The 56,574-nt window shown below is 71.6% G+C and carries 52 protein-coding genes and 1 tRNA gene (1 of these 53 only partly in view); 32 read left to right on the forward strand and 21 right to left on the reverse strand.

Features of this window, described 5'->3' with window-relative positions:
- The first annotated feature begins 164 nt into the window (after positions 1–164).
- The 9 genes from ACFYY7_RS29550 (at position 165) to ACFYY7_RS29590 (ending at position 10,206) form a co-directional block, all read left to right on the forward strand.
- Complete coding sequence (locus ACFYY7_RS29550) at positions 165–1,340, forward strand: MalY/PatB family protein (RefSeq protein WP_388666198.1); 1,176 nt, start codon at positions 165–167, stop codon at positions 1,338–1,340.
- Between the two features lie 64 nt (positions 1,341–1,404).
- Positions 1,405–2,940 carry an MFS transporter gene (locus tag ACFYY7_RS29555; RefSeq protein ID WP_388666201.1) on the forward strand — a complete coding sequence of 512 codons (1,536 nt, stop codon included), beginning with the start codon at positions 1,405–1,407 and terminating at the stop codon, positions 2,938–2,940.
- A 58-nt stretch (positions 2,941–2,998) separates the two neighbouring features.
- Positions 2,999–3,412, forward strand: a complete 414-nt coding sequence (locus ACFYY7_RS29560; RefSeq protein WP_328512431.1) for a DUF3151 domain-containing protein — start codon at positions 2,999–3,001, stop codon at positions 3,410–3,412.
- Positions 3,413–3,590: 178 nt separating this feature from the next.
- Entirely contained in the window at positions 3,591–4,439 is an 849-nt protein-coding gene (locus tag ACFYY7_RS29565; RefSeq protein WP_388666204.1) for a tryptophan 2,3-dioxygenase family protein, read from the forward strand.
- Positions 4,440–4,452: 13 nt separating this feature from the next.
- On the forward strand, positions 4,453–5,685 hold the full coding sequence (gene kynU / locus ACFYY7_RS29570) for a kynureninase (protein WP_388666207.1): 1,233 nt from the start codon (positions 4,453–4,455) through the stop codon (positions 5,683–5,685).
- Between the two features lie 122 nt (positions 5,686–5,807).
- A complete protein-coding gene (locus ACFYY7_RS29575) occupies positions 5,808–6,683 on the forward strand; it encodes an alpha/beta hydrolase (RefSeq protein ID WP_388666210.1) in 876 nt (291 codons plus the stop codon).
- A gap of 130 nt (positions 6,684–6,813) precedes the next feature.
- Positions 6,814–8,115: a sensor histidine kinase gene (locus ACFYY7_RS29580; RefSeq protein WP_388666213.1), complete on the forward strand. Its 1,302-nt coding sequence runs from the start codon at positions 6,814–6,816 to the stop codon at positions 8,113–8,115.
- Positions 8,112–8,804: a response regulator gene (locus ACFYY7_RS29585; RefSeq protein ID WP_388666216.1), complete on the forward strand. Its 693-nt coding sequence runs from the start codon at positions 8,112–8,114 to the stop codon at positions 8,802–8,804. The genes ACFYY7_RS29580 and ACFYY7_RS29585 overlap by 4 nt, the downstream gene beginning before the upstream one ends.
- 172 nt (positions 8,805–8,976) lie before the next feature.
- Positions 8,977–10,206, forward strand: a complete 1,230-nt coding sequence (locus tag ACFYY7_RS29590) for a cytochrome P450 (RefSeq protein WP_266731691.1) — start codon at positions 8,977–8,979, stop codon at positions 10,204–10,206.
- Between the two features lie 54 nt (positions 10,207–10,260).
- Here the strand turns inward: ACFYY7_RS29590 and ACFYY7_RS29595 are convergent, their stop codons facing one another.
- The 3 genes from ACFYY7_RS29595 to ACFYY7_RS29605 all read right to left on the reverse strand — a co-directional run bounded on the left by ACFYY7_RS29595 (position 10,261) and on the right by ACFYY7_RS29605 (position 13,297).
- Positions 10,261–10,590 carry a hypothetical protein gene (locus tag ACFYY7_RS29595; protein WP_388666219.1) on the reverse strand — a complete coding sequence of 110 codons (330 nt, stop codon included), beginning with the start codon at positions 10,588–10,590 and terminating at the stop codon, positions 10,261–10,263.
- A 125-nt stretch (positions 10,591–10,715) separates the two neighbouring features.
- Positions 10,716–12,350 (reverse strand): ABC transporter permease, encoded by a 1,635-nt coding sequence (locus ACFYY7_RS29600; RefSeq protein WP_388666222.1) that lies wholly within the window; start codon positions 12,348–12,350, stop codon positions 10,716–10,718.
- A complete protein-coding gene (locus ACFYY7_RS29605) occupies positions 12,347–13,297 on the reverse strand; it encodes an ATP-binding cassette domain-containing protein (protein ID WP_388666224.1) in 951 nt (316 codons plus the stop codon). Before ACFYY7_RS29605 ends, ACFYY7_RS29600 begins: the two co-directional genes overlap by 4 nt.
- 101 nt (positions 13,298–13,398) lie before the next feature.
- Here ACFYY7_RS29605 and ACFYY7_RS29610 point away from each other — a divergent pair, with 101 nt between their 5' ends.
- Positions 13,399–13,974, forward strand: a complete 576-nt coding sequence (locus ACFYY7_RS29610) for a GbsR/MarR family transcriptional regulator (protein ID WP_388666226.1) — start codon at positions 13,399–13,401, stop codon at positions 13,972–13,974.
- 217 nt (positions 13,975–14,191) lie between these two features.
- On the opposite strand, the gene ACFYY7_RS29615 is transcribed toward ACFYY7_RS29610, so the two are convergent.
- On the reverse strand, positions 14,192–15,049 hold the full coding sequence (locus tag ACFYY7_RS29615) for a diacylglycerol kinase (protein WP_388666228.1): 858 nt from the start codon (positions 15,047–15,049) through the stop codon (positions 14,192–14,194).
- A 186-nt stretch (positions 15,050–15,235) separates the two neighbouring features.
- Between ACFYY7_RS29615 and ACFYY7_RS29620 the strand changes: the two genes are divergently transcribed.
- Positions 15,236–16,519: an adenylosuccinate synthase gene (locus ACFYY7_RS29620; protein WP_093547661.1), complete on the forward strand. Its 1,284-nt coding sequence runs from the start codon at positions 15,236–15,238 to the stop codon at positions 16,517–16,519.
- 71 nt (positions 16,520–16,590) lie between these two features.
- Here ACFYY7_RS29620 and ACFYY7_RS29625 read toward each other — a convergent pair whose 3' ends face one another.
- Positions 16,591–18,120, reverse strand: coding sequence for a substrate-binding domain-containing protein (locus tag ACFYY7_RS29625; protein ID WP_388666230.1), 1,530 nt, complete (start codon positions 18,118–18,120; stop codon positions 16,591–16,593).
- Between the two features lie 214 nt (positions 18,121–18,334).
- Between ACFYY7_RS29625 and ACFYY7_RS29630 the strand changes: the two genes are divergently transcribed.
- Positions 18,335–19,231: a glycoside hydrolase family 19 protein gene (locus ACFYY7_RS29630; RefSeq protein WP_388666232.1), complete on the forward strand. Its 897-nt coding sequence runs from the start codon at positions 18,335–18,337 to the stop codon at positions 19,229–19,231.
- Positions 19,232–19,302: 71 nt separating this feature from the next.
- Here ACFYY7_RS29630 and ACFYY7_RS29635 read toward each other — a convergent pair whose 3' ends face one another.
- A complete protein-coding gene (locus tag ACFYY7_RS29635; RefSeq protein WP_388666626.1) occupies positions 19,303–20,781 on the reverse strand; it encodes a helix-turn-helix domain-containing protein in 1,479 nt (492 codons plus the stop codon).
- A 338-nt stretch (positions 20,782–21,119) separates the two neighbouring features.
- Between ACFYY7_RS29635 and dnaN the strand changes: the two genes are divergently transcribed.
- On the forward strand, positions 21,120–22,256 hold the full coding sequence (gene dnaN / locus ACFYY7_RS29640; protein WP_388666235.1) for a DNA polymerase III subunit beta: 1,137 nt from the start codon (positions 21,120–21,122) through the stop codon (positions 22,254–22,256).
- Positions 22,257–22,433: 177 nt separating this feature from the next.
- On the opposite strand, the gene ACFYY7_RS29645 is transcribed toward dnaN, so the two are convergent.
- The 4 genes from ACFYY7_RS29645 to ACFYY7_RS29660 all read right to left on the reverse strand — a co-directional run bounded on the left by ACFYY7_RS29645 (position 22,434) and on the right by ACFYY7_RS29660 (position 26,788).
- Entirely contained in the window at positions 22,434–23,051 is a 618-nt protein-coding gene (locus ACFYY7_RS29645) for a hypothetical protein (protein ID WP_388666238.1), read from the reverse strand.
- A 530-nt stretch (positions 23,052–23,581) separates the two neighbouring features.
- On the reverse strand, positions 23,582–25,573 hold the full coding sequence (locus tag ACFYY7_RS29650; protein ID WP_388666240.1) for an Ig-like domain repeat protein: 1,992 nt from the start codon (positions 25,571–25,573) through the stop codon (positions 23,582–23,584).
- 145 nt (positions 25,574–25,718) lie between these two features.
- Positions 25,719–25,955, reverse strand: coding sequence for a DUF397 domain-containing protein (locus ACFYY7_RS29655; protein ID WP_388666243.1), 237 nt, complete (start codon positions 25,953–25,955; stop codon positions 25,719–25,721).
- Positions 25,952–26,788 carry a Scr1 family TA system antitoxin-like transcriptional regulator gene (locus ACFYY7_RS29660; RefSeq protein ID WP_388666246.1) on the reverse strand — a complete coding sequence of 279 codons (837 nt, stop codon included), beginning with the start codon at positions 26,786–26,788 and terminating at the stop codon, positions 25,952–25,954. The genes ACFYY7_RS29655 and ACFYY7_RS29660 overlap by 4 nt, the downstream gene beginning before the upstream one ends.
- A 175-nt stretch (positions 26,789–26,963) precedes the next feature.
- Between ACFYY7_RS29660 and ACFYY7_RS29665 the strand changes: the two genes are divergently transcribed.
- Positions 26,964–27,350: a hypothetical protein gene (locus tag ACFYY7_RS29665; RefSeq protein ID WP_388666248.1), complete on the forward strand. Its 387-nt coding sequence runs from the start codon at positions 26,964–26,966 to the stop codon at positions 27,348–27,350.
- Positions 27,351–27,440: 90 nt separating this feature from the next.
- Here the strand turns inward: ACFYY7_RS29665 and ACFYY7_RS29670 are convergent, their stop codons facing one another.
- Positions 27,441–28,139 (reverse strand): hypothetical protein, encoded by a 699-nt coding sequence (locus ACFYY7_RS29670; protein ID WP_388666250.1) that lies wholly within the window; start codon positions 28,137–28,139, stop codon positions 27,441–27,443.
- Between the two features lie 293 nt (positions 28,140–28,432).
- Between ACFYY7_RS29670 and ACFYY7_RS29675 the strand changes: the two genes are divergently transcribed.
- Genes ACFYY7_RS29675 through ACFYY7_RS29685 form a run of 3 tightly spaced genes read left to right on the forward strand, consistent with a single transcriptional unit; the run spans position 28,433 to position 32,778 of the window.
- Positions 28,433–29,914, forward strand: coding sequence for a DUF4331 domain-containing protein (locus tag ACFYY7_RS29675; RefSeq protein WP_388666253.1), 1,482 nt, complete (start codon positions 28,433–28,435; stop codon positions 29,912–29,914).
- Entirely contained in the window at positions 29,911–31,227 is a 1,317-nt protein-coding gene (locus tag ACFYY7_RS29680; RefSeq protein ID WP_388666256.1) for a tetratricopeptide repeat protein, read from the forward strand. The genes ACFYY7_RS29675 and ACFYY7_RS29680 overlap by 4 nt, the downstream gene beginning before the upstream one ends.
- 18 nt (positions 31,228–31,245) lie before the next feature.
- Positions 31,246–32,778: a nickel transporter gene (locus ACFYY7_RS29685; protein ID WP_388666259.1), complete on the forward strand. Its 1,533-nt coding sequence runs from the start codon at positions 31,246–31,248 to the stop codon at positions 32,776–32,778.
- Here ACFYY7_RS29685 and ACFYY7_RS29690 read toward each other — a convergent pair whose 3' ends face one another.
- Entirely contained in the window at positions 32,779–34,641 is a 1,863-nt protein-coding gene (locus ACFYY7_RS29690) for a protein kinase (protein WP_388666262.1), read from the reverse strand.
- 224 nt (positions 34,642–34,865) lie between these two features.
- Here ACFYY7_RS29690 and ACFYY7_RS29695 point away from each other — a divergent pair, with 224 nt between their 5' ends.
- From ACFYY7_RS29695 to ACFYY7_RS29705, 3 genes are all read left to right on the forward strand, one after another.
- Positions 34,866–36,239 carry an aspartate aminotransferase family protein gene (locus ACFYY7_RS29695; RefSeq protein ID WP_266731725.1) on the forward strand — a complete coding sequence of 458 codons (1,374 nt, stop codon included), beginning with the start codon at positions 34,866–34,868 and terminating at the stop codon, positions 36,237–36,239.
- A gap of 120 nt (positions 36,240–36,359) precedes the next feature.
- Complete coding sequence (locus ACFYY7_RS29700) at positions 36,360–37,106, forward strand: GntR family transcriptional regulator (protein ID WP_388666266.1); 747 nt, start codon at positions 36,360–36,362, stop codon at positions 37,104–37,106.
- A gap of 123 nt (positions 37,107–37,229) precedes the next feature.
- Positions 37,230–37,880, forward strand: coding sequence for a hypothetical protein (locus tag ACFYY7_RS29705; RefSeq protein ID WP_383711822.1), 651 nt, complete (start codon positions 37,230–37,232; stop codon positions 37,878–37,880).
- A 46-nt stretch (positions 37,881–37,926) separates the two neighbouring features.
- Here the strand turns inward: ACFYY7_RS29705 and ACFYY7_RS29710 are convergent, their stop codons facing one another.
- Entirely contained in the window at positions 37,927–38,688 is a 762-nt protein-coding gene (locus tag ACFYY7_RS29710) for an SLATT domain-containing protein (protein ID WP_388666270.1), read from the reverse strand.
- A 357-nt stretch (positions 38,689–39,045) separates the two neighbouring features.
- Here ACFYY7_RS29710 and ACFYY7_RS29715 point away from each other — a divergent pair, with 357 nt between their 5' ends.
- The 7 genes from ACFYY7_RS29715 (at position 39,046) to ACFYY7_RS29745 (ending at position 45,901) form a co-directional block, all read left to right on the forward strand.
- Complete coding sequence (locus tag ACFYY7_RS29715; protein WP_072487886.1) at positions 39,046–39,381, forward strand: YbaB/EbfC family nucleoid-associated protein; 336 nt, start codon at positions 39,046–39,048, stop codon at positions 39,379–39,381.
- 57 nt (positions 39,382–39,438) lie between these two features.
- Positions 39,439–40,038, forward strand: a complete 600-nt coding sequence (recR, locus tag ACFYY7_RS29720; RefSeq protein WP_266417409.1) for a recombination mediator RecR — start codon at positions 39,439–39,441, stop codon at positions 40,036–40,038.
- A gap of 131 nt (positions 40,039–40,169) precedes the next feature.
- Entirely contained in the window at positions 40,170–40,829 is a 660-nt protein-coding gene (locus tag ACFYY7_RS29725; protein WP_266731732.1) for a DUF5063 domain-containing protein, read from the forward strand.
- A gap of 419 nt (positions 40,830–41,248) precedes the next feature.
- On the forward strand, positions 41,249–42,520 hold the full coding sequence (locus ACFYY7_RS29730; protein WP_266731735.1) for an aspartate kinase: 1,272 nt from the start codon (positions 41,249–41,251) through the stop codon (positions 42,518–42,520).
- On the forward strand, positions 42,517–43,581 hold the full coding sequence (locus tag ACFYY7_RS29735; RefSeq protein ID WP_388666274.1) for an aspartate-semialdehyde dehydrogenase: 1,065 nt from the start codon (positions 42,517–42,519) through the stop codon (positions 43,579–43,581). Before ACFYY7_RS29730 ends, ACFYY7_RS29735 begins: the two co-directional genes overlap by 4 nt.
- Positions 43,582–43,949: 368 nt before the next feature.
- On the forward strand, positions 43,950–44,525 hold the full coding sequence (locus tag ACFYY7_RS29740) for a SigE family RNA polymerase sigma factor (RefSeq protein WP_266731739.1): 576 nt from the start codon (positions 43,950–43,952) through the stop codon (positions 44,523–44,525).
- Positions 44,526–44,674: 149 nt separating this feature from the next.
- Positions 44,675–45,901, forward strand: coding sequence for a hypothetical protein (locus ACFYY7_RS29745; RefSeq protein ID WP_388666277.1), 1,227 nt, complete (start codon positions 44,675–44,677; stop codon positions 45,899–45,901).
- Positions 45,902–46,023: 122 nt separating this feature from the next.
- Here ACFYY7_RS29745 and ACFYY7_RS29750 read toward each other — a convergent pair whose 3' ends face one another.
- Positions 46,024–46,917 carry an SURF1 family protein gene (locus tag ACFYY7_RS29750; protein ID WP_388666280.1) on the reverse strand — a complete coding sequence of 298 codons (894 nt, stop codon included), beginning with the start codon at positions 46,915–46,917 and terminating at the stop codon, positions 46,024–46,026.
- 68 nt (positions 46,918–46,985) lie between these two features.
- Positions 46,986–48,866, reverse strand: coding sequence for a S9 family peptidase (locus ACFYY7_RS29755; protein WP_388666283.1), 1,881 nt, complete (start codon positions 48,864–48,866; stop codon positions 46,986–46,988).
- A 70-nt stretch (positions 48,867–48,936) separates the two neighbouring features.
- Between ACFYY7_RS29755 and ACFYY7_RS29760 the strand changes: the two genes are divergently transcribed.
- Together ACFYY7_RS29760 and ACFYY7_RS29765 are read left to right on the forward strand one after the other, a co-directional pair.
- Entirely contained in the window at positions 48,937–49,773 is an 837-nt protein-coding gene (locus ACFYY7_RS29760; RefSeq protein WP_388666286.1) for a class I SAM-dependent methyltransferase, read from the forward strand.
- A gap of 41 nt (positions 49,774–49,814) precedes the next feature.
- Positions 49,815–50,204 (forward strand): nuclear transport factor 2 family protein, encoded by a 390-nt coding sequence (locus ACFYY7_RS29765; protein ID WP_388666288.1) that lies wholly within the window; start codon positions 49,815–49,817, stop codon positions 50,202–50,204.
- Between the two features lie 32 nt (positions 50,205–50,236).
- On the opposite strand, the gene ACFYY7_RS29770 is transcribed toward ACFYY7_RS29765, so the two are convergent.
- On the reverse strand, positions 50,237–50,587 hold the full coding sequence (locus tag ACFYY7_RS29770) for a hypothetical protein (protein WP_388666290.1): 351 nt from the start codon (positions 50,585–50,587) through the stop codon (positions 50,237–50,239).
- Positions 50,588–50,619: 32 nt separating this feature from the next.
- Here ACFYY7_RS29770 and ACFYY7_RS29775 point away from each other — a divergent pair, with 32 nt between their 5' ends.
- Entirely contained in the window at positions 50,620–51,537 is a 918-nt protein-coding gene (locus ACFYY7_RS29775) for an MFS transporter (RefSeq protein ID WP_388666293.1), read from the forward strand.
- 78 nt (positions 51,538–51,615) lie between these two features.
- On the opposite strand, the gene ACFYY7_RS29780 is transcribed toward ACFYY7_RS29775, so the two are convergent.
- The gene (locus tag ACFYY7_RS29780) at positions 51,616–52,422 is read right to left on the reverse strand and encodes an SGNH/GDSL hydrolase family protein (RefSeq protein WP_388666295.1); all 807 of its coding nucleotides are present in this window, start codon (positions 52,420–52,422) and stop codon (positions 51,616–51,618) included.
- A gap of 384 nt (positions 52,423–52,806) precedes the next feature.
- Positions 52,807–52,977: a hypothetical protein gene (locus ACFYY7_RS29785; RefSeq protein WP_266731752.1), complete on the reverse strand. Its 171-nt coding sequence runs from the start codon at positions 52,975–52,977 to the stop codon at positions 52,807–52,809.
- 324 nt (positions 52,978–53,301) lie between these two features.
- Between ACFYY7_RS29785 and ACFYY7_RS29790 the strand changes: the two genes are divergently transcribed.
- Positions 53,302–55,512, forward strand: a complete 2,211-nt coding sequence (locus ACFYY7_RS29790; RefSeq protein ID WP_388666629.1) for a HelD family protein — start codon at positions 53,302–53,304, stop codon at positions 55,510–55,512.
- 37 nt (positions 55,513–55,549) lie between these two features.
- Here the strand turns inward: ACFYY7_RS29790 and ACFYY7_RS29795 are convergent, their stop codons facing one another.
- Positions 55,550–55,792 (reverse strand): FAD-binding protein, encoded by a 243-nt coding sequence (locus ACFYY7_RS29795; protein ID WP_388666297.1) that lies wholly within the window; start codon positions 55,790–55,792, stop codon positions 55,550–55,552.
- Here ACFYY7_RS29795 and ACFYY7_RS29800 point away from each other — a divergent pair.
- The gene (locus ACFYY7_RS29800) at positions 55,752–56,015 is read left to right on the forward strand and encodes an IclR family transcriptional regulator C-terminal domain-containing protein (protein WP_388666300.1); all 264 of its coding nucleotides are present in this window, start codon (positions 55,752–55,754) and stop codon (positions 56,013–56,015) included. The genes ACFYY7_RS29795 and ACFYY7_RS29800 overlap by 41 nt on opposite strands.
- A 155-nt stretch (positions 56,016–56,170) precedes the next feature.
- On the opposite strand, the gene ACFYY7_RS29805 is transcribed toward ACFYY7_RS29800, so the two are convergent.
- Positions 56,171–56,244, reverse strand: a tRNA-Pro gene (locus ACFYY7_RS29805).
- 112 nt (positions 56,245–56,356) lie between these two features.
- Positions 56,357–56,574, reverse strand: the 3' portion of a protein-coding gene (locus ACFYY7_RS29810) for a metallophosphoesterase (RefSeq protein ID WP_388666303.1). 721 nt of this gene lie beyond the right edge of the window; 218 of the gene's 939 nt are visible here — the last part of the coding sequence; its start codon lies off the right edge, out of view; the stop codon is at positions 56,357–56,359.

The raw sequence follows: 56,574 nt of genomic DNA on the forward strand, positions 1-56,574 counted from the left end.
GGCGGGCCTGGGGGCCCGCCCCAACCGGGGGCCCCCCGGCCCCCGTGTTCAGTGCGCGCCCCCGTTTAGGATGGGGGGGGGGGGGCCCGGGGCCGGGGGGGGGGCCGCCCCCACGGCATGTCCGGGGGACATGTTTCCGACAGATGCATACGTAAGGGGTCGTTGTGGGTTCCAGTGCGCGCTATGACTTCGACACCGTCGTCGACCGCCGGGGCACCTGGTGCGTCCAGTGGGACGGGGTCGCGGACCGGTTCGGGGTGGACGGGCTGCTGCCGTTCACCATCTCCGACATGGACTTCGAGACGGCCCCGGAGGTGCTGGACGCGCTCCGCTCCCGCCTCGACCACGGGGTGTTCGGCTACACCGACTGGCGGCAGGGCGACTTCCGCTCGGCGATAGCCCACTGGCACGCGACCCGGTACGGCACCGAGGTGGACACCGGGCAGCTGGTGTACGGGCCCTCCGTGCTCAGCCAGCTCTCGCAGCTGTTGCAGATGTGGACGTCGCCGGGCGAGGGCGTGGTCGTCCACACCCCCACGTACGACGGTTTCCGCAAGGCGGTCACCGGGCTCGGGCGGGAGCTGCGCGGTGTGCCGGTGGCGGACCCGGCCGCGCTGGAACGCGAGCTGGCCCGCCCCGACAGCAAGGTCCTGGTCCTGTGCTCCCCGCACAACCCGACGGGCCGGGTGTGGACGACGGCCGAGCTGGAGGCGATGGCCTCGCTCGCCGCGCGGCACGGCGTCGCGGTGATCAGCGACGAGATACACGCGGACTTCGTGCACGAGGGCCATACGCATGTGCCGTGGACGCGAGTCGCGGGCGACGGGCGCTGGGCGCTGGTCACCTCCGCGTCCAAGGCGTTCAACTTCCCGGCGCTGACCGGTTCGTACGGACTGATCGGCGATCCGGCCGACCGGACGGAGTTCCTGCGCCGGATGGAGACGGCCGAGGGGCTCGCCTCCCCGGCGGTGCTGTCGCTGACCGCGCACATCGCCGCGTACCGGGAGTCGGCGCAGTGGCTGGACTCGGTGCGGGAGTACGTCGCGGGGAACCTGGCGCTGGTCGCGCAACGGCTGGGCGAGGCGTTCCCGGAGCTGGGGTGGCGGCCGCCGCAGGCCGGGTACCTGGCGTGGATCGATCTGCGGCCCGCCGGTGTCGACGGCGACGAGGCGTTGCAGCGGGTGCTGATCGAGCGGGAGAAGGTCGCGGTGATGCCGGGCGGGGTGTACGGAGCGGAGGGCTTCGTGCGGCTGAACGTGGGGTGCCCGCGCGCCAAGGCGGAGGCCGGGGTGGACGCGCTGATCCGGGGCGTGCGGGCGGTGACGGGGCGGGCGTCGTAGGGAGTCGTGGGTTTCCTGGTGCCGCCCGATGGCCCTCCCGGCCCGGAGCGGGGATGCTGCTCGTATGCCTGACGCAGCCGAGACGGGAACCCCGGGCGCCATCCGCGTCGCCTCCGCCGCCGGACGCTGGGTCGTCCTCACCACCGTCCTGGGCTCCAGCATGGCCATGCTGGACTCCACCGTCATCAACGTCGCGCTGCCCCGCATCGGCAAGGACCTCGGCACCGACCTGGCCGCGCTCCAGTGGACCGTCAACGCCTACATGCTGACCCTCGCCGGGCTGATCCTCCTCGGCGGCGCCCTGGGCGACCGGTACGGGCGGCGGCGGGTCTTCGTCGTCGGCGTCGTCTGGTTCGCCGCCGCGTCGGTGCTGTGCGGTCTGGCGCCGAACGCCGCCGTCCTGATCGCCGCCCGCGCCCTCCAGGGCATCGGCGGGGCGCTCCTGACGCCCGGTTCGCTGGCCCTGATCCAGGCGAGCTTCCACCCCGACGACCGGGCCCGCGCGGTCGGGCTGTGGTCGGGGCTGGGCGGGGTCGGGGCCGCCGTCGGGCCGTTCGTCGGTGGATGGCTGGTCGACGGGCCGGGCTGGCGGTGGGTGTTCCTGCTCAATGTGCCGCTCGCCGCGGTCTGTTTGCCGGTGGCGCTGCGCCACGTACCGGAATCACGCGACCCGCACGCCCACGGGCGCTTCGACGTGCTGGGCGCCGTGCTCGCGGCGCTCGCCCTCGCCCTGGTGACGTACGCGCTGATCGAGGCGCCGGGGCAGGGGGCGTCCGGGGCGGTGATCGGGGCGGCCGTCGCGGGGGTGCTGCTCGGGGCGCTCTTCGTACGGGTGGAGCGCACCCGGGCGGAACCGATGCTGCCGCCCTCGGTCTTCGCTTCCCGGCAGTTCACCGCCGTCAATGTGATCACCCTCTGCGTGTACGCGGCCCTCGGCGGTTACTTCTTCCTCTCCGCGATCCAGCTCCAGGTGGTGGCCGGGTACTCGGCGCTCGGCGCGGGCACGGCGCTGCTGCCGTCGACCGTCCTGATGCTGCTCTTCTCGGCCGCCTCGGGCGAGCTGGGCCAGCGCATCGGGCCCCGTATCCCGCTCACGGCCGGGCCGCTGGTCGCCGCCGCGGGAATGCTGCTGATGCTGCGGGTCGGGCCCGGGTCGAACACCGTGTCCGGCTACCTCACCGACGTGCTGCCCGCGGTCGCCGTCCTCGGCGTCGGACTGGTCACCCTGGTCGCACCGCTCACCGCGACCGTCCTGGCCTCCGTGGACACCGCACGGGCCGGCCTCGCCAGCGGGATCAACAATGCGGCCGCCCGCGCCGCCGGGCTGATCGCGGTGGCCGCGCTGCCGCTGCTCGCCGGAATGGGACCGGAGGCCTACCGGAACGCCGACGAGTTCGCCGCGACCTTCCGCCGGGCCATGCCGATGTGCGCCGGGCTCCTCGTGCTGGGGGCGGCGATCGCCTGGGCGACCGTACGCAGACCCCTGGTCACGGCGGACGAGAAGGAGCAGGCGCGGCCCGAGTGCACCGTGCACTGCGGGATCGCCGCACCGCCCCTGGAACCGGCGCACGAGCAGGAGCAGAACCCGGGCGCGCGCTGACCGCGCACGCCGACGCCCGGGTACCCCCGGCGGGCCGGCGCCAGGCACACTTGAACCCATGTCGATCCACGAGAACCTGCTCGGGGGCCCGCCCCCGACCCACCTGCCCGACGACCCGGAGCCGCGCGAACTGCTGGCGAACGGCGTGGCCCCGGCCGACGTCGCCGCGAAGTACCCGACCTCGTCCCTGGCCTGGGCGCAGCTCGCCGACGAGGCGTACGACGCCGGCCGCGTCGTCGAGTCGTACGCCTACGCCCGCACCGGCTACCACCGCGGCCTGGACGCGCTGCGCAGGGCCGGCTGGAAGGGCCACGGCCCCGTGCCGTTCGAGCACGAGCCGAACCGCGGCTTCCTGCGCGCCCTGCACGCCCTGGCGCGGGCCGCGCGGGCGATCGGCGAGCAGGAGGAGTACGAGCGCTGCTCGACGTTCCTGCGCGACTCCTCGCCCACCGCCGCCGAGACGCTGGGTTAGGGCCGCCGGGCCCTCCAAGGGTTCCGAGAAGGTGTTCCGGGCCCCGCGGACGTATCGACGTCCGCGGGGCCTGCACGTTCTCCCGGCGTCCGCTTAGGATGCCGACAGGGGACCGGAGCTCCATCACCTCACGGAAGGGGCGGACCGCTACCCGGAAGCTTGTGTCGAGGAGACAGCAATGTCGACGATCCACCCCGACCCCGAAGCCACCGGTGCGGAGACCCCGCACCTCGACTTCGCGGGTACGACTCCGTACGAGGACTATGTCCAGGCGGATGTCCTGACCCATCTCCAGCACCCTCGCTCCGACGATCCGGGCGAGATGGTCTTCCTGGTCACCACCCAGGTCATGGAGCTGTGGTTCACCGTCATCGTCCATGAGTGGGAGACGGCTGCGCACGCCCTGCGCCAGGACCGGCTGAATGTCGCCCGCGACGCGCTGAAGCGGTCGGTGCGGGAGCTGGAGGCGCTCAACGCCTCCTGGACGCCGCTGGCCCAGCTCACCCCCGCCCAGTTCAACTCCTACCGCTCCGCGCTCGGCGAGGGCTCCGGTTTCCAGTCGGCGATGTACCGGCGGATGGAGTTCCTGCTCGGCGACAAGTCCGCGTCCATGCTGGTGCCGCACCGGGGCGCGCCCCGGGTCCACGCCGAGCTGGAGAAGGCGCTCACCGAGCCGGGTCTGTACGACGAGACGCTGGCGCTGCTCGCCCGGCGCGGGTTCGCCATACCCAAGGCCGTGCTCGGCCGGGACCTGACGCGGAAGTACGAACCGTCGCCCGAGGTCGAGGCGGTCTGGGCGGAGATCTACGCGGACCCCGAGCACCACGACGAGCTGGTCCGGCTCGGCGAGGCGCTCACCGACGTCGGCGAGCTGGTGTGGCGCTGGCGCAACGACCATCTCGTCGCCACCCGGCGCGCCATGGGCTCGAAGACCGGTACCGGCGGCTCCGCCGGGGTCGCCTGGCTGGAGAAGCGGGCCACGAAGAACGTCTTCCCCGAGCTGTGGACGGCGCGCAGCCATGTCTGAGACCTTCGCTGCCATGCCCGAGAACTCCGCCGTCACGTCCGAGACCTCCGCTGCCGCCTCCGAGTCCCTCGCCGCGCGGGCCGCGGCACTCGACGCCGCCGACCCGCTCGCGGACCGGCGCAAGCTCTTCGCCCTCGACGACACCGTCTATCTCGACGGCAACTCGCTCGGCGCACTGCCGGCGCACGTGCCCGCCCGGGTGCAGGAGGTCCTCACCCGCGAGTGGGGCGAGCTGCGCATCCGGTCCTGGGGCGAGAGCGGCTGGTGGACCGCGCCGGAACGGATCGGTGACCGGATCGCCCCGCTCGTCGGCGCCGCCGCCGGACAGATCGTGGTGGGCGACTCCACCAGCGTGAACGTCTTCAAGGCCGTCGTCGCCGCGACCCGGCTGGCGCCGGAGGGCCGCGACGAGATCCTCGTCGACGCGACGACCTTCCCCACGGACGGGTACATCGCCCGGTCCGCCGCCCGGATGACCGGCCACCGGATCGTCCCGGTCGCCCCCGCCGAGGTGCCGGACGCGCTGGGCCCCCGTACCGCGGCCGTGCTGCTCAACCATGTCGACTACCGCACCGGCAGGCTCCACGACCTGCCGGGACTCACCGCCGCCGTGCACGGGGCGGGCGCCATCGCCGTCTGGGACCTGTGCCACAGCGCGGGCGCCCTGCCCGTCGGCCTCGACGAGCACGGCGTGGACCTGGCGGTCGGCTGTACGTACAAGTACCTGAACGGCGGACCCGGTTCGCCCGCGTACATCTACATCGCCGAGCGCCACCAGGCGGCCTTCGACTCGCCCCTGCCGGGGTGGACCTCGCACGCCGACCCGTTCGGCGTGACCCCTGAATACACCCCGGCCGACGGCGCGGTACGGGGCCGGGTCGGCACCCCCGACATCGTCTCCATGCTGACGCTCGAAGCAGCGCTGGACGTGTGGGACGGGGTGTCCATCGACGAGGTACGGGCCAAGTCCCTGGCACTGACGGACTTCTTCCAGGAGTGCGTCGCCCGGTACGCGCCCGAGGGCCGGGTCCCCTCCATCACCCCCGCACGCGCGGAGCGCGGCAGCCAGGTCGCGCTGCGCTGCGAGGACGCGGAACAGGTGATGGACGAACTCATCGCCCGGGGCGTCGTCGGTGACCTGCGCCGGCCGGACGTGCTGCGGTTCGGATTCACGCCGCTGTACGTCGGGTTCGCGGACGTGGAGCGGGCGGCGCGGGTGCTGGGCGAGGTGCTGGCCCAGCAGTAGCAGGGGAAGCCCGCGGGCATCCCCGGGGCCGTGGATCCTCAGCGGGGACGGGAACCTTCCGTACTGGTACCGTCCCCGCAGGTCAGGCCAGTTGGGCACAGCTACAGGACGGTTGGAGCAGCATGTCGGATTCTGCCGCGCGTGATCGGGACGCAGCCGAGACCGAGTCGGCGCTCTCGCATCCACCGGTCGCCCCCGATGCGTCCGCCGCCTACGGCAGCCACCCCGACCAGCTGATCGACTTCTACGCCCCGCGCGACGGGCGGACCGGGGCGCCGGTCGTGGTCGTGCTGCACGGCGGGGCATGGCGGGCGCCGTACGACCGGCAGCATGTGTCGCCGTTCGCGGACTTCCTGGCCCGGCGCGGGTTCGCCGTCGCCAGCGTCGAGTACCGGCGCGGCGGCGAGATCCCGCAGCAGCGGGGTTCCGGCCCGGTCGCGGGCCGCTGGCCGGAGACCTTCGACGACGTCGCCGCGGCGATGGACGCGCTGCCGGCGCTGCTGGCCCAGGAGCTCCCGGAGGCCGACGCCCGGCGGATCGTCGTCACCGGGCACTCGGCCGGCGGGCAGCTGGCGCTGTGGGCCGCCGCCCGGCACGTACTGCCCGAGGGGTCGCCGTGGCGGCTGCCCGCGCCGCCGCAGCTGCGGGGCGTCGTCGCCCTCGCACCCATCGCCGACTTCGCCGCCGCCGTCGAGCTGGACGTGTGCTCGGGGGCGGTCGGCCAGCTCCTAGGCGGCGAGGAGGACTTCGCGGAGCGGGCGGCGCACGCCGACCCGGCCGTGCTGCTGCCCACCGGCATCGCCACCACCGTGGTGCAGGGCACCACCGACATCGAGGTGCCGCAGGCTGTTGTGGAGGCATTCGTCGACGCGGCGGCGAAGGCGGGCGAGACGGTGGGGCTGACCCTGCTGCCCGAGGTGGGTCACTTCCCGCTGATCGACCCGGCGGCGGACGCGTGCGCGGTGGTGGCGGAGGAGCTCGCACAGCTCGCCTGGTGAGGGACGTTTCCGGTCGCCTGGTGAGAGCCGGGCAGGCCGCTCGGCGGAGTCCGTAGTACTTGCGATGGACGGCCAGGAATCCGTATCACTGCTGACGACCGGGCCGGACCCGCCCGCCTAACGTGGAAGCGTGACCGAGACCAAGAGCAGAAGCCCGGAGTTCCAGCTGGCGGCGGGGGCGATAGGCGGCCTCCGGCAGTCCCTCTTCAACGACGCGTTCGCCTACCGCCCGATGCCGCGGCTGGGGACCGACGGGCCGGTGATCCGCCGGCTGCCGAAGCGGATGCGGGAGCGCGCCACCTGGGCGCTGCACGCGGTCGTGGTGCTGGCCGCGCTCATCGCCTTCTTGCTGGGGGTGGCCGAGGCGGAGTATCCGCTCGCCGAGGTGCTCGCCGTGTTCCCGGCCATCAGTGTGGTGATGACGCTGGTCAGGCCGGTCGGGGCGTTCTGGATGTCCTTGCTGCTGACGCCGGTGACCGCGGTGTTCGGCGACGGCGGGTGGCCGTGGGGGCCGGTCACGTTCTTCACGCACCTGGTCGTGCTGATCGTCGTCGCGGCCAGGACCGGGCGGCGCACCGCGGCCTGGATGTGGGGCCTGACCGCACTGCTCGGTGTGGTCATGGAGAACCTCGTCTGGCGGCCCGGGACCACCACCTTCGGGATGGTCCTGACCTCGGCGTTCGCCCTGCTGGTGGTCTCCACGGTGCAGATCCGCCGTGACGCGGAGCGCGAGGTGACGGTGCAGCGGACCGTGACCGCCGTCGAGCGCGACCGGCGCACCCTGCTTGAGGAGCGCACCACCATCGCCCGTGAGCTGCACGACGTGGTCGCGCACCACATGTCGGTCGTCGCGATCCAGGCCGAGGCCGCCCCGTACCGGGTGGAGAATCCGCCGCCCGAGCTGGAGCAGGCCTTCGTCACGATCCGGGAGAACGCCGTCGCCGCCCTCACCGAACTGCGCCGGGTCCTCGGTGTCGTACGCGCCGAGGACTACCAGGCGCCGGACGCCCCGCAGCCCACGCTCGCCCAGCTCGACGGGCTCCTCGCCAACGTGAGCGAGGCGGGCCTGACGACGGAGAAGACCGTCACCGGTGCGGTGCGCGAACTGCCGCAGGGGGTCGAGCTGTCGGCGTACCGGATCATCCAGGAGGCCCTCAGCAACACGCTGCGGCACGCACCGGGCGCCACCGCCAGGGTGGAGATCGGCTATGTGCTGGGCGGGCTCGGTGTACGTGTCGTCAACGGGCCGCCCACCGGTCCGGTGAAGCCCTCGCCGGGCGCGGGCCACGGGATCACCGGGATGCGGGAGCGGGTCGCGATGCTGAACGGCGACATGACGGCCGACGCGACCACCGACGGCGGGTACGAGATCGCGGTGTTCATCCCCGTACAGGCCGGTTCTGAGCCCCTGGAACAGGCGGACCGGGCATGAGCGGCACGAGCACTCCCACCGCCCCGTCCCCGTCCATCCGGGTGCTGATCGTGGACGACCAGATGATGGTCCGTGAGGGCTTCTCGGTACTCCTCAACGCCATGCCGGGGATCGAGGTCGTCGGCGAGGCGGTCGACGGCCGGCAGGCCATCGCGCAGGTCGCGGCCCTGCGCCCCGACGTGGTCCTGATGGACATCCGGATGCCGGAACTCAACGGCATCGAGGCCACCCGCGAGATCGTCGCCGCCGACGCGGACGCCAAGGTCCTGGTGCTGACCACCTTCGACCTCGACGAGTACGTGTACCAGGCGCTGCGCGCCGGGGCGTCCGGCTTCCTCCTCAAGGACGCCTCCGCACGCCAGCTCGCGGACGGGGTACGGGTGGTGGCCGCGGGCGAGGCGCTGCTCGCGCCGACCGTCACCAAGCGGCTGATCAACGAGTTCTCGAAGCTCGCGGAGGCCCCGCGCTCACCCGCGCTGGCCCGGGTCGGCGACCTCACCGAGCGCGAGACGGAAGTGCTCGTCCTCATCGCGCAGGGCCGGTCCAACGCGGAGATCGCCTCGCATCTGGTGGTCGCCGAGTCCACCATCAAGACCCATGTGAGCCGGATCCTGGTGAAGCTGGGGCTGCGCGACCGCACTCAGGCGGCCGTCTTCGCTTACGAGGCCCGCCTGGTCACACCTTCCTGAGACAGGGCGGTGGACGGGAGGCGGACGGGGGCGGTCGGCGGCCGGCGGCCGGGGGAGGGCCGGGTCGGTTCGTGACCCGGGAGGGCCGGGTCGGTCCGTGGCCGGGGGATGGCTGGGGTCGGTCCGTGGCCGGGGGTGGTCGGCGGCCCGGAGGTGCGGTTAGCGTCCGGCTATGCACCAGTCCCCCCGTTCCGCGGCCGATGCCCCCTTCGACCCCTGGTCCCCGGCCTTCGTCGCCGACCCGTACCCCGCCTACGCCGCACTGCGCGCCACCGGCCGGGTGCACCGCTTCGAGCCGACCGACCAGTGGCTCGTCCCGCACCACGCGGATGTGTCCGCGCTGCTGCGCGACCGCCGCCTGGGCCGCACCTACCTGCACCGCTTCACCCACGAGGAGTTCGGCCGCACGCCACCACCCGCCGAGCACGAGCCCTTCCACACCCTCAACGGACAGGGGCTCCTCGACCTGGAGGCCCCCGACCACACCCGGATCCGGCGCCTGGTATCCAAGGCGTTCACCCCGCGTACGGTCGAGCAACTCGTCCCGACCGTGCGGCGGCTGGCCGCCGAACTGGTCGACTCCTTCGTCGAGGCGGGCGGCGGCGATCTGCTCACGGCGGTCGCCGAGCCGCTGCCGGTGGCCGTCATCGCCGAGATGCTCGGCATCCCGGAGTCCGACCGGGGCCCGCTGCGGCCCTGGTCCGCGGCGATCTGCGGAATGTTCGAGCTGAACCCGTCCGAGGAGACCGCGCACGCCGCCGTCCGCGCCTCGCTCGACTTCTCCGCGTATCTGCGCGAGCTGATCGAGGAGCGGCGCAAGAACCCCGGTACGGATCTGATCTCCGCGCTCATCGCCGCCCACGACGAGGGGGAGCGGCTGAGCGAACAGGAGATGATCTCCACCTGTGTGCTGCTGCTGAACGCGGGCCACGAGGCGACCGTCAACACCACCGTGAACGGCTGGTGGACGCTGCTGCGCCACCCCGAGCAGCTGGCCGCACTGCGCGCCGACCACGGCCTGCTGCCGACGGCCATCGAGGAACTGATGCGGTACGACACCCCGTTGCAGATGTTCGAGCGCTGGGTCCTGGACGACATCGAGATCGACGGTACGGTCATTCCGCGCGGCTCGGAGGTGGCGCTGCTCTTCGGCTCGGCCAACCGCGACCCGGCCCGCTTCACCGACCCGGACACCCTGGACCTGGCCCGGCAGGACAACCCGCACATCACCTTCGGTGCGGGCATCCACTTCTGCCTGGGCGCCCCGCTGGCCCGGGTCGAACTGGCCGCGTCCTTCGGTGAACTGCTGCGCCGCGCCCCGGGAATGCGGCTGGCGGCCGAGCCGGAGTGGAACCCGGGCTATGTGATCAGGGGCCTGAAGGAACTCCGCGTGGAGCTGTGACGGCAGCGGGGGCGAGGGCGAGGGCCGCGGACCGGGCATCCGGCCGCCCCGCGCTCAGCACCCCGGTCCGCAGGCCAGGGGCGGGCCCTCCAGTACGTCGAAGGCCACCCCGAAACCGGTGAGGGCGGCGAGCGCCACCGCCGCCCCGAGCGCCCGCCGCCACTTCCGCCCCGCGAGGGCGACGAGGACGAGCCCGGCCGCGATGCCGCCGAGCGTCATGACCGGCAGCCCGAGCCAGAGCACGTTCCACTCCGACTCGCCCTCGAAGCCGCCGAAGATGCCATGCCTGCCGTACGGCGCCCAGGCGAGCACCCCGGCCGCCGCGCCCGCGGCGACGACCAGGCATCCGACGGCCCCACGGACGGCTTCGCTTCGGTTCTCCATGAACGCAGTGACGCCTGGGAAACCCGGCGGGGTTGCACCCGCCGGGTTTCCCAGGCCCTGCCCAGGGCTCCGCCGCCCCGCTAGTCACCGCCCCGTCGCGGCCCGTAACGCCCCGTCATGTCCCGTCACGTCAGGACATCGCGCCTGCGCAACGCCCCCACCCCGGCCCCGACCAGTGCCACCGCGACGGCGGTGAGTGCGAGCACCGGGCCCCACTCCATTCCCGTGCCGCCCGGCAGCTTCGGCAGATGCGTGAACGGCGACACGTCCATCACCGCTTGCGGCATGTCGACGGCGGGCCCGAGCCACCCCAGCGCCAGACAGATCCCGGCGACGCCCCAGGACGCCACCGCCGCCTTCGGGAAAGCCCCGTACAGCAGGACCGTCACCCCGCCCAGCAGCCAGATCGCCGGGAGCTGCACCAGCGACGCACCCAGCACGGCCGGGAGTTCGTGGCCGTAGCCGACGGCGAGGCCGAGGCCGCCGGCCGTCATGAGCAGGGCCGCGCCGCCGAACGCGATGACCAGATGACCGGCCGCCCACCCCGTCCGGCCCACTCCGCCCGCCAGCACCGGTTCGGCACGCCCGGCGGTCTCCTCGCCGTGCAGCCGCAGCACCGACGCGACGATGTACAGCGCCGCGACCATTCCGAGTACGGAGACCATCGCGGCGAGGAACGCGTCGGTCAGCCCGGCCTGACCGCCCATCCGCTCGAAGATCTCCCTGGTCTTCGCGTTGTCGCCGACGAGATCGGCCGCCCCGCCGGTCAGCCCGCCGAAGGCGACACCGACCACCGCGAAGGAGAGCGTCCACCCGGTCAGCGCACCGCGCTGGAGCCGCAGCGCGAGACCGAACGCCGTGGAGATCCGTCCCTGCGCGGGCCCCGGTCTCGTCGCCAGGAAGCTCATCCCGACATCGCGCCGCCCGGCAAGCCCGTACGCGAGGGCGGCCTGGACCACCACGGCCGCCGCGAGGACGAGCAGCACCCACCAGCGCTCGTCCGCGTACGCCCGGACGTTCTCCGCCCAGCCGATGGGGGAGAGCCAGGTCAGCACGGACGAGCCGTCGTCCGAAGCCGAGTCGCCCGCCGCCTTCAGGACGAACGCGGCACCGATCACCGCCGCCGTGAGCCCCTTGGCGAGCCGGGCGCTCTCGGTGAACTGGGCGGCGATCGCCGCCGTGCAGGCGAACAGCACACCGGTCCCGGCGACCGCCAGGGCCAGGGCCACCGCCCCCGCGCCGCCCGCACCCGACCCCGCCAGGCCCGCGCCCATCACCAGTGCCAGTGCCGCGTTGGCGATCACGGCGGCGAGCAGGGCGGCGGTCAGCGGGGCGCGGCGCCCCACCATCGCGGAGGAGAGCATCTCCTGACGGCCGGTCTCCTCTTCCTCCCGGGTGTGCCGTACGACGACGATCAGGCTCATCACGGCCGCCAGCACCGCCCCGAAGGCGGCCATCCGCCAGCTCACGAGCCCGCCGACCGAGTCGTCGAAGACCGGGCCGTACATGGCGCGGAGGGAGCTGTTGCCGTTCATCGACGCGGCGAGTTCGGCGCGCTGCGCGGCGGTGTCGTAGATCGAGGAGATGGAGCTGCCGACGGAGGAGAAGGAGCCGCCGAGGGCGAGCACCCAGATCGGCAGCATGATCCGGTCGCGCCGCAGCGCGAGCCGCAGCAGCGTCCAGGTCCCGGCGAGCTGCCCGGTCGCGGCCCGGGTCCGGCGCCGGGCGCCGGCCGGGGTGGTCATGGTCACGGCAGTCATCGCGCCACCACCCCCGCGCCCTCGCCGTTTCCGGGCGCGTCTGCCGCATCTGCCGCGTCTGTCGTGTCGGTCGCGTAGTGGCGCAGGAACAGCTCCTCCAGCGTGGGCGGGGTGCTGGTCAGCGTCCGTACGCCCGACGCGGTGAGCGACTTGAGGACGGCGTCCAGCTTGTCCGTGTCGACCTGGAGCGTGACCCGCAGGCCCTGGACTTCGAGGTCGTGGACACCGGGCAGCCGGGCGAGCCCGTTGGGCGGGCCGGCCAGCTCGGCGCTGATGTTCGTACGCGTCAGGTGGCGCATGTCCGCCAGCGAGCCCGTCTCCACCGTCCGCCCCTGGCGGATGATGCTGACCCGGTCGCAGAGCGTCTCGACCTCGCTGAGGATGTGGCTGGAGAGCAGGACCGTCCGCCCGCGCGCACGCTCCTCGGCCACGCAGCCCTGGAAAACCTCCTCCATCAGCGGGTCGAGCCCGCTGGTGGGTTCGTCCAGGATCAGCAGATCCACATCGGAGGCGAAAGCGGCGACGAGGGCGACCTTCTGGCGGTTGCCCTTGGAGTACGTACGCCCCTTCTTGGTCGGGTCGAGCTCGAACCGGTCGACGAGGTCGGCACGCCGGGCCCGGTCGAGGCCGCCGCGCAGGCGCCCGTACAGATCGATCACCTCGCCGCCGGAGAGGTTGCGCCACAGCGTGACGTCACCCGGGACGTACGCCACCTTCCGATGGAGCTCCACCGCGTCTCGCCACGGGTCGCGGCCGAGCAGCTGGGCGGCGCCGGAGTCGGCCCGCAGCAGGCCCAGCAGCACCCGGATGGTGGTGGACTTCCCGGAGCCGTTGGGCCCGAGGAAGCCGTGGACCTCGCCGGCCTCGACGGTGAGGTCGAGCCCGTCCAGCGCGTGTGTCCGGCCGAATGACTTGTGCAGTCCGGCCACCGTGATCGCCTTCGTCATGTTTCTGAAGGTACGCTACTTTCACAAATTTGTGAAGTTAAGGAAGCGTATAAAGTTGGTGTTACGGCGGGGGCCGGGAAAACAGGGGAGACGATCGGGTGATGACCAGCGAGACCCAGACCCAGACCGGGGCGGGGAACGGGACCGAGAGCGGTGAAACCGGGCAGAGCGCGGGCTCCGAGCGTGACGCGGAGGCCGTGTCGCGGTTCGTGGAGCGGTTCGCGTCGGAGATGACCGAGGCGGGGATGCAGCGGATGGCGTCCCGGGTCTTCGCCGCACTCCTCGCGGACGACGACGGCTCCATGACCTCCGCCGAGCTCGCCCTGGCACTGCAGATCAGCCCGGCGGCCGTGTCCGGCGCGGTCAGCTACCTCACGCAGGTCAGCATGGTCAGCCGCGAACGCGACCCGGGCTCGCGCCGCGACCGCTACCGCCTGCTCGACGAGGTCTGGTTCGCCACCTTCGCCAGCCGCGACCGGGTGCTGACCCGCTGGGAGAGCACCCTCAAGGAAGGCGTCCGCATCCTGGGCGAGGACACCCCGGCCGGTGCCCGGCTCGCCGAGACGGTGGCGTTCTTCGAGTTCCTGCAGGCGGAGCTCGTCGGGATGATGGACCGCTGGCACGAGCACCGCAAGACGCTCGACCTCCCGACCCGCGACGGGCACGCGACCGCCTGACGGGCACGCGACTGGCTTGATGGGCGCGAGGGACCCGGCGGGGCGTGCGGGGCCCGGCGGGCGTGCGGGGCCCTGCGGGCGGGCGGGGTCGTTCTCGGGCCCGTCAGATCGGGCCGGGGAGCAGCTCCGTCACGGCTTCGAGGGCTCCGGGGTCGGACCGGTCGATGGCCTGGTACGGGTCCTGCGGCCAGTACGCCCGCCCTCCGATCCAGGCGGGCTAGCCCTCCGCCACCGGCAGCATCAGTCCCCAGGCCCCCGCCCGCACCGTCCACGTCCGCGTCCGGACCGGGCCGCCGACCTGTATGTCCGCCCGGTAGCGGAAGTCCGCGCCCGAGACCGTGACGGCCTTCGCCTCCGTCGTCACCGGATCGGCCGACGGCGGACGGATCACCACCTCCGCGAGGCCCCCGTCGCCGCCCTGCGAGGTCACCGTCACCGATTCGACCGGGCGGTCCAGGTCGTTCAGCAGGACGCCGTCGGCCTCGACCCGCAGGCGGTGCGTGGGCGGCGGGGCGGCGGGTGTCTGCGGGGCGGGGCGCACCAGGGTGCGGACCAGGTTGCGGCAGGTGTCCCAGACCGCCGTGACCCCCGTGTGCGCGGCCGACGCACCCGGCAGCGCGCTCTGCGCCGGGATGTGCAGCGCGCCCAGGACCACGCCGTCACTGTCGTCCACCAGCAGGTCCAGCTTGCGCGCGGCGCCGTCCAGCGCGGTGCGCGCCGCCGCCACCGCGCCCAGGGGCACGCCGAGCGAATGGGCCAGTTCCAGCGCGGCCGCGCTGCCGACCGGGATCAGCGAGAGCACGCTCCCGTCCGGCTCCCGCTCCCGGTGCAGCTGGGCCACCGCCCGCCGCAGCGCGCGGTCGTCGCCGACCACCACCGGCCGCCTCCCGCCCCGGCGGGACAGGGCCCTGGCGAATTCCTCGGGCCCGTCGGGCAGGCAGATCTTGGCGTGCGAACCGGCGCTCAGCACGTCCTTCGCGATACGCACGGACTCGCCGTCGGTCCGGCGGGCGACCGGGTCGATGACCACCAGCAGCTGGTGCGCACCGTCGCCGGGGGGCTGGGCAGCCGACACCTCGGTCCTTCCTCGGGTAGCATCTTGGTGCAAGAGCCCCTTGCGCTATTGCGCCAGGGGCTTCGTCTATTCCGGGGCACCCGGTTCGACGGTTCAGGCCTTGTCGTACATCGTCGTACGGCATGTACGACGTTTACGTACGCCCCCTGACCTTGGACATGCCCCGCCCGGAAGGGGTGTACGCCTGTGCCCGCACTTGTGCTGCTCGGTGCTCAGTGGGGTGACGAGGGCAAGGGAAAGGCCACCGACCTCCTCGGTGGATCCGTGGACTATGTGGTGCGCTACCAAGGCGGCAACAACGCCGGCCATACGGTGGTCGTAGGTGACCAGAAGTACGCACTGCATCTCCTCCCCTCCGGAATCCTTTCGCCGGGTTGTACCCCGGTCATCGGAAACGGTGTCGTCGTCGACCCGGCCGTCCTGCTCTCCGAGCTGAGTGGGCTGAACGACCGCGGCGTGGACACGTCCAAGCTGCTGATCAGCGGCAATGCCCATTTGATCACCCCGTACAACGTCACGATCGACAAGGTGACGGAACGGTTCCTCGGGAAGCGCAAGATCGGCACGACCGGTCGCGGCATCGGCCCGACGTACGCCGACAAGATCAACCGGGTGGGCATCCGCGTCCAGGACCTCTACGACGAGTCGATCCTGGAGCAGAAGGTCGACGCGGCCCTGGAGCAGAAGAACCAGCTCCTGGCCAAGGTCTTCAACCGCCGTGCCATCGAGTCCGGCAAGATCGTCGAGGAGATGCTCCAGTACGCGGAGCAGATCAAGCCCTACGTCGCCGACACGACGCTGATCCTGAACGACGCCATCGACGCGGGCAAGGTCGTCCTCTTCGAGGGCGGTCAGGGCACGCTGCTCGACGTCGACCACGGCACGTACCCCTTCGTCACCTCGTCGAACCCGACCGCGGGCGGCGCCTGCACCGGGGCCGGCGTGGGCCCGACGAAGATCAGCCGGGTCATCGGCATCCTCAAGGCGTACACCACCCGCGTCGGCGCGGGCCCGTTCCCGACGGAGCTGCTCGACGAGGACGGCGAGGCGCTGCGCCGGATCGGTGGCGAGCGCGGTGTCACCACCGGCCGTGACCGTCGCTGCGGCTGGTTCGACGCGGTCATCGCGCGGTACGCGACCCGGGTCAACGGTCTCACCGACTTCTTCCTCACCAAGCTGGACGTGCTGACCGGCTGGGAGCAGATCCCGGTGTGCGTGGCGTACGAGATCGACGGCAAGCGTGTCGAGGAGCTCCCGTACAGCCAGACCGACTTCCACCACGCGAAGCCGGTCTACGAGATGCTGCCGGGCTGGTCCGAGGACATCACCAAGGCCAAGACCTTCGGTGACCTGCCGAAGAACGCGCAGGCGTACGTGAAGGCGCTGGAGGAGATGTCCGGCGCCCCGATCTCCGCGATCGGTGTCGGCCCCGGCCGCACCGAGACCATCGAGATCAACTCCTTCCTCTAGGAGCGGCCGCCGCCGAGCGGCGAACACCGGAAGGGCCGGGACGGCGAGTCCCGGCCCTTCCGGCGTTCCGTTCACTCCTCGCCGCAGATCCGCAGCCCCTCCGGCGTCGCGCACGGCAGATGGCCGTGGGCGCGGATCACGTCCTGGCCGTTGCCCCGGGTGAGGTAGCCGAGGAAGCCCGCGGCCAGTGAGCCGGTGGGCGGGCGGCCGTAGGTGTAGGCGTACTCGACCTCCCGGTACGGGTACGTGCTGGAGCCGATCGTCTCGACGGACGGGGTGGCCGAGTCGATGGCGACCTGGTGGGCTCCTCGCAGCGGCGTGCCCAGGCGCAGTTCGCTGTAGCCGATCGCGCCGTCGCGCCGGCCGACCATGGCCAGGACCTGTTCGGTGGAGTCCAGTTCGCAGCGGACCACCCGGGCCCCCGTGTCGTCCTTGGTGGTGCAGTCGCGGGAGGACTGGGCCGGTTCGTTGTAGCCGAGCACGCGGCGCTGGAAGACCTCGCGGGTGCCGGAGTTGGCGTCCCGGCTGACCAGGAGGACGGGCAGGTCGGGGCCGCCGAGCTCCTTCCAGTTGTGGATCTCGCCGCGGTAGATCCGCCGGATGTCGGTGAGGCTCAGGTTCTTCAGCCCCACCCGGTCGTTGACGACGAGGCGGAAGAGTGAGACGGCGACCCGGTTGTCGCGCAGCTGCGGGAAGCCGTCCGGCCTGGGGCCGTCGGAGAAGGCGATCACGGCGGGCGGGCCGGACTTCCCGGCTTCGGTGCCCCGGTCGGCGAGGTCCCGTATCCCGGCGTTGCTGCCGTGCACGTCCACGCGGATGAGGGAGCCCTCGCACTCCTTCTCGTACTTCTTCTTCAGATCCAGCAGGGCCGGCCGGAACGCCGTGGAGCCGGTCAGGGTCAGGGTGCCGCGGCGGCAGCCCATCGGGGGCGGGGTGTCGTCGCGCACCAGGATGATCGAGGCCAGCGTGACGACGCAGACGGTCAGCGCGACGGTGATCAGCCGGGCGGCCCGGCCGAACAGCGGGGGCTTGTCGTCCGGCCGCAGCGCCCGGTTCGGGCTGACCTCGCCGTCCCGGATGCCGCCGATGATGCGGACGTGGCTGCCCACGGCCGCCCCGGTCAGCAGCACCAGCAGTTTGAAGTGCTCGCCCCGGTTGAGCGGTACGCGCGGCAGCCGGATCAGCGATCCGCTCTGGCGCAGCCCGGCCGCCGGGGTGAAGTGCTCCATCAGGTGGTCGGCGCCGGGCGAATGCGTGACCGCGACGCCGCGGACCGTCCGGTCGGTGAACTCGGCGGTCAGTCCATGCAGTTCACGTCCGGTGTAGTCGTTGTCGGCGATGGACTGCGAGCCGTCGTTCTCGATCCGGAGCAGTACGAGCGTGGCATCGGCCATGTCCGGTGTCTCGTTGAACAGGCCGAGCCGCACATTGGCCCGCCCCCGGCTGACGTCGCCGCCGATCGGGGTGTCCATCTGGACGCGGTAGCCGATCCGCTTGCGGCGGGGCACCCGGCGTTCGTACCAGAGCACTCCGACGGAGGCCAGGACGCCCAGTACGGCGGTTGCCACGGCCACGATGTTCTCGGCGCTGAGCCACTCCATGGTCCTCGCACCCTCCCCAAGGGCTCTGGTGGCCACCGTACGTACGGGGAACGGGAGTTGGGGGTGACGGCAGGATCCTGTCGGACGGTGTTCGCCCGCTGTTCGCCGATTGGTCCAGACCTTGACAGGTTCAGACCAGTGCCGCTTGAGTGGCAGGCAACCCCCATGGCGGCGCACCGTCCAGTCCGGTGCGCCGCGCCGAAGGAGTGATCGCATGATCAGGCGCTTCACGGGTCTGCTGGCCGCGCTGGCCGCGGTCGTCGCAACGGTCGTCTTTCTCCCGGTGGCCAACGCGTCCGGCGCGGCGGCCGAGGCCGACTGCGCGGCCCCCTGGAACTCCTCGTCCGTGTACACCGGTGGCGGGACGGCCTCCTACAACGGACACAACTGGACCGCCAAGTGGTGGACCCAGAACGAGACCCCCGGAAGCTCCGACGTCTGGTCAGACCGGGGGAGTTGCGGCGGTGGCGGCACGGACCCGGGCAACCCGTCCGGCTTCGTCGTCGGCGAGGCGCAGTTCAACCAGATGTTCCCGAACCGGAATTCGTTCTACACGTACGAGGGGCTGACCGCGGCCCTGAGCGCCTACCCGGCCTTCGCGAACACCGGCAGCGACACCGTCAGGCGTCAGGAGGCGGCGGCGTTCCTCGCCAACGTCAGCCACGAGACGGGCGGCCTGGTGTACGTGGTCGAGCAGAACACGTCCAACTACCCCCACTACTGCGACAGCAGCCGGCCCTACGGCTGCCCGGCCGGTCAGGCCGCGTACTACGGCCGCGGCCCGATCCAGCTCAGCTGGAACTTCAACTACAAGGCCGCCGGTGACGCGCTCGGCATCGATCTGCTGGCCAACCCGTACCTGGTCGAGCAGAACGCCTCGGTCGCCTGGCAGACCGGCCTCTGGTACTGGAACACCCAGAACGGCCCCGGCACCATGACCGCCCACAACGCCATGGTGAACGGCGCCGGGTTCGGCGAGACCATCCGGTCCATCAACGGCACCCTGGAGTGCAACGGCGGCAACCCCGCCCAGGTCCAGAGCCGCATCGACCGCTACAAGGCGTTCGTGCAGATCCTCGGTACCACCCCGGGCTCCAACCTGAGCTGCTGACCAGCGGTTCCTGTTCTCCCCCACCCGGCGGGGGCGTGCCCGGCTCCGGTCGGACACGCCTCCGTTCCGGTTCAGCGGGCGGTGCCGGCCGCCGCGAGGTCCAGGGCCCGGAAGGCGAGCCACAGGTCGTAACGGGCGCTGGGCGGCTGGAGCAGTGAGCGGCCGAGGACCGATTCGAGCCGGGTGAGGCGCTTGCGGACGCCCGGCACCGAGATGCCCAGCACCTCGGCGGTACCGGCGAGTTGGGCCTCGCACTCCAGCCAGGTGCGGAGGGTCTCCCGCGGGTCGGCGGAGCTCCGCGAGGTGCCCGGTCCGGTGAGCGGGCGCAGTTGCTGGGCCGCCCACTCCCGTACGGCCACCACGCCCAGGATGTCGTCCAGGCCGAGCGGCGGCCGGGGCTCGCGTTCGTCCCGGTGGGACCTGCCGGGCGCGGTGGGGGTGGCGCGGATGCGCAGGGCCAGATCGAGGGCGGCCTGGTCGCCGACCCGGTTCAGGTCCAGGCCGAGCAGCTCGCCGATCAGCCGGAGCCGGGCGGCCAGGGTGTTGCGGTGGATCTTCAGATGCTGGGTCGCGTGCGAGGAGAACGCCAGCCAGGAGGCGAGCGTCGCCGCGAGCTCCTGGCTTCCCGGGTCCTGGCTGCGCCGGGGCAGGTACGTGAGCAACGGGTGCAGCAGTTCGTCGGCCCACCGCGCCCCGGCCGCCCCGGCGGCCACGGCCGGATCTGGCGCCGAGCCGAAGCAGGCGTGCCGGGCGGGCAGCCCGCGGGCCACCGCCAGCGCGTGGAACGCCTGGCGGTAACCGGTCGCCGTGTCCGCCAGCGGCACGTCCTCGCTGACCCCCGCGACGCACTCGGTGACCGCCTCGGCGACCCGGATGCCGAGCCGATGTTCGGCCGTGCCCGCGTCGGCCGGCACGACGAGGATCAGATGGCGGGCGTAGACCGGGCACCGGACGATCCAGGACCGCCCGCCGGAGAGTTCCGTGCAGATCCGCGCCACCTCGTCCCGGCGGCCGGGCGGGCACTCCACGACGTACACCCGGACGGGATCGGGCAGGTTGGGTTTCAGCGCGCCCGCCACCTGGTGCGCGATGGACAGCTGACCCGTCATGAGCAGATGCAGCACCGCTTCCCGGCTGCGGGACTCCGCGAGGTCGACGCGGCGCCGCTTGCGCTCCACGGCCTCCGCCGCCCAGCACATGGCGAGCGGCATCGCCACGTCGGCGAGCAGGATGGCGAGCCCGTCCGGCAGCGGGCGCGGTGCGACCACGGCCAGAATGGGGGCTGCGGCGTCCGGCGGGCCGTCCAGCGGGAACAGCAGCGCGGTGTGCGCCCCGCGGTCGAAGGAGAAGGAGCGGGCGTCGAGACCGGGCAGGCTCCTCGCGTACTCGCGTGCCAGCGCGGCCGCCTCCACGCCTGTACCGGCCGGGCTCCGGGTCACGCCGTGCAGCACGGTGCCGTCCCCGTCGAGCAGCCCGGCCCAGCCCGCCGCCCGGCCGGACACCCAGTGCAGGAGCTCCTGCGATCCGCCCGACCGGGCCAGCCGGTACATCCTCAGTACGTCATCGGCCCGTTCCCGCGCGCGCACAAGTCCTCCACCCCTGCTCAAAAACCGGAATAAAGGCTACCGGTTTGATTGTGCGGACTGATACCTGCCACGGCCCACACAGTGCTGATTGAAGCTTTCAGGTACGTACCCGAGGACCTAGAGTCCGAACACGGTTGCGGCACCCCTTGGGGGAGGGGTACGGGGGCGACAGCAGCGGCTCACGGGGGTGGCCGCTGTCGCGTCGGCCGCAACCGTTCTTCTTCTTCCGTTGTCAGTGGCGGCCCCTAGTGTCGGCTCACGATCGCGTCCGCGATCGAAGCCGACCGGGAGAGGCCGCCGCCATGGAGTTCCGCATTGAGCGCAGCGCACTGACCGATGCCGTGGCCTGGGCGGCCCGGGTGCTGCCCACGCGCTCGCCCGTTCCCGTGCTGGGCGGCCTGCTGCTGGAGGCGGCCGATGGGCGGCTGAGCATCTCGGGGCTGGACTACGAGGCGTCCGCCCGCATCGAGGTGGAGGCGGAGATCGTACGGGCCGGGAAGGTGCTGGTCATGGGCCGGCGGCTGCTCGATGTCTGCAAGGTGCTGCCCGAGAAGGTGGTGGAGTGCTCGGTCGAGGGTTCGCGGTTCTCGCTGGCGAGTGACGGTGCCCGGTTCGGCCTCTCGGTGCTGCCTTTCGACGACTACCCGGCGCTGCCGTCGCTGCCGGAGGTCCTCGGCGGGGTGGACGCGGAGGAGTTCGCGGCGGCCGTCGCCCATGTGACGGTGGCGGCGGGCCGGGACGACTCGCTGCCGACGCTGACCGGCATCCGGCTGGCGCTGGACGGCGACACGATGACCCTGGCCGCCACGGACCGCTACCGCTTCGCGGTGCGCACGCTCTCCTGGAAGCCCGGCCGGGACGGTGTCACGGCCGATGTAGTGGTCTCCGCCCGCAGGCTCACCGAGATCTCCCGCTCCTTCGGCCGGGGCGGCATGGTCAGCCTGGCCCTGGACGGCGGTTCGGCCGGGTTCGAACTGGCCGGGATGCGTACGACGGTGCGCCTGCTCGACGGCCGGCTGCCGCGCCACGACAAGCTGTTCGCGATGACCGGCGCGGTCACGGCCGAGACGGACCGGGTGCCCCTGGTCGAGGCCGTCAAGCGGGTCGCAGTGGTCGCGGAGGGCGGCAGCCCGCTCCACCTCGTCTTCTCCGAGGGCTCGGTGCTGCTCCAGGCGGGCTACGAGGACGACGTCGCCTCCCAGCGCCTGCCCGCCGTGCTGGAGGGCGCCGAGGACCTGACGGTCGCCTTCAACCCCGCGTATCTGATGGACGCGCTGGGCTCGTTCGGCACCCCCGTGATCAGGTTCGAGCTGATGGGCCCCGGCCAGCGCGCGATGGTCACCGGCCGGACGCCCGGCGCGGACCCGGAGGGCGGGGACCCGGAAGGCTCCCGGCCCGCTCACCAGCATCTGCTGATGTCGGCCAAGCCGCTGCTCTAGGACGCCCCAGGGATGGGGGCGTGTCATGTGATGCTGACGTCATGACTGAGCGACGCGAGGTCACCGTCGTCCGCTGGCCGGGCGGGGCCCCTGCCGCAGGACGGGCCGGCCGGACTGCCGGCGGCGTGAGCTGCTGGGCTGACCGGTGTGGACCCGCAGGGCTCGTGGTGTGCCGGTTCATGGCGGGGTGGCGGCGCAGGGGCAGTCCGGGGCGAGACCGAGGCACAGGTGCAGTGTGATGCGGAGACGTGCGTCGAGTTCCGAGCGTTCGGAGTCCGTGTGGGGTTCCTCCGGTGGTGTGAGCGCGAACGGGGCCGTGACGGTGAGCAGGACGTCCGACAGCAGGCGCAGGTGCGGAATCGACCTTGCCAACTGCCACGGAAACAGGTTGTTCAGCCAGTGACGGGCCCGTCCGTGGAGCCGTGTGTCGTAGCTGAGCAGGGCGCCTCGCAGCAGGTCCGGGTCGGTGCGCGCGGTCGCCCGGGTCACGGGGTGCTCGCGTACCATCCGGGCGGCACGGACGATCTCCTCGGCGATCCGGCACAGGCCCTCCTGTTCCGAGCGCAGGTTGCCCGCGACGAACAGGACGCGTTGCAGCTCGTTGTCGGCGCAATCGCGGACGAGCACATTGCGATCGGGCCAATTGCGGTAGAGCAACTGGCGGTCGGTTTCGGCCAGTCGTGCTACGAGCGCCAAGTTCATTTTGCGGGGCCCGTGTTCGGCCATGCTCTGCAGCACGGCGGAGTAGACCAGGCTCAGTGACGGCGGTGCTTTGTACGAGGAACGCGGACGCATGGGGGCGAGCCTGGCGCAGGAACCGGTCCGCACGGGCGAATTCGCCCCGTTCCCACCCGTAAGGCTGTCCTGCGAGGGCCGTCCTGCATGAGGGGGTGTGTTTTACAACGTGACAGGTGTGGGGGTGAGTGTCACGTTGTACGACGTGGGGGGCGTGAGGGGCCCGGCGTGGAGGGCAGGTGGGTGTCAGCGCGAACGTGACAGGTGGAGGGGGAAGTGTCACGTTGTGCGGATGGGGTGGTGCTGCGGGCGAGCGGCGGAGGTACCGCCTACGCGCGCGGGGCCGAGTACGCACACGGGGCCGCGTACACACACGGGGCCGCGTACGCGTGCAGGGCGGGGCATGCGTGCAGGGCCGCGTACGCGTGCAGGGCGGGGCATGCGTGCAGGGCCGCGTACGCGTGCGAGGCCGGGCATGCGTACGGGGCCGGGCGACTGCCCGACCCCGCATTCATGCCGACCACTCGTGCCGACCGCACTCACGAGGCTGCCAGGTGCTGCTTGTTGCCGCCTGGCTACTTCGTGCCTGGTTACTTCGTGAAGATGAAGTACTGCCAGGCGCCGTGCGTGGTCGAGTTCACCGTGTCGCCCGAGGTGCCGTTGACGTACGAGGCACGGACGCGCATCCGGTAGCCCGTGTCATGGGTGCCGTTCAGCGTCACGATGGTCTTCCCGTTGGTGCCGAGCTTGAAGTACTGCGAGCCCGCGTCGTACCACCTGCCCTGGTAGTACAGCTGCAGGGACAGCTTGTGCGAGCGGTTCTTGTAGTACGTCATCGCCGTCGTGAAGACCGGGTCGGTCTTCTTGTGGAAGTACCGGTACGACGTCTTGCCGATCTTCGCCGTCTTGTACTGCTTCGAGATGGAGGTGGAGACCTTCACCTTGGCGTACGCGGTCGACGTGACCTTCTTCGAGGTGTACCGGCCGTCGCCCTTGAAGACCGCGGTGACGGTGGTGTCCCGGGTCATGTCGACCGTGGTCGACAGGTTGCCCTTGGAGTTGACCTTGCCGGTCTTCACCAGCTTGTTCGGCTTGTCCGACCCGAACGGGTCCACCCACAGCTCGACGGTGCGGTTCTTGTACGTCTTGCCCAGGTGCGCCGTGAACGTCACGTCGGCGCCGTACGAGTACAGCGCCTTGTTGTGGTTCAGGGTCAGCGAGGTGACCGTCCGGGGCACGGCGACCTTGTCGGAGCCGGAGGCCGCGGAGTGGGTGGCGTCGCCCGCGTACGAGACCTTGTACGTGACCTGGCCACCGGCGGTCGGGGTGTCGGCGAAGGAGAAGCTGCCGTCGGACTTCAGCGCCACCGAGGGCAGCGCCTTGCCCTTGGGCGACTCGATGTCGGTACGCGTCACGGTGGCCTTGGCGCCCGCCGGGAACGCGCCGTCGGACTTCACCCGGCCGGTGACGGTGAGCTTCTTGCCGAGCGCGGACTTCGCCGGGGCGTTGACCGTGACGGTGCTCGCGGACTTCACGGCGTCGGTGAGCACCCGCAGTGAACGGACGCCCAGGCTGTTGGCGGTGACCGCGAACAGGCGGCTGGTGTCCGGCGCCCAGGCCAGCCCCGCGTCCATCAGGGTGTCCGCGCCGCTGCTGTTCCCGGTGTTGGGGAACTCGTACGTCCGGACGGGCTTGGTGGTGTTGCCGGGCTTGTAGACGTAGACGTCCGGGTCGTACCAGGCGGACGATCCCGCGGCGACCGTGCCGTTCGGGGCGATGTCGATCGCGTTGGGGTACGAGGTGGACGGGTACGCGGCCCCCCGAGTGAGGTCCGCCGTGTTGTACGCCTGGTGCAGGTACGGGGCCGCACTGGCCACCACGATCTGCTTGCCGTCCGGGCTCAGCGCCAGGTCGCGCATGTTGCCGCCGTCGACGGAGGCGTGCGCGGTCCGCGTGGCCGTCCCCGAGGCGACGTCGTACACCGCGAGCTCTGCGGGGCTCTGCGTCTCGATGCCGGCGGCCAGCGTGCCCGGTGCGCCGGGCGTGGACGCCAGGGTCGGGGCGGAGAACCAGGTGCGGTCCTGGTCCTGGTCCAGGGTGACGACCGGCTCGGCGCCGGACAGGTCGAGCGATCCGATGTTGCCCTCGCCCGCCGCCCCGTACCCGAACCAGAGCTTGCCGCCCGCCAGCGCCGGGTGCTTCGGGTCGGTGCCCTCGCCGGTCGCGTACCGGGCGGACTCCGTGAGCCCGGCAGTGTCGATGGTGACGATCGCGTCGGCGCCCGGCACGGCGGCGTACAGCGTGCCTGAGTCGGCGGAGAGTTCGAGGCCGGTCACGCCCGGCAGAGAGGTGATGGTGCCGACGACCGTGCCGTTGTAGTCGGTGACGAGCACCTTGCCGCCGGTCGGGTCACTGATGAAGACCCGCTTGTGCACACCGTCCGCGACGATGTCGCCGACCGATGCGGCGGGAAGAACCTTGGTGGAGTCGGCAGCGGCCGGATTCGCCGCACCGCCGATCAGAACTACGGAACTGAAGAGAACCGCGAGCGAGGTCGCGGCCGAGATTCTGCGCGTGCGCAAAATGAATTACCCCCACGGTAAGAGAGGGCCGTGGCACCCGAGATGAGAGGGGTGCGGCCCACGAACGCAGGGTATGCCATGGCGCCCACAACTCCTACACATTTGCGGGGCCGGGGCAGGACGCCTCCCCCGGCCCTGCGAAACGTCAGTCCGCCCAGGTGAGGAACGCCGCCCAGGCATCGGGAGCAACCGCGAAGGTGGGCCCGTCGGGCACCTTGGAGTCCCGGATGTGGACGGAGTGGGGGCAGGTGGCGACCTCGATGCACTCGCCGCCGCTGGAGCTGCTGTACGAGGACTTGCGCCAGTCGAAGGCCACCTCGATGCACTCGCCGCCGTTGGCGTTGCTGTAGCTGGACTTGAACCAATGCAGGGTGTTGCTCATTCCTCGTCTCCTGCCAACTTCTTGATGAGGTTCAGCGATTCGCGAAGACCCATTGCCTGTGCTCGGATCCTCGCACATCGCTGGGAGTACGTGCTTACCTTCGCCGGGTCGCTGAGTGTCCAGCTCTCCTCCTGTACTTCCAGGTAGACGAGGTGCCGGTGGTCCGGGGTCTCCACCAGGGTCAGGCCGCCATGACCTCCGGCGTACTCCCCGGTCAGGCCGCAGTCCAGTGACAGCACCTGGAGCGTTACGTTGCGACGCTGGGCGCACTCCGCGAGGTACCGCAACTGCTCCCGCATGATTTCCTCGCTGCCGATTGCCCGAGTGAGAACCGACTCCTCCAGGACCAGTTCGATCAGCGGCGTCGGGTCCCGGTCGAGGAGCGCCTTGCGGGCCATCCGCGCCTCGACCAGCTCCTCCACCCGGTCGTGAGGAAGCGGCGGGAACCCGCCACCGATCAGCGCCCGCGCGTACGCCTCCGTCTGGAACAGCCCGTGCACCACGGTGTTGGCGTACAACTGGAGCGCCCGCGCCGCCTGCTCCACCGGCACGTGGTTCTTGAACTCGTCGGGGTACGTCTCCATCCGCATGTACAGCCGTGCCCGCTCGAACACGCCCATGCCGTCCCCGAGCACCCGCTCCAGCCCCGCCAACATGTCGTCGCTCGCGGGCTGTGCACACGTCTCCATGGCGCTCACCGCCGCCGCCGAGAAGCCGATCTCTTTTCCGAGCTGTTCCTGAGTCAGCTTCTTCCGCATGCGGGCATTTTTGGCCACATCGGCCACCAGCTTGGCCGTCGGACTCGCCGTTTCCTTGTTTTCCGCTCGCGCCATTGCGATCCCTTTTCGACTCAACCGGTCTCAACCGGTCACTACCCGGCCCCGCCGAACTCGACTGAGGTTCAGGGGAGTTCGCGCAGGTCAACGGGTATGCGACGCCCCTCGTCAGTCACGTAAAACGGTAACCAACAAGGGTCAGACTGGTCCTGTGAATGCGCCGCAAAGTGAAATGAACCTCCAGTGGATTCCGTACTCCGGATTTCAACTGCGCAGAGCAGGCGTGCAATTCGACGCCGTGCGCGTGGACGGGGAAGAAGGGCGTCGGCTGGCCGGATTGATGGAGGCGATCACGGGAGGTGAGCCCGGTCCCGTCGTCACCGAGGCGAACGGACGGCGGGCGGTGTACTTTCTCGTCCCGGCGGGGGGCACGGAGGGCAAACCGTGGCCGGCGGGGGTGACTCGGCTCAACGCGACGGCGGGCCGGATCAGTTACGTACCGATCCCCGCACTGTGCGGTCGGACCTGGCCGCTGGCCTGGCACTTCCCACCCACGGCGCCGGACCGGTTCGTCCACACGATGCTGCTGCTGCACGCCGCGACCGCCCTGCTCTGCTGACCGGGCGCGGGCAGCACGAAACGGCCGACCCCCGACCGGCCCCGCGAACGGGACCCGGCCGGGCGTCGACCGAAACGGAAAAAGGGCCGGTCAGAAGCTCGGGAAGCCGATGGGCGAGGAGATCTGGCCCGGGATGTAGTCGAAGTTCGGCGTGAGCGTGCCGAGCAGGCTGCCGACGCGCGGACCCGGACGGCCGGTCACCTCGGCGAACAGTCGCGACGCCTCGGCGGTGATGCGGAACGGCACCTTCTCCAGCCGGAAGCCCGTGGGGCTCGGGCGGGCGCCGAGCAGGGCCTCGGCGGGGGTCGTGTCCGCGATCATCAGCTCGTCGGCGATCGGCACACCGTTCACCGCCACCCCGGCGGAGTAGCCCGGGGTCGGCATCACGCGGATGTACGTCGGCTTCAGCGTGATGGTCGTGTCCGAGGCGGCGTGATGGAAGTTGAGGCCACCGGGGTAGAAGATGCGGCCCCGGGAGTCGAGACCGTCACCCGCCGTCGAGCCGATCGGCATGGAGAAGCCCCGGCCGTCCGCGTCCATCACGAACGGGCTGATGGCCTCCAGCGTGATGCCCTCGGTCCGCATCCAGGTCAGCAGTTCCGGGCTGAGCTCCACCTGGGCGTCTCCCCACGGGGAGATGTACACGCCGGGGAACGGGTCGGCAACTGCCGCGTGGGGGGCGGGGACGGAGTTCGAGTCGGCCGCTCCGGCCGATGCCAGGCCGAGCGGCACGCTGAGTGCGGCCACTGCGGCGAGGACGGTGAGACGGCGGATTACGCGCATACTCATGGGGCCTTCCTGATCTGATGCTGCGTGGGGGGAAGTGCCGGACAGAGCTGTCCAGGCGGCCCAACAGGTTGTATGAAAAGTGGAATTGACCGATTGACGAAGAAGCGTCACGGTTCTCGACCGCCCGTCGGGCATGTCCATCAATGCATACATACGCGCTCGGTCAAACGGTCCTTAGACCGCCCGGCGGAAAAGCTCCACGCGATTGGCGGCGATCGGCGTGCTGAGTTCGCACCATGATCAACAGCGCACCAGTCTGGGCGGACTCCCCCCACCTAGCACTGGAGCGTCGCATGTCCGCAACTGCCAGACAGCCACGCCGTTTTCCATCCGGCCGTCTCGCCGCGCTGACCGCCACCGCCGCCGCGCTGACCGCCGCGTCCCTGTGGGGACCGCTGACCGGAAGCAGCGAGGCGGGCGGCCACGTCGACGCTCCGTCGTCGGTGCTGGACACGGCGGCGGACCTCACCGACGTCTACGCGTTCAGCAGCCCCGACAACCCGGACATGGTCACCCTCATCGCGAACGTCCGGCCGTTCGAGATGCCCGGGACCGCGCTCAACGCGCTGGTGGACTATCCGTTCGCGACGGGGGCGCGGTACGAGATCCACACGGACGCCGACGGTGACGGGGTGCCCGACACCACGTACCGCTGGACCTTCCGGGACGACGACCGCAGGCCCTTCGGGCTCGGGCCCAAGGTCGGTCCGGCGCCGGTGACTTCGCTGGACGACCGCTCGCTCGGGGTGCGTCAGAAGTACAACCTGGAGCGGGTCACGGCGGGCGGCGCCAGTCAGACGCTGCTGAGCGACGGGATCGCCGCGCCCACCAACACCGGCCGTTTCCTGATGCCGGACTACGGCAAGCTGCGCGCGCAGGCGATCCGCAAGCTGCCGGGCGGCGGCCAGACCCTCGCGAGCCAGGTCGCGGACTCGTTCAAGGCGGACACCCAGGTCTTCGGCCTGTACACGGTCGGGACGCGGGGGCCCGTGCCCGGCTGGCTGCCGGACGCCCAGCCGCTGTCGGTGCTCAATGTGAACAGCCTGATCATCCAGGTGCCCAAGAGCGAGGTGGCGCTGAAGGGCGACCCGGCGCGCAACCCGGTGATCGGGGTGTGGGCGAGCGTCTCCAGGCCGGGCGCGGACCTGGGCCGCAGCCTGGCGAAGCAGGCCCCGACGTTCCGCCAGGTATCGCGGCAGGGCAACCCGCACCTGGCGTTCGCGGTGTACGGCTCCACCATCGGCCTCTCCAGGCCGGGCGGGCCCGAGGACCGCTTCCAGGCGCGGGCACCGAAGGACGACCACCTGGAGAACGAGTTCCTGGCCGGCACCCTGGACCCCGTACCGCCGCACCGCATCCAGGCGGCCCAGGGGTACCCGGCACCGGCGACCCCGCGCACCGACATCCAGGCCCTGTTCCTGAAGGGCATCGGCGCGGACAACGGATCGAAGTTCGGCTTCGACCTGAACACCCACATCATGAACGCGGACGCCGACCGCAGCCGCATCGTGATGGCCGAGGAACTGCGGCTGAACCTGACGACGCCGATCACCGCCGCACCCCGTGCCATGGGCGTGCTCGACGGCGACCGGCAGGGCTTCCCCAACGGGCGCCGGCTCAACGACAACATCGACGGACCGCTGTTGCGGATGCTGGAGGGCGAGCCCGCCCAGCCGTCGCCGCCCGGACTGCTGCCGGAGCCGGTGGTCGCCCTGGAGGTCGCCGACGCGCAGAACACGTTCCCGTATCTCAACCTCCCGCACGCCGGCCCGTGAGGCGTCCGATCTCCGTGGCGGGCGCGGCGGTGGCCGTCGCCGGGTGCGTGGCGGGACTGCTGTACCTCGGTCCCGGCACGGAGAACCATCCGACGGCCACCGCCCCGCGGGCCGGTGCGGCGCCCGACGCCGTGGCCCTCGCGGTCGCCACGGCCCGCAAGCGCACGGAGCGCTACCCGGACGACCCGACGGTCTGGTCGGGCCTGGCACGGGCGGAGGTCGAACAGGCCCGCGTCACGCTCGACGCGGGCCGGCTCGACGCGGCCGACGAGGCCCTGCGCCGCTCACTGGCCCTCCAGCGCAAGGACAACTACGCGGCGGTGACGGGCCAGGGGCTGGTGGCCAACGCCCGCCACGAGTTCGCGGACGGCCGGAAGTTCGGGCTGAGCGCCACCCGGATGGCGCCGGACCGGGCGGACGGCTACGCGGTGCTGACCGACGCGGAGATCCAGCTCGGCCACTACCCGGCGGCCAGGGCGGCCGTGCAGCGTCTGCTGGACATCGCTCCGGCGGGGGCCGCGTACAGCAGGGCGGCGTACGACCTGGAGACCAACGGCCGGCCGGAGGACGCCGCGATCGCGCTGGGGAGGGCGTTGGAAAGTGCGGCCACCGCCGACGAACGGGCCTTCGCGGAGGCCCGGTTGGGTGACCTGGCCTGGAACGAGGGCGCGGTGGACCGGGCCGAGTGGCGCTTCCGGCGGGCGGTGGACGCCGTACCCGGGCATCCGTACGGGGAGGCCGGGCTGGCCAAGGTGCAGGCGGTGCGCGGTGACACGGCGAAGGCCCTGGACAGGTACCGGCGGCTGGTGGCACGGACACCGCTGCCGCAGTTCCTGGCGGAGGCCGTGGAGCTGGGCGGGGGCGGGGAGCGGATGCGGGGGGAGAAGGCGGCGCTGGACGCGCAGGTGCGGCTGCTGCGCGCCTCCGGCGGGCCGGTCGACCCGCATCTCGCCCTGTACGTGGCCGACCACGGGGACCCGGAGGTCGCGGTGGAGCTGATGCGCGGGGAGTGGAAGCGGGCCCGGAGCGTGATCGTGGCCGATGCGCTGGGCTGGGCGCTGCACCGCGCGGGGCACGACGCGGAGGCCGTCGGGTACGCCCGGCAGGCGGCGCGGACGGGGTGGGGCAACGCGCTGTTCCGGTACCACCGGGGCGCGATCGAGCACGCCCTCGGGCTTCCCGAGGGTGACCGCCACCTGCGGGAGGCGCTCGCCCTGAACCCGAACTTCTCGCCGTACCACGCTCCGTTGGCCACCCGAATGCTGAAGCAGAAGACCCAGCAGAAGAACCAGCAGAAGAACCGACAGAACTGAGTTCTCGCGTTGTTGTTGATGATGAAGCGAATCGGCGGTGCGGTGCCTGCCGCGCTGCTCCTCTGCCTGACCACGGCACCGCAGGTGCACGCCCAACCAGCCCATCCTCTGGGGAACTTCAGCCTGAATCATTACGACGGGCTGCGGCTCGTGCCGGACGGGATCGAGGACACGGCCGTCGTCGACAGCGCGGAGATCCCCACCGCCCAGGACGAGGAGTCCACCGACCGGGACCGGGACGGGAGGGTCTCGGCGGCGGAGGCCGCCGCCCGCGCGAAGGCCCGGTGCGCGGAACTGGCCGGGCGGACCCGGGCCTCGGTGGGCGGCGAGGCGCTCGGCTGGCACGTCGGGCGCACCTCCCTGACGTACGGGAAAGGGGCGGCGGGCCTGCCCATCGCCCGGCTGACCTGCGTACTGCGGGCGGACGCCGATCTGTCCGGGCCCGCCGACGTGACGTTCGCCTCGGGGGCGGAGGCGGCACGGACGGGCTGGAAGGAGATCACGGCGGTCGGGAGCGGGGTGCGGCTGGTCGACTCCTCGGTGCCGGAGCGCAGTTCGAGCGATGCGCTGCGGAGCTACCCGACGGGTGGGGACGGCGGGCGGTCGTCGGACGTGGTCGATGCGCGGATCCGTACGGAGCCGGGTGCGACGGGGGCGGAGGGCGGGGCGGGCGCCGCCGGGTCCCGGCTGCCGGGCGCGGCCCCGGCCGTGGACCGGGGGGCGATTCTCTTCCCGGCGCTGGAGGACCGGCTCACCGGTCTGACGTCGGGCCGGGACCTGACGGTGCCGGTGGGCCTGCTCGCAGTCCTGCTGACGATGCTCCTGGGCGCGGGGCACGCGGCGTTGCCGGGGCACGCGAAGCTCGCCGTCGCCGCCTGCCTGGCACGGAAGGAGGGCGGCGTGCGGGCCGCGCTCGCGGTGGGTGCGACGGTGACGGTGACCCACACGGCGGGCGTGCTGGCGGTGGGGCTGGTGCTGACGGCGGGGGGCGGCTTCCTGGGGGAGCGACTGCTGGGGTGGCTGGGGGCGGTGAGCGGGGCGGTGATCGCGGTGCTGGGCACGGGACTCGTGGTGACTGCGGTACGCGCACTGCGGACGGGGCACCCGGCTTCGCACAGCCATGAACACGGGCATGGGCACGGGCACGGGCACGGGCACGGGCACAGCCATGCGTACGCGCACGCGCATCACCACGATCACGATCACGGGCATGATCACGGGCGTTCCCGTCGTACCGGGCTGCCCTCGCTGCTCGGCGTCGGGCTGGCGGGCGGGCTGGTGCCCAGCCCGTCCGCGCTGGTCGTCCTGCTGGGGGCCGTCGCGCTCAGCCGTACGTTCTTCGGCGTCCTGCTGGTCGTCGGCTACGGCGTCGGCATGGCGCTCACCCTCACCTCCGCCGGGCTGCTGCTGGCCGGCGGCAGCAACCGGCTCGCCGTCCTGGGCGAGCGGCGGCTGCCCGCCCTGCGGCGCTGCACCCCGTACGGGAGCGTCCTGACCGCGCTGGCCGTCCTCGCGGTGGGAATCGGCCTCACGGTGCGCAGTCTGGCCTGATCATTCGTCCTTCGTGTACGTGAGCTGCTCGCCGTTGTCGTTGTTCTCGCGGCGCAGCGAACCGTCCGGGAGCAGGGTGAGCGTGGTGGCCTTGCCCGCCGTGCAGGACGTCATGGGCTCGCCCACCGTGACCGTGGAGGGGCCGACCTCGACGGGGCCGCCCGGGGCCGGCTCCGTGGTCAGCTCGGCCTGGAAGACGCAGTGGTAGGTGCCGCCGGTGTCGAGCGGGCCGTCCGCGGTGAGGGTGAGGACGCTCTGTCCGACCGTGCCCTGCTGGATGACGAGCTTCCGGGTGGAGTGGCCGGCGGCGTTCTCGATGGAGCCCGACCAGGTGCCGAGGTAGCCGGACGGGATGGGGCCGTCGCTGTTCTTCTTGCCGTCGCCGGGGGAGGGGTCCGGCGAGGACGGGTCGTCGGTCCCGGGGGAGCCCGACGAGGTGTCCGTGGGGGACGCGGAGCCGGTGGGGCCCGGGGTGGGTTCCACCGGCTTGCCGTTCATGAGCGCGTAGACCGACCCGCCCGCCCCTACCGCGACGAGCAGGGCGACGGCGATGAGCGCGATGGTCGAGCCCCTCCGGCGGCGGGCCGGTTCGGGGGCGGGCTGCTGCGGAGCGGTGGGGTAGCCGGGGCCGGGGCCGTACGGGGGCGTGCTGCCGAATCCGGGCTGCGGGTGCTGGGGCTGGTGGTACTGCTGCTGCGGCTGTGGCGGGTACCCGTAGCCGGCGGGGGGCTGCTGGGGGCCGAAGCCCTGGCCGGGGTGCGGCGGGTATCCGTAGGCGGGGGCAGGCGTGGGGACGGCCGTGGGGGCGGGCGCGGGCGTGGGGATGTGTGTGGGAGTGGGCGCGGGGGTGGGCGGCGCGGGCTCCGGGGATGCGGCGGGCGCCGGGGGCGCCTGTGGCACCTGGGGCGCTGCTTCCGCCGGGCTCTCCTCCGGGTCCTCGGAGTCCAGCAACTCCACCGCGTGACGGCCGAGTTGGGCTATCAGGGCGCCCGGGAGCCAGGGTTCCGCCGTGTCGCCGTCGGCCAGGCGCTCCAGGATCGCGTCCGTCGTCGGACGGGCGGCCGGGTCCTTGTGCAGGCAGTCCCGGACCAGTTCGACGAGGTCCACGGGGACGCCGGTCAGGTCCGGGTCCTCCTGCGCGATCCGGAACATCTGCGCGTGCGGGTTGCTGTCGGACGGCCCGAACGGAAGCCGGCCGGTCGAGGCGTACGCCAGTACCGAGCCGAGACAGAACACGTCGCACGCCGGGGTGACCCGCTCGCCCCGCACCTGCTCGGGCGACATGAAACCGGGCGATCCGACCAGGGCCCCGGTGCGGGTGACGGCGCCGTCGATGACGGTGTCCAGCGCGCGGGCTATGCCGAAGTCGATGACGCGCGGCCCGTCGATCGTCAGCAGGATGTTGGAGGGCTTGAGGTCGCGGTGGACGATCCCGGCGGCGTGGATGTCCTGGAGGGCGTGGGCGAGACCCGCCCCCAGGATGTGGACCGAACGTTCCGGCAGGGGACCGTACGCACCGGAGGCCGCCCCCTCGGGGGTGCGCGCGCGGCCGGTGACGGTGGCGTGCAGGGAGGGGCCGGCGACGTAGCCGGTGGCGACCCAGGGCACGGCGGCCTCGGTGTCGGCGTCCAGCACGGGGGCGGTCCAGACGGATCCGACCTGGCGGGCGGCCCGTACCTCGTGGCGGAAGCGGTCGCGGAACTCCTGCTCCTCGGCGAGTTCGCCCCGTACCAGCTTGATCGCTACGGTGCGGCCGCGGTCGGACCGGGCCAGATAGACCTGGCCCATGCCGCCGGCGCCGAGACGGCCCAGCAGCCGGTACGCGCCGATGGCACGCGGATCCTGTGGCGTCAGGCTCTGCATGGCGCTGAACGTCCTTCCCCCGGGTTCGAACTGAGCGATGCCTCGCGTGGCTCGCTCGATCATAGGGATCCACGCAGCGCGTGGCCGGGCCGGTTGCGATCCGGGCTCCCTCCGTTCCGCCCCGGCCCCGTACGGCGGCAACCCGACACCCTGCCCAGCGGAGCGCCCCACGCCATACAAGGTGGCCATGTCGACCCGCTCCCGGTACCGCCTACGCTCGCCGCATGACCCCTCATGCCCCGCATGCACCGCATGTCGACCCCGCTGCCGGTGCGGCCGTGAAGGCCGCCGACCGCGCGCACGTGTTCCACTCCTGGTCCGCCCAGGGCCTGATCGACCCGCTCGCCGTCGCCGGCGCCGAGGGGGCGTACTTCTGGGACTACGACGGCAACCGCTACCTGGACTTCACCAGCGGTCTCGTCTACACCAACATCGGTTACCAGCACCCCACCGTCGTCGCCGCGATCCAGGAGCAGGCGGGCAAGCTCGCCACCTTCGCCCCCGCGTTCGCGATCGAGGCGCGCTCCGAGGCCGCACGCCTCATCGCCGAGCGCACCCCCGGCGACCTGGACAAGATCTTCTTCACCAACGGCGGTGCCGAGGCCGTCGAGAACGCCGTCCGGATGGCCCGGCTGCACACCGGCCGTTCGAAGGTGCTCTCCGCCTACCGCTCGTACCACGGCGCCACCTCCACCGCGATCAACCTGACCGGTGACCCGCGCCGCTGGCCGTCCGACAACGGCTCGGCGGGCGTCGTCCGCTTCTGGGCGCCGTTCCTCTACCGCTCGCCGTTCCACGCCGAGACCGAGGCCGAGGAGTGCGCCCGCGCGCTCCAGCACCTTGAGGACACCCTCGCCTTCGAGGGCCCCGGCACCATAGCCGCGATCATCCTGGAGACGATCCCCGGCACCGCGGGCATCATGACGCCGCCGCCCGGCTACCTCGCGGGCGTCCGCGAGATCTGCGACCGGTACGGCATCGTCTTCATCCTCGACGAGGTCATGGCCGGTTTCGGCCGCACCGGCAAGTGGTTCGCCGCCGACCACTTCGACGTGGTGCCGGACCTGATGACCTTCGCCAAGGGCGTCAACTCCGGTTACGTGCCGCTCGGCGGCGTCGCGATCTCCGCCGAGATCGCCGCGACCTTCGAGACCCGTGCCTACCCGGGCGGACTCACGTACTCCGGTCACCCGCTGGCCTGTGCGGCCGCCGTCGCCACCATTCACGTGATGGAGGACGAGAAGGTCATCGAGAACGCCGCCCACATCGGCGAGACGGTCCTCGGCCCCGGCCTGCGCGAGCTCGCCGAGCGCCACCCGTCGGTCGGCGAGGTCCGCGGCCTCGGCGCGTTCTGGGCGCTGGACCTGGTCCGCAACAAGGAGACCCGCGAGCCGCTGGTCCCGTACAACGCGGCGGGCGAGGCCAACGCGCCGATGGCGGCCTTCGGTGCCGCGGCCAAGAAGAACGGCCTGTGGCCCTTCATCAACATGAACCGCACACACGCCGTTCCGGCCTGCAACATCACCGAGGCCGAGGCCAAGGAGGGCCTCGCGGCCCTCGACGCGGCGCTGTCGGTCGCGGACGAGCACACAGCGTGAACCCGTAGCCGCGGGGCCGCCCGGCAGGCGCCCCGCGGTACGTTGCCCCTCCCCTGCCCGGATCCGGGCACAGCGGCCCTGGCTTAAGGTGACCGGAAGCAAAGAACGGGGAGGGGCGCCATGTGCGCGAGCGGAGCTGTGACCCGCAGTACGCTGCGGCAGCAGATCGCGGACGCGCTGCGTGACGAAGTGCTTGCCGGGCGTCTGCAGCCGGGGCGGGAATTCACGGTCAAGCAGATCGCCGAGCAGTACGGCGTCTCGGCCACGCCGGTGCGAGAGGCGCTCTTCGACCTCTCCGCGCAGGGGCTGCTGGAATCGGACCAGCACCGGGGCTTCCGGGTACGGGAATTCACCGTCGCCGACTACCGGTCGCTGGTCGAGGCCCGCAGCCTGGTCATCGACGGAGTCATCCGCGGCATCTTCTTCGGCAACGCGCTCTCGCCCGCGCAGTTGACGGGGTACCGGGACTGCCTGGTCCCCGTGCGCCGCAGGGCCCAGGAGGCCGCGCGGGCGGCGCTGGGCGGCGACCTCGACATCCTCATCGGCTACGACCTGCGGTTCTGGCGCGAGCTGGGCGTGCTGGTGGGCAACACCTACATCAACGACTTCCTGCACCGACTGCGCGTCCAGGCCTGGGTGTTCGCGGTGCCGTACCTGCGCCATGACGCAAGGGCCCGGGACTGGCTCTGGCACGGTCATCCGGACCTGGTCGCGGCGATCACCCTCGGCGACCACGACGCGGTGCGCGCGGTGATGGACGACTACAGCGCGCACGCGCTGAACTGGGCGGACCGGCTCGCGGCCGGTGAGCTCGAACATCCGGGGCGCGGCGGGCCGGAGCCGGTAGCGGGTACGCCGGAGCCGTAGGGCCTGCCTCCTGTCCCCGTCGGTACCGGCCACTGTGCGCAACGCACCCACCGCATTACGCTGTCCCGACCAACCCGAACGTTCCACACGTTCCATGCGCACCCAAGGGGAGAGCGAGACTTCGTGGCCTGTGACCTGTGGCTGGTCCCCCTCGTCGATGTGCTGTGCCACAGCCCCGACAACCCGTTCGCCGAAGAGATAGCCGTCTACGACAAGGCGTTGGGCGAGGCCGGACTGCCGCCCGTTCCCGTGTACGCCTACATGCCTGGCCTGACGGGCGACGTCGCCCCGGTCGCGGGCTTCGACTACGACGCCCTGCACTTCCTGCGCCGCGCCTTCCTGCTCCAGCTCAGCGGCCTCGCCGTCACACCGGTCGGCGAACTGGGCGGGGATTACGAGCAGTTGCTGGAGATGTTCGAGGCGTCGGCCCAGCAGTCCCACCTGGTCTGGCACTACGACCACGCCGGGGCGTACGTCCCGCTGGACTTCGCCGCCCCGCTCTCCAACGACGACCTGCTGGCGGGCGGCGGCCCGCTCGGCTCCTCGCACGGGCTGCTGCGGGAGCTGCAGTACGTCGCCCCGTCCATCGGCATCGACCCGGCGAACCCGCCGGCCGCCCCGCTGCCGCCCGCCGCGCCGACCTCCCTGGAGGAACCGGCGGCGCCGATCCCGTACGACGACAGCCCGTTCGCCCGCGAGCGGCACGTCTGGCTGGGCCTGCACGCGGCGGCCACCCGCAGCCTCGCCCAGGGCTCGATGATCATCTTCAGCTGAGGCCGGCAAGGCCCCCGGGGCGGCCCCCCCGGGGGTCACCGCGAGGTCATCGCGGTGACTCCGGCGGGCGCTGGCGCGGCATGTTCGGCCGGGTCATCGTCTGGAGCGGGAACCGCCCCGGCAGCACCCCCTGATCCGGACGCCCGCCGTTCCCCGAGCCCGACGACAGCGCCTGCAGCCCCATCGGCGCGGGCCCGGCCCGGAACTCCACCATCCAGTCCGCGGTCTCGGTGCGCACCAGCTCCGTGATGTCCTCCGAGAACCGCCGCAGCACCCCCAGGCACCGTTCGGCCGCCTCGCTGGCCGTCCCCTCGGTCGGGCCGAGCACCTCCCGCACGCACTCCGACGCCCAGTCGAACTGCAGCACCTGGAGGCGCCGCTGCACCGCCTGGGCGGTGGCGAGGTCCCTTATCCAGCCCGAGGTGAGGCCGAAGTACCGGTCGCACGCCATGCACGCGGCGCCCAGCAGCAGCGACAGATAGCCCCAGCCCGCCGCCCCGGGCAGCGCCCCGGTCAGATCGAGCAGCGGCAGCGCGGTGCCCGCGACCGTCCCGAGCGCGGTGCCGATCCGCAACGTCCTGGCGCCGCGGCGCTTGCGCACCCGGTCGTTCAGGTACCAGTCGGCGGTGCGCAGCGCGTCGGCCTCGACCCAGCGGTACAACTCGTCGAGGCGGTCGGCGGGTTCGCCCCAGTCGCCGAGCGGGAATGGCGTACCGGTCAGATCCCGGCCCCGTGCGCGGGAGTCCGAGCCGGCCGGACCGGGCTCGTTGCGGGGCGGCCCTTCGGGCTGCTTCTCCGGCTGACTCACCGGGTACTCCTCTGCATTCTGCGTAGCGGCGCCTGATGTGGCGATGTGTTTCGAGACGGTGGGGTGCTCACTGCTCTCCGGCATGGCCGACTGTCCCGAGTGGGTAACTTTGCGTGACGATCGGTGTGCCTGGGTGTCCTGATGCGTGTGCCCTTCCTACCGCCGAATGGTGGGCTGCGGAGGAGAAAACGCGGTATTCCCGGGTGCGCAGGGCCTGTGATCAGGTATAGGAGCCCGGCAAGGGCTGCCTGAAACTCACTCGAAAGAGTTGCGCGCCAGTGAGTGGGGCGCGCTGCCCGGGGACCACGTAGGCTCGGCTTACCGAAACATTTTGTCGTCGAATTGCCAGGAGTGACCGTGATTCCCGGTGGTGGTCAGCCCAATATGCAGCAGCTGCTGCAGCAGGCCCAGAAGATGCAGCAGGACCTCGCCGCGGCCCAGGAGGAACTGGCCAGGACCGAGGTCGAGGGCCAGGCGGGTGGCGGTCTCGTGAAGGCGACCGTGACCGGCTCCGGCGAGCTCCGCAATCTGGTGATCGACCCGAAGGCCGTCGACCCGGAGGACACCGAGACGCTCGCCGACCTCGTCGTCGCCGCGGTCCAGGCGGCGAACGAGAACGCGCAGCAGCTCCAGCAGCAGAAGCTGGGCCCGCTGGCCCAGGGCCTGGGCGGCATGCCCGGCCTCCCCTTCTGACCCGTCCCTTCTGACCGGTCGAGAACAGAAACAGAACAGGAAAGGAAGGCGTTCCCGTTGTACGAAGGCGTGGTTCAGGACCTCATCGACGAGCTGGGCAGGCTGCCCGGCGTCGGTCCCAAGAGCGCGCAGCGGATCGCCTTCCACATCCTGCAGGCCGAGCCGACCGATGTGCGCCGCCTCGCCCATGCCCTCCTGGAGGTCAAGGACAAGGTCCGGTTCTGTTCGGTCTGCGGCAACGTCGCCCAGCAGGAGCAGTGCAACATCTGCCGGGACGCGCGCCGGGACCCGTCGGTGATCTGTGTGGTCGAGGAGCCGAAGGACGTCGTCGCGATCGAGCGGACCCGTGAGTTCCGGGGCCGGTACCACGTGCTCGGCGGCGCGATCAGCCCGATCGAGGGCGTCGGCCCGGACGATCTGCGCATCCGCGAGCTGCTCGCCCGCCTCGCCGACGGCTCGATCACGGAACTGATCCTGGCGACCGACCCCAACCTGGAGGGCGAAGCCACCGCGACGTACCTGGCGCGGATGGTCAAGCCGATGGGCCTGCGGGTCACCAGACTGGCCAGCGGCCTGCCGGTCGGCGGCGACCTGGAGTACGCGGACGAGGTCACCCTGGGCCGCGCCTTCGAGGGGAGGCGCCTGCTCGATGTGTGACGCCTTTACGTCTTCCGATGTTCTTCCCGTGACCGTTTCGAGGGGCGTTCCCACGACTCACGGCGGCTTTACGTTCAGCGACGCTATGTTCTACTCACCGTTCGCGACCGTGCCCACGGGAGGTCCCCTCGATGTCTGACGCCACGCTGAACTCCGTCACGCAGGACCCGGACGACTTCGCCGTCCAGATCGCCGACCAGATCAAGACGTTCATCGTCGCGGTCACCGAGGTGTCCAAGGTCGAGGAGCCCGAGGAAGCCGTCCCCGTCCTGCTGCTCCAGGTCTCCCAGCTCCTGCTGGCGGGCGGCCGGCTCGGCGCGTACGAGGACATCGTCCCCGACGAGCGCTACGAGCCGGACCTGGGCGCCGAGCCGGACGCCGACGGGCTGCGCGAGCGCTTCGCCGCCCTGCTGGAGCCGATCGACGTCTACTCCGAGGTCTTCGACCCGTACGAGCCCCGCAAGGCCCCGGTCCCGGCCCGGATCTCGGACGACCTGGCCGACCTGGTCACCGACCTGCGCCACGGCCTGGCCCACTACGAGGAGGACCGCACCACCGAGGCGCTGTGGTGGTGGCAGTTCTCCTACTTCTCCAACTGGGGCTCCACCGCCTCCGCCACCCTGCGCGCCCTCCAGTCCCTGATCGCCCACATCCGCCTCAACCAGCCCCTCCAGGAGCTGGACGGCCTGGACACCGACACGGAGACCCTCGACGACGACCTCGCCGAGGAGGCCGGCCGGGTGATGGCCGAGGAGATCGCGGGACCGCTGGGGCTGCGGCCGGTGCAGTAGGCGCCGCCCCCGCTGCCCCGCTGCCTCAAGCCTCTGTCAGCACCCGTCGCACCGCGGGTCGCCGGGGACGCGGTCAGGGGGAGTGCGGCGAGGGCGAGAAGCAGGGGCAGCGAGCGCAGGGGCAGTACGCGTAACGGCGTGCGCATGGCGGGCCTCCGGTGGGCGGATGGTTGGGTTCCGGTTCACGCTGGAGGTGCAGGACCGGTGAATCGTGGAGCCGGGCCGCCGGGCGTGTGGCCTGGACCACATACGGCATGCGAGCCGGTTCGGCGGGCAGCAACCCCGTACGAGCGGTCCGGAGCGACACGCCGATGATCACGTGCTGAGCGGGACATCTCACCATGTGGTATCAGCGGGGCGATTCCGGACTGCTCGTTAAACTGAGCCGACAGCAGTAATGGACTGAGCGAGGAGCGCACGTGGGCCTTGTCGTGCAGAAGTACGGAGGCTCCTCCGTAGCCGATGCCGAGGGCATCAAGCGCGTCGCCAAGCGAATCGTCGATGCCAAGAAGAACGGCAACCAGGTGGTTGTCGTGGTGTCAGCGATGGGCGACACGACGGACGAGTTGATCGATCTCGCCGAGCAGGTATCCCCGATCCCTGCCGGGCGTGAGTTCGACATGCTGCTGACCGCCGGAGAGCGGATCTCCATGGCCCTGCTGGCGATGGCGATCAAAAACCTGGGCCACGAGGCCCAGTCGTTCACCGGTAGCCAGGCAGGCGTCATCACCGACTCGGTCCACAACAAAGCGCGCATCATCGATGTGACGCCGGGCCGTATCCGTACGGCGCTGGACGAGGGGAACATCGCGATCGTCGCGGGGTTCCAGGGTGTGTCCCAGGACAAGAAGGACATCACCACCCTCGGCCGCGGCGGGTCCGACACCACCGCCGTCGCGCTCGCGGCCGCGCTGGACGCCGAGGTCTGTGAGATCTACACCGATGTGGACGGTGTCTTCACCGCCGACCCGCGGGTCGTGAAGAAGGCCCGGAAGATCGACTGGATCTCCTTCGAGGACATGCTGGAGCTGGCCGCGTCCGGCTCCAAGGTGCTGCTGCACCGGTGCGTGGAGTACGCACGCCGCTACAACATTCCGATCCACGTCCGCTCGTCCTTCTCCGGACTGCGCGGAACCTGGGTCAGCAACGAGCCGCAAGGGGACCAGAAGGTGGAGCACGCGATCATCTCCGGAGTCGCCCATGACGTCTCCGAGGCCAAGATCACCGTCGTCGGCGTGCCCGACAAGCCGGGTGAGGCCGCCGCGATCTTCCGCACCATCGCGAACGCGGAGATCAACATCGACATGGTGGTGCAGAACGTCTCCGCCGCGTCGACCGGTCTGACCGACATCTCGTTCACGCTGCCGAAGGCCGAGGGCCGCAAGGCCATCGACGCACTGGAGCGCAACCGCGGCACCATCGGCTTCGAGTCGCTGCGCTACGACGACCAGATCGCGAAGATCTCCCTGGTCGGCGCCGGCATGAAGACCAACCCGGGAGTCACGGCGGGCTTCTTCGAGGCGCTGTCGGACGCCGGTGTGAACATCGAGCTGATCTCGACGTCCGAGATCCGCATCTCGGTGGTCACCCGCGCCGACGACGTCATGGAGGCCGTGCGCGCCGTGCACACCGCCTTCGGTCTGGACAGCGACTCCGACGAAGCCGTCGTCTACGGGGGCACCGGCCGATGACCGCGCGCCGTCCTTCGCTCGCGGTCGTCGGAGCGACCGGGGCGATCGGCGGCGTCATGCTCCAGATCCTTTCGCAGCACGCGGATGTCTGGGGCGAGGTGAAGCTGATCGCCTCGCCGCGCTCGGCCGGCCGCAAGCTGGTCGTGCGCGGCGAGGAGAGCGAGGTCCTCCAGCTCACCGAGGAGGTCTTCGACGACGTCGACGTGGCGCTCTTCCTGGTGCCCGACGAGGTCTCCGCGCAGTGGGCGCCGATCGCCGCCGCCAAGGGTACGGTCGTCATCGACGACTCGGCCGCGTTCCGGCTGGACGCGGACGTTCCGCTGGTGGTGCCCGAGATCAATCCGCACGCCGCACGGATCCGGCCACGCGGCATCGTCGCGAGCCCGAACTGCACGACGCTCGCACTGATCGTCGCGGTCGGAGCGCTGCACGCCGAATTCGGCGTACGGGAACTGGTCGTCTCCTCGTACCAGGCGGTGAGCGGGGCGGGCCGGGACGGTGTCGCCGCGCTGCGCGAACAGCTGTCGATGGTCGCCGGTACGGAACTGGGCACGAAGCCGGGGGACGTACGCAGGGCCCTGGGAGATGCGGAAGGCAGCCCCTTCGCTGCCCCGGTCGCCCTCAACGTGGTGCCCTGGGCCGGGACCGAGGCCGGGGACGGCTGGTCCTCCGAGGAGATGGCGATCCGTGAGGAGTGCCGCAAGATCCTGGACCTGCCGGGCCTGCGGATCGCGGCGACCTGTGTGTACGTACCCGTCATCGCGACGCACTCGATGTCCGTGCACGCCCGGTTCGAGAACGAGATCGAGGTCGACCGGGCCCACGAGATCCTGGCGACGGCACCGGGCGTGGTGCTGTACGACAGCCCGGCGGCGGGGGATTTCCCGACGCCGTCCGACGTCGTCGGCACCGATCCGACCTGGGTCGGACGGGTGCGCAAGTCACTGGACGATCCCCGGGGTCTGGAACTCTTCGTCTGCGGCGACAACCTCCGCAAGGGGGCGGCGTTGAACGTGGCACAGATCGCCGAATCGGTGGCCGCGGAGTTCCCCCGGTCCTGATCGAACCGGTTTTGTACTCTCTGTGAACGTCCTGTGAGTAAGTTGAAGGTCTCAACCTCTTGAGATGGGGTGTCGGGGTATCCGACGATGACTTTCGGCCTGCTGCAACCGCCGACCGGAGACTGCGCGTCTATGCGGTCACCTCTGGCGCGGCGGGGGGAACGATTCGGGGCAGTCGGGGTATTCGGGGAAGTGCAGGTACGTATGAGGGCATGTCGCACGGCGGTGAATGTGGTGCCGCGCGCGTACAACCCTGACGGGGGGAAACGTGTCCAACTGGCGTGGCAGAGGTTCTCGAAATCACAGTGGTGGGCCCCTTGCGCGGCGCTTCGGTTCGCCCGCTCCGACGGCCCCGCGCGCCCGGCGGTATGCCGGTGATCGCGCCCATGCCCGCTGCACGTTCCGCACGGCTGCCCGCGCAGCGCGAGGGCGCTGAGGAGAGCGTGGCTGCCGGAACCACGGTCGACCATCTCACCGAGACCTACCGCGCCCACTACCGTTCGCTGCTCGGCCTCGCGGCCCTGCTCCTGGACGACACGGCCTCGTGCGAGGACGTGGTGCAGGAGGCGTTCATCCGGGTGCACTCGGCGCGCAACCGCGTACGGGACCCGGAGAAGACGCTCGCGTATCTGCGCCAGACCGTCGTCAACCTCTCGCGTTCCGCGCTGCGCCGCCGCATCCTCGGGCTGAAGCTGCTCTCCAAGCCCATGCCGGACATGGCGAGCGCGGAGGAGGGCGCGTACGACCAGCTGGAGCGGGACGCGCTGATCAAGGCGATGCGGGGGCTGCAACGGCGCCAGCGGGAGGTGCTGGTGCTGCGTTACTTCGCGGACATGACGGAGGTCCAGGTGGCCGAGACGCTCGGGATATCCCTGGGCTCGGTCAAGGCCTACGGATCCCGCGGGATCGCGGCGCTGCGCGTCGTGATGGAGGCGCAGAAGTGAGCCGGCGCGAGTACGAGAACGGCCCCGAAGGCGAGAACGGCCCCGGAGGCGAGAACGGCTCCGAAGGCGCGAACGGCCCCGCAGATGTGAGCGGCTCCGAGCGGGAGCATCGGCGTGAGCGCCGGAATGACCGGACTGGAAACGGAATTGTGAACCACGACCCTGGAACGGCTGGGGCGGCTGAGGCGGCTGGAGCTGACGGGGCGGCGGAGGCCGCTGAGACCACCGGTACTGCTGAGGCCGCCGAGACCGCTGAGCTCGGCAGTCTGAGCAGCCTCTTCGGCTCGGGGCTCGGCCCGGACAGCGGTCGGGGCAGCGGTCCGGGTGCCGGTCCGGGCGTCGGTGACGGTGCGGATCTCGACGAGGTCGCACTGCGCCGCATGCTGCACGGGGCCGTCCGGAACATCGAGCCCAGCGACGGCACGCTCGACCATCTGCAACGCGCGGTTCCCGTCCGGCGCGCCAAGCGACGTCAGGCCGTCGTCGGACTGGCGGCCGCGGCGCTGCTCATCGGCACCGCCGTACCCGCCTTCGTCCATGTCGCGAACTCCGACGGTTCGAACGCCGCCAACCCCGCGATAGCCGGGCACGGCGAGCAGGCTCAGGGCGGCAACGGCGCCGACGCCGACTCGCAGTCCGGCGGCGAGGCCGGCAGCGGCAACACCGACGGGCAGGCCGACGGCGGTCCGGGCCGGCCCAGCAGCACGAGCAGCCCCTCGGACAGCCGCGGCCAGGGTGCTGACGGCCACCTGTCGGGCGGGGTCGCCGATCCGTCCGGCTCGGCGATGGCGGCGATGCCGGCGTGCAACCCGGAACAACTCGGTGTCGCCTCGGCCGAGACCGGTGCGGCCGGTGCCGACGGCACGGTCTACGGCACCTTCCGGATCGCCAATGTCTCCGGCACGGAATGCTCGGTGAGCAGCGGCGGCAGCGTGGGGTTCCAGGCGATAGGCGCGGCCGACCCGGCGAGGATCGCGGTCGTCCAGCACACCGCGGGTGACGCGGCGGCCGGACTGCCCGACCCTTCGCAGGAGCAGGGGACGGTGCTGCTGAAGCCGTCGATGACGTACGAGGTGAAGTTCGCCTGGGTGCCGAAGGACACCTGCCCGACCGTCGGAGGCTCGCCGAGCCCGACGCCGACCGACGACGCGGGCGGTGCGAGCGGCGCGGCGGCCGCCGGAGCCGGTACGGGAAGCGCGGACGGGACGTCGGGGACGGAGACGCAGTTCGGCAGCGAGGACAGCGGCGGGACGCAGGACGGCAGCGTCGCGGTGATGCACACGCCGGAGCCCGGGGCGCCGGTCGCCGAGACGAAGATCGCCAACGCCTGCTCGGGCACGATCTACCGGACCGGGGTGCTCGCTCCCGCGACGTGACGCGGTACGACGCATGACGTAGACGTATACGACGAGGGGCCCGCCGGATCGACGATCGATCGGCGGGCCCCTCGCGTAAGTGTGCGTCTGTGCCTGCGTCTGTGTTCGTGCCTGCGTGTGCCTCAGGCCGTTCCGGAGCCCACCGCGTCCCTGCTCTTGCCCTCGCCGGACTCGGCTTCCGCTTCCGACGCCGCTTCCTCTTCCTCGACGAGGCCCAGTTGCAGATCGCGCGCGGCTTCGGCCTCGCGGCGGACCAGCCGGAACCACATGAAGAGCACGAACCCGGCGAAGACGAACCACTCGCCGGTGTAGCCGAGGTTCTGGAACGCCTTCAGGTCGAGCCCGGTGCCCTGCGCCGCGGCGGCGGGCACGGGACGCAGCGCGCCGGCCGCCTTGTCCCCGGAACCGGACCCGGAGTCGGAGTCGGCACCGGAACCGGCTCCGGCGCCCGTGTCCTGGAGCGTCACCCATGCGTCGTAGACGTCGTACGGGACGAGGTTGATCAGCGACGCCGCGCTGATCATGCCCAGCTGGCCGTCGGGAAGCCCGCCCGCCGTGTCGACACCCGCGGTGCCGGCGTTCTCGGACGCCTGGAGGTCGCCGGTCACCGTGACCTCGCCGGTCGGTGCGGCGGGCACGGCGGTGCTGCCGGGCTTGCCGGGCAGCCAGCCGCGCACCACGGGCAGCGCCTTGCCGCTGTCCGTACGGAGCATGTTCAGGACGTAGAAGCCGCTCTTGTCGTCCAACTTCCGTCCCGGCACCAGGAACTGGTCGGCGTACCGGCCGGTGGCGGTGGCGGGGCGGCCGGAGGTCACCGTGTCGACGGGCAGGAGCTCGTCGATCGGCTTGGCGGGCCTCGTGCCGGGGGCGGGCTGCTTCTCGGCGGCGTCGTGCGTCTGCACGCGGTCCTCGAAGCGGCCGAGCTGCCAGGTGCCCATGAACACGCAGAACGGGATGGCCAGCACGACGAAGAGGTTGATCCCCCACCATCGCGGGGTCAGCAGGAACCGGTACACCCCTCCACCGTACGGTCCCCGCCCCGGTCGCCCGGAGCGGGGTGCCGACTGAGGGCCGGGTCTGTCCGCTACGAGCCGGACGGGTCCGTCCCCGCGGCCAGGTGGCGCCGGGCGAAGTCCAGCTCCAGGCGGACCTGCTTGATCCGCTCCTCCACTACGAGCGAGCCGTGGCCCGCGTCGTACCGGTACACCTCGTGCACCGCGCCCCGGTCCTTCAGCCGGTCGACGTAGTTCTCGACCTGGCGGATCGGGCAGCGCGGGTCGTTGACGCCCGCCGAGATGTAGACCGGCGCCCGGACCGCGTCGACGTACGTCAGCGGGGACGACGCCTCGAAACGCTCCGGGACCTCCTCCGGCGTACCGCCCAGCAGCGTGCGGTCCATCGCCTTCAGGTTCTCCATCTCGTCGTGGTACGCCGTGACATAGTCGGCGACCGGGACCGCCGCCAGGCCGAGGGCCCAGTCGTCCGGCTGCGTGCCGAGGCCGAGCAGGGTCAGATAGCCGCCCCAGGAGCCCCCGGCCAGGACCAGCTTCTCCGGATCCGCGAGGCCGGACTTGACCGCCCACTCCCGTACCGCGGCGATGTCCTCCAGCTCGATCAGGCCGACCCGGTGCTTGAGCGCGTCCGTCCAGGCGCGGCCGTATCCGGTGGAACCGCGGTAGTTGACCCGGACGACCGCGTAGCCGTGGTCCACCCAGGCGGCGGGGCCGGAGGCGAAGGCGTCGCTGTCGTGCCAGGTCGGGCCGCCGTGGATCTCGAAGACGGTGGGGAACGGCCCCTGAGCCGGGGCGGCGGGCCGCTGGACGAGAGCGTGGACGCGGCCCCCGGGCCCGTCCACCCACAAGTCCTCCACCGGAACGGAAGCCGGGGCCTTCGCGCCGGGCGGATCGAGCACCACCGCACCCGACGTGGACCGGACGACGGGCGGCTGCTCGGCCGAGGACCACAGGTACTCCACCGTGCCGTCCGGCCGGGCCGTGGCACCGGACACCGAACCCGCGGGCGTCTCCACCCGGACGAGCGCGCCGCCCGCCTCCGGCTCGTACCGCCACAGCTCGCTGCGGGCCTCGAATTCGTGCACGACCAGCAGCGCGGAGGCGTCCGGATACCACTCGGCGACCACATCGCCGGGCAGATCGATCGCGAGCTCCGTCTCCACGCCGGTCGTCGGGTCCCAGATCATCGGCTCCCAGCGGCCCCGCCGCTGGTGCCCGACCAGAAGCCTCGGGTCCCCGGCGACGGGGGCGAAGCCCAGCACGGACAGGCCCAGCTCCTTCGTGCCGCCCTCGGTGTCGTCCAGCTCGGCGACCGTCGTCCCGTCCGGGCGCACCACGCGCAGCGCGGAGTGCATCGCATCGCCGTGCTCGGTGTGCTCCAGGGCGATCAGCGTCCCGTCATGACTGAGGTCGCCGACGCCCGCCGACTCGCGGTGCCGGTAGATCTCCACGGGAGCCGCGCCGGGCCGCACGACGTGGACCGTCGTCCCTTCCTCGTCGGTCGAGCGGCCGGCCACCGCCGTGCCGTCCCGCCCGATCGCGAGCCCGGCCGGGTAGGAAGGGCCGAGACCGGGCATCGCCGGCTCGTCACCCGGCTGCCCGTCCTCACCGCCGTGGAACGGCTGGCGCATCCACACCCCGAACTCGTCGCCATCGGTGTCGGCGAACCACCAGACCGACTCCCCGCCGGGCGTCAGCAACCCGTCCGTCGTGCCGTTCGGCCGGTCGGTCACCTGGCGCTGCGCGCCGGTGGCGCGGTCCCACGCGTACAGCTCGTACGTCCCCGTGGCGTTGGAGACGAACAGCGCGCGGTCGGGTGCGTCCTCCGCCCAGTCGGGCAACGACACCCGCGGCGCCCGGAAGCGCTGCTCCCACTTCGGTGCGGAAGCGGCCGCCGCAGCAGTGGGGCCCGGAGCGGAAGGGGCCGTCGTCGAGCCAGTGATCTCAGTCATGCCCCCCATTCTGCGTCGGAACGCCGACAATTCGTTCGCGTCGTCCTCAGCCTGTGGATAACCTCCCGGCATGCATGCACCGACCCCTGACGACTGGCGCGAGGCGAACCGCGCGCTCTGGGACGAGCGCGTCCCCATCCACGTCACGAGCGACTTCTACGACCTCGAGTCGTTCCGCGCGGGGAAGGACGCCCTGCGCGACTTCGAAATCGCCGAGGTCGGGGACGTCACGGGCAAGTCCCTGCTGCATCTTCAGTGCCACATAGGCGTCGACACCCTCTCCTGGGCCCGGCACGGCGCCGCACAGGTCGTCGGCCTGGACTTCTCCGAGCCGGCCGTCGAGACCGCGCGCGTCCTGGCCCGCGAGCTCGGGTTCGGCCAGGACCGGGCGGCGTTCGTCGCGGCCGATGTCCACGACGCCGCGGAGGCCGTCCCCGACTCCTCGTACGACATCGTCTACACCGGCATCGGCGCGCTGAACTGGCTGCCCGACATCCGTCGCTGGGCCGAGACCGTCGCATCGCTCGTGGCGCCCGGGGGGTTCCTCTACCTCGCGGAGTTCCATCCGATGACGGACTGCCTCGACGACGACACCGGGACGAAGGTCGACCACGACTACTTCAGCCGCGACGCATGGGTGGACGAGACGCCGGGCACGTACGCGGACTTCGACGCGCCCACCGTCCACAACCGCAGCGTCGAGTGGCAGCACCCGATCGGCGAGGTGGTGTCGGCGCTGGCCGCCACAGGGCTGCGGATCGAGTTCCTGCACGAGCACGACGCCTCGCTCTTCGCCCGCTTCCCGACGCTGGAACGGCAGAGCGACGGCTACTACCGCTTCCCGGCCGACCGGCCGCGCATCCCGCTGATGTACTCCATCAAGGCGTCGCGGGCGGCCGATTCCTGAACAAGGGCGGATTGTCAGTGGCGGGGTCCAGACTCGGACCCATGACGACGACTGCCGATCTGCGCGCCGTGGTGGAGACGTACTGGAGCGCGGCCGATACCCGCGACTGGGACGCCTTCGCCGCGACGCTGGCCGACGAGGTGCTGTACGACCTGCCGCAGACCCGCGAGCGCATTCGCGGGAAGGAGCGGTACCTGCGGTTCAACCGGGAGTACCCGGGGGACTGGCGGGTCCGCGTCGAGCGCGTGGTGGCCGACGGCCAGGAACAGCAGGCCGCCGTCCGTACGCGCTTCACGGCCGGCGGCGAGGAGTTGCACGCCATTCACTTCTTCGTGTTCGACGCGACGGGGCGGATCAGCGGGATCACCGACTTCTGGCCCGAGCCGTACGAGCCCCCGGCGGGCCGGGAGCACCTCGTCGAGCGGTACTGAGCGGTCCCGGCTCCCAGCCCCGGTTCCCGGCCTCAGCCGTCGGACGGGTCCGGCTGCCTGGGACCCGAGCGGTCCCATCCGGGGGCGCGGACATCGACCGTCAGCGTGTTCATCACGACTTCCTCGCCGCACGTGCGGCAGATCCACGCCGCGTCGAGATCGTGCGCATGGGCATTCCCGCCCGCGTCCTCGGCCGCACGCCCGGCGGCTTCCGCGACCGGCTCGTGGACCATGACCACCGGCCGGTCCTCCAGCACCCACCGGTCGCCCCAGTCCAGCAGCGCCCGGATGACCGGCGCGAGATCGCGCCCGGATTTGCTGGTCGACACCCCGGCGGAGCGCCGCCCCCGGGCCATCCGGGGCTGGGCGGCGATCGGCGGCATCGCGGCCGGCCTCGGTCCGGTGGTCGGGGGGCGTGCTCGTGGAGGCCGACTGGCGCTGGGTCTTTCTCGTCAATGTGCTGGTCGGCGTGATCGGGCTGCTCGCGGGCGCCCGGCTGCTGCCCGATGCCCGCCCGCACCGCGAGGGCCCCTTCCCGGACCTCGTCGGGGCGGTGCTGCTCACCCTCGCGATCGCCGCGCTGGCGCTCGCGCTGGTCAAGTCCGACGCCTGGGACTGGAGTTCGCCGGGAGTCCTGGTTCCGCTGTTCGCGACGGCCGTTCTCGTCGCGGGCTTCTGGATACGGTCCGCCCGGCACCCGGCCCCGGTCGTCGAGCTGCCGATGCTGCGCACCCGGGTCTTCGCGACGGCCACCCTCGCGGCTCTGCTCTTCACCGTCGCGTTCGCGGCGATGCTGCTGACGTCGGTGCTCTGGTGCCGGCAGGTGTGGGGTTACCCGGCGATCCGTACCGGACTCGCCATCGCGCCGGGGCCGTTGGTCGTGCCTGTGCTCGCCGTTCTCTCGGGACCGGTCGTCCGCCGGCTCGGGGCGGGCCGCACGGCGGCACTCGGCTGCCTGCTGTTCGCCTGCGGGCTCGCCTGGTGGGCCGTCGCGCTCGGCGCGGCTCCGCACTACGCGAGCGGCTTCCTGCCCGGCATGGTGGTCACCGGCATCGGAGTGGGCCTCGCTCTCCCCACCCTGGTCGGCGCGGCCGCCGCGGCCCTCCCGCCCACCCGTTTCGCCACCGGATCGGCCGTCACCACGATGGCCCGCCAGACGGGTTCGGTGCTGGGGGTGGCGCTGATGGTCACGCTGATCGGTGCGCCGGACGGGCCGGGCGAGGCGCTCGACGCCTTCCGCCACGGCTGGTGGGCGGCCGCGGCCACCGCCATGCTCGCCGCGTTCGCCGCCCTGGCCCTGCACCGGCGGGACGCCGCGTCGGTCCCCGCCTGACCGGGGGCAGCAGTGCGGCGGACGACCGGGAGAACCCCGGCGGCCCGCCGCACTTTCTGCACCTCCGTCGTCCGCGTCCTACGCGGCCGAGCGGAAGGCCGGAAGGTAACCGCCGGACTGCCCGGCGGCCTTGGGGTGGTACGAGTTGTAGACCGGGATCGACACGCTGTGGAGCCAGGCGTCACCGGAGCACAGCTCGTGCCCGGCGAAATCGTCGACCACGCTGGAGAACGTGAACCCGGCGTCGGCCGCCTGCTTGGCGATGACCCCGTTCAGCACGTCGGAAGCGTTGTTGATGGCCGCCCGCTCCTTCTCCGAGAGTCCGGCGATGCAGCTGCCGCTCAGCTGGTAGAAGCGCGGGTAGCCCAGCACCACGACATGGGCCTGCGGGGCCCGCGACCGGATGGAACCGTAGAGCGAACTCAGCTTGGACGGAAGCGAGTTCTGGACCTGCGAGACGGCCGAGCCGACGCTGCTGAGGCAGGCGGCCTCACCGGAGAGCACGCAGTCCTGCATGACATCGGCGAACCCGACGTCGTTGCCGCCCGCGGTGACGCTGACCAGGCCGGTGGACGAGCTCAACGCCCCCAGCTGGGTACCGGCCACCGAAGTGGTCGTGGCACCGGAACAGGCCACGAAGGCAAAGGAGGAAGGCGAGTTGGCGGCCGCCCAGAGGTAGGGGTAGGACTTGGTGCTGCGACGGCAGTCGCCGCTGTCGGAAAGGTAGCTCCCCGCACCGACGCCGGAGGAGTACGAGTCGCCGAGGGCGACGTACCCGCCGGCGGCGGCCGAGGAGTCTGCCGAGGCCGGCTGGGCAATGCCCAGCGCGGCCACGGCGGCGAGGACCAGAGTGGATGCGGACGCCCAGAATCTCCGTACCGACATGACTGTCAGCCCTCCGAAATGTGGGGGGTGGGTGGGGGGTTGGTTGAGCGCCACGTTTCTAGCAGCTGTTGGTACCGGCCGGTAATAGCTGCGGAAGAACTGGTCTGATATGCCCGAATGATCATTCGGGTGCGGTAGCTCCGCGCGTAGATAAACCTCTGGGAGCGCCCAGAACGGGCGATCTGTCGGCGGGAGTTCGCACATCGGCGGGAGGTTGCACGCCGGTGGGGGGGGGTACGGCGGCGCGCGCCCGCTCGGCGGGCGCGCGGACCTGCGGGATCAGGGATCAGGGATCAGGCGGACACAAAAAAACCGCCCTCCGCGGTGGCCGTCCCCAGGGTGGGGGCGCCGCCGCGGAGGGCGGTTGTCGTGGTTCTGAGAGGGTCAGTTGTGGCCGAACCTCCGCTGCTTCCGGTGGGAGACCTGTTCTGAGATCGAGTGCACCGTCTCCTGGGCGGCCGTTGGCCGCGTCTGCTCCTTCGTCTCCGGAGCAGCGCTGCGTTCGTGGCCGCCGGTGCGGGCACCCCGGTTCTGCCGACTCTGCTTCTTGCCCACGATCGTGCCTCCTGTTGCGGATCTCGGACGATGGGCCATCACCAGACTCGCATGCAGGTGCGAAAGGTGCATTCCGGGTGGCGGGCGCCTGGTGCGACTCCCCCCGGGGGCCGGGTCCGGCGGCAGGTCGCTCGTGCCGGGACCCGCGGCGCCCGCGGACCGCGCCATAAGCACAGGAAATCCCCGTTCCACAATTGCGGAACGGGGATTTCCTCACGTATATTGAGTGGTTCTGTGTGCACAGAAAAAGGCCCCTCAAGGGGGCCCTACAAGAATCACCATATCCGGCAGGGAGTGATTTTGTCAACTCGCGAAAACGTCGAATTGCAGAAGGAGCAGGAATTCATCGACCGGCTCTACGACCGCGTCGACACGCTGCACGGGGTCGCCGCGCAGCACGTCGAGGACGCACTGACCCCCGTGGGGAACGGGCTGCAGGCCCGCCTCGAACGCGATGTGCTCGTCGCCGAACGTTCCGGCCTGCTGGCAGCGCTGAACGCGGTGGACGGTTCACTCTGCTTCGGCCGAATCGATCTCCGTGACGGCGCGGCGCACCATATCGGCCGTATCGGAATTCGCGAGGACGACACCGAACACACGCCTCTTCTCATCGACTGGCGGGCACCGGTCGCCCGGCCCTTCTATCTCGCCACCGGCCATACCCCCATGGGGCTGCGCAGGCGCAGGCACATCACCACCGACGGCCGCACGGTCACCGAGCTGCACGACGAGATCCTCGATCTCGGGGACCGTGAACGCAGCGGCTTCGAGGACCCGAGCGGTGACGCCGTGCTGCTCGCCGCGCTCGGCGCCGCCCGTACCGGACGCATGGGCGACATCGTGCGGACCATCCAGGCGGAGCAGGACCGCATCATCCGCGCCCCGCACCGCGGTGTCCTCGTCGTCGAGGGCGGCCCCGGCACGGGCAAGACGGCGGTCGCCCTGCACCGTGCGGCCTTCCTGCTGTACGAGCACCGTGAGCTGCTGGCCAAGCGCGCGGTCCTGGTCGTGGGCCCCAACCCGGCCTTCCTCCGCTACATCGGCGAGGTGCTGCCCGCACTCGGCGAGACCGGGGTCATGCTCGCCACGCAGGCCGAGCTCTTCCCCGGCGTCCACGCCCGCGGCACCGACACCCCCCGCGCGGCAGCCGTCAAGGGCGGCGCGGCAATGGCCGAGGCACTCGCTCTCGCCGTACGCGACCGGCAGGGGCTGCCCGAGCCCGGCGCACCGGTGGTCATCCCGCACGACGACGGGGATCTCGTCCTGGACCGGGAGATCGCCCACGAGGCCCGCCGGGCGGCCCGCGAGACCCGGCTGCCGCACAACCTCGCCCGCCCGTACTTCGCGTTCCACGTCATCGACGCCCTCACCGCCCAGCTCTCCGAAAGCATCGGCGCGGATCCGTACGGCGGCCCCAACTTCCTCGGCCCGGACGACATCGCCCAGCTCGGCAAGGGCGTCGCCGCGAGCGAGGAGGTGCACGCCGCCGTCGGAGCGCTGTGGCCGGTGCTCACCCCCGAGGACTTCCTCGCCGACTATCTGGCCGAGCCGGTCCACGTGCCCCAGGAGGATGCCGAGGCCATCCGGCGCGTTCCCGGCGGCCGGGAGTGGACTCCGGCCGATGTACCGCTCCTGGACGAGGTGGCCGAACTGCTCGGGGCGGACGACAGCGCCGAGCGGGCCGCCGCCGAGGCCGAGCGCCTGCGGCGGGTCGCCTACGCGCAGGGCGTCCTGGACCTGTCCCGGGGTTCGCAGACGTACGAGTTCGAGGACGAGGAGTCCGAGGTCCTGGCCGCCCACGATGTCATCGACGCCGAACGGATGGCCGAGCGGCACGAGGAGGCCGACCACCGGAGCGCGGCCGAGCGGGCCGCCGCCGACCGGACCTGGGCGTTCGGGCACATCATCGTCGACGAGGCGCAGGAACTGTCGCCGATGGCATGGCGGTTGCTGATGCGCCGGTCCCCGACGCGCTCGATGACCCTGGTCGGCGATCCGGCGCAGACCTCCGAGGAAGCGGGCGTCGGCTCGTGGGAAGGGATCCTCGAGCCGTACGTGGGCGATCGCTTCGAGCACGTGAGGCTGGGGGTCAACTACCGTACGCCCGCCGAGATCATGGAGCTGGCTGCCGGTGTCGTACGTGCCGAGGACCCCTCGTTCGAACCGCCCAGGTCGGTACGGTCCACCGGCCGGACGCCGTGGACACGGGACGCCGGGGCGGATCTGGCGGGCGCGGTGGCGGCGGCCGTCGCGGAGCTGACGCCCGAGGAGGGGCGCCTCGCGGTGATCGCGCCCCGCGCCCTGCACGAGGAGATCGCGTCCGGGACCGACGGGGTCACGGCCGGCGCCGAACCCGACCTCACCCGTACCGTGGTGCTGCTCGGCCCGCGTGAGGCCAAGGGGCTCGAATTCGACCATGTCCTGGTCGTGGAGCCGGGGCGGTTCGGGACCAGCGACCTGTACGTGGCGCTCACCCGGGCGACACAGCGGCTGGGCATCGTCCACCGGGAAGAACTGCCCGAGCCGCTGCGCTGATGCCGGGGGCGGCGCCGGTGACCGGGGGGTCAGGCCGTCAGGCCGTCGGGCCCGAGGCCGACAGATGCTCCACCGCGATCCAGCCGAAGGCCATCGCGGGGCCGATCGTGGCGCCGGGGCCCGGGTACGTCTCCCCCATCACGGCCGCGGCCACGTTCCCCGCCGCGTACAGGCCCGCGATCGGGGAGCCGTCCTCGCGCAGTACGCGGGCGTCGGCATCGGTCAGCAGCCCGCCCTTGGTGCCGAGGTCGCCCGGGCTGCGCGCCGAACTGGCCGACATCCGCACCCGCGGCGTCGCCTTCGGCCGCGAGCCCGCCGACGGCATCGGCTGCGTGGCGACCCCGGTCATCGGCGCGGGCGACCGCTCACCGCTGGCGGCCATCTCGCTCAGCGGCCCGGCCGACGCCATGGAGCTACCCCGCCTGGCCGCGCCCCTTCGCCACACGGCGGCGACCCTGCGCAGGGGAGCGCCGACACTGGCCGAGGGCGTGGCACAGCGGTGACGGCCGAGCACATCCTCAGTTCCCGCGCCCCCGGGGAGCCACCTGCCGAAGCCGGCTCCCCGACGGTTCGCCGATGGCCTCCGGAATGACCCCACAACGCAGGTCAGGCCCGGTACTGATTTCTCAGTACCGGGCCTGACCTGGTGTTTCAGCTGTCGGGGTGGCGGGATTTGAACCCACGACCTCTTCGTCCCGAACGAAGCGCGCTGCCAAGCTGCGCTACACCCCGATCGCCGCCGATGTCCTGGCGACATCGATTACTTTAGCCCACCCGCGCCCGCAGACGAAATCCGGTTTCTGATGCGTCGGCCGGGGAAGGGCCGGGACCCGGGGCGGGGGCCTCAGTCCCGGGGCGTCAGGGTCAGCAGGGTCGCTTCCGGCGGGCAGGCGAAGCGGACCGGGGTGTAGCGGTTGGTGCCGCAGCCGGCCGAGACGTGGAGGTAGGCCCGCCGGTCGTCGACGGTGTGGGTGGAGAGGCCCTTGACCCGGTCCGTGTCCAGGTCGCAGTTGGTGACCAGGGCCCCGTAGAAGGGGATGCAGAGCTGGCCGCCGTGGGTGT

Origin of the sequence: Streptomyces sp. NPDC001933 (assembly GCF_042890955.1) — a bacterium.
GTDB lineage: Bacteria > Actinomycetota > Actinomycetes > Streptomycetales > Streptomycetaceae > Streptomyces.

Excerpts from the sequence above, each read along its gene's own strand:
- ACFYY7_RS29605 (WP_388666224.1), bottom strand. The coding sequence starts at position 13,297 with ATGACGAAGGCGATCACGGTGGCCGGACTGCACAAGTCATTCGGCCGG.
- ACFYY7_RS29760 (WP_388666286.1), top strand. The coding sequence starts at position 48,937 with ATGCATGCACCGACCCCTGACGACTGGCGCGAGGCGAACCGCGCGCTC.
- ACFYY7_RS29740 (WP_266731739.1), top strand. The coding sequence starts at position 43,950 with ATGCCGGTGATCGCGCCCATGCCCGCTGCACGTTCCGCACGGCTGCCC.
- ACFYY7_RS29670 (WP_388666250.1), bottom strand. The coding sequence starts at position 28,139 with ATGAGTATGCGCGTAATCCGCCGTCTCACCGTCCTCGCCGCAGTGGCC.
- ACFYY7_RS29665 (WP_388666248.1), top strand. The coding sequence starts at position 26,964 with ATGAACCTCCAGTGGATTCCGTACTCCGGATTTCAACTGCGCAGAGCA.
- ACFYY7_RS29645 (WP_388666238.1), bottom strand. The coding sequence starts at position 23,051 with ATGCGTCCGCGTTCCTCGTACAAAGCACCGCCGTCACTGAGCCTGGTC.
- ACFYY7_RS29565 (WP_388666204.1), top strand. The coding sequence starts at position 3,591 with ATGTCGACGATCCACCCCGACCCCGAAGCCACCGGTGCGGAGACCCCG.
- ACFYY7_RS29725 (WP_266731732.1), top strand. The coding sequence starts at position 40,170 with ATGTCTGACGCCACGCTGAACTCCGTCACGCAGGACCCGGACGACTTC.
- ACFYY7_RS29780 (WP_388666295.1), bottom strand. The coding sequence starts at position 52,422 with ATGTCGGTACGGAGATTCTGGGCGTCCGCATCCACTCTGGTCCTCGCC.
- ACFYY7_RS29560 (WP_328512431.1), top strand. The coding sequence starts at position 2,999 with ATGTCGATCCACGAGAACCTGCTCGGGGGCCCGCCCCCGACCCACCTG.
- ACFYY7_RS29675 (WP_388666253.1), top strand. The coding sequence starts at position 28,433 with ATGTCCGCAACTGCCAGACAGCCACGCCGTTTTCCATCCGGCCGTCTC.
- ACFYY7_RS29685 (WP_388666259.1), top strand. The coding sequence starts at position 31,246 with ATGATGAAGCGAATCGGCGGTGCGGTGCCTGCCGCGCTGCTCCTCTGC.
- ACFYY7_RS29765 (WP_388666288.1), top strand. The coding sequence starts at position 49,815 with ATGACGACGACTGCCGATCTGCGCGCCGTGGTGGAGACGTACTGGAGC.
- kynU (WP_388666207.1), top strand. The coding sequence starts at position 4,453 with ATGCCCGAGAACTCCGCCGTCACGTCCGAGACCTCCGCTGCCGCCTCC.
- ACFYY7_RS29625 (WP_388666230.1), bottom strand. The coding sequence starts at position 18,120 with ATGGAGTGGCTCAGCGCCGAGAACATCGTGGCCGTGGCAACCGCCGTA.
- dnaN (WP_388666235.1), top strand. The coding sequence starts at position 21,120 with ATGGAGTTCCGCATTGAGCGCAGCGCACTGACCGATGCCGTGGCCTGG.
- ACFYY7_RS29700 (WP_388666266.1), top strand. The coding sequence starts at position 36,360 with ATGTGCGCGAGCGGAGCTGTGACCCGCAGTACGCTGCGGCAGCAGATC.
- ACFYY7_RS29795 (WP_388666297.1), bottom strand. The coding sequence starts at position 55,792 with ATGTCGGCCAGTTCGGCGCGCAGCCCGGGCGACCTCGGCACCAAGGGC.
- ACFYY7_RS29735 (WP_388666274.1), top strand. The coding sequence starts at position 42,517 with ATGACCGCGCGCCGTCCTTCGCTCGCGGTCGTCGGAGCGACCGGGGCG.
- ACFYY7_RS29690 (WP_388666262.1), bottom strand. The coding sequence starts at position 34,641 with ATGCAGAGCCTGACGCCACAGGATCCGCGTGCCATCGGCGCGTACCGG.
- ACFYY7_RS29600 (WP_388666222.1), bottom strand. The coding sequence starts at position 12,350 with ATGACTGCCGTGACCATGACCACCCCGGCCGGCGCCCGGCGCCGGACC.
- ACFYY7_RS29610 (WP_388666226.1), top strand. The coding sequence starts at position 13,399 with ATGACCAGCGAGACCCAGACCCAGACCGGGGCGGGGAACGGGACCGAG.
- ACFYY7_RS29655 (WP_388666243.1), bottom strand. The coding sequence starts at position 25,955 with ATGAGCAACACCCTGCATTGGTTCAAGTCCAGCTACAGCAACGCCAAC.
- ACFYY7_RS29590 (WP_266731691.1), top strand. The coding sequence starts at position 8,977 with ATGCACCAGTCCCCCCGTTCCGCGGCCGATGCCCCCTTCGACCCCTGG.
- ACFYY7_RS29770 (WP_388666290.1), bottom strand. The coding sequence starts at position 50,587 with ATGCCGCCGATCGCCGCCCAGCCCCGGATGGCCCGGGGGCGGCGCTCC.
- ACFYY7_RS29635 (WP_388666626.1), bottom strand. The coding sequence starts at position 20,781 with ATGTACCGGCTGGCCCGGTCGGGCGGATCGCAGGAGCTCCTGCACTGG.
- ACFYY7_RS29575 (WP_388666210.1), top strand. The coding sequence starts at position 5,808 with ATGTCGGATTCTGCCGCGCGTGATCGGGACGCAGCCGAGACCGAGTCG.
- ACFYY7_RS29660 (WP_388666246.1), bottom strand. The coding sequence starts at position 26,788 with ATGGCGCGAGCGGAAAACAAGGAAACGGCGAGTCCGACGGCCAAGCTG.
- ACFYY7_RS29755 (WP_388666283.1), bottom strand. The coding sequence starts at position 48,866 with ATGACTGAGATCACTGGCTCGACGACGGCCCCTTCCGCTCCGGGCCCC.
- ACFYY7_RS29555 (WP_388666201.1), top strand. The coding sequence starts at position 1,405 with ATGCCTGACGCAGCCGAGACGGGAACCCCGGGCGCCATCCGCGTCGCC.
- ACFYY7_RS29585 (WP_388666216.1), top strand. The coding sequence starts at position 8,112 with ATGAGCGGCACGAGCACTCCCACCGCCCCGTCCCCGTCCATCCGGGTG.
- ACFYY7_RS29595 (WP_388666219.1), bottom strand. The coding sequence starts at position 10,590 with ATGGAGAACCGAAGCGAAGCCGTCCGTGGGGCCGTCGGATGCCTGGTC.
- ACFYY7_RS29695 (WP_266731725.1), top strand. The coding sequence starts at position 34,866 with ATGACCCCTCATGCCCCGCATGCACCGCATGTCGACCCCGCTGCCGGT.
- ACFYY7_RS29630 (WP_388666232.1), top strand. The coding sequence starts at position 18,335 with ATGATCAGGCGCTTCACGGGTCTGCTGGCCGCGCTGGCCGCGGTCGTC.